At 69.4% G+C, this 57,671-nt stretch carries 48 protein-coding genes, 1 tRNA gene and 4 pseudogenes; 23 read left to right on the top strand and 30 right to left on the bottom strand.

What is annotated here, in order from left to right; genetic code table 11:
* Positions 1-210: 210 nt before the first annotated feature.
* A complete protein-coding gene (locus ACFVX4_RS30735) occupies positions 211-1,470 on the bottom strand; it encodes a hypothetical protein (protein ID WP_389983337.1) in 1,260 nt (419 codons plus the stop codon).
* A 388-nt stretch (positions 1,471-1,858) separates the two neighbouring features.
* On the opposite strand from ACFVX4_RS30735, the gene ACFVX4_RS30730 reads away from it, so the two are divergent.
* The 3 genes from ACFVX4_RS30730 to ACFVX4_RS30720 all read left to right on the top strand — a co-directional run bounded on the left by ACFVX4_RS30730 (position 1,859) and on the right by ACFVX4_RS30720 (position 4,292).
* Positions 1,859-2,164 carry a hypothetical protein gene (locus ACFVX4_RS30730; RefSeq protein WP_389983334.1) on the top strand — a complete coding sequence of 102 codons (306 nt, stop codon included), beginning with the start codon at positions 1,859-1,861 and terminating at the stop codon, positions 2,162-2,164.
* A 503-nt stretch (positions 2,165-2,667) separates the two neighbouring features.
* Positions 2,668-3,075, top strand: a complete 408-nt coding sequence (locus ACFVX4_RS30725) for a helix-turn-helix domain-containing protein (RefSeq protein WP_389983332.1) — start codon at positions 2,668-2,670, stop codon at positions 3,073-3,075.
* Positions 3,075-4,292, top strand: coding sequence for a tyrosine-type recombinase/integrase (locus ACFVX4_RS30720; RefSeq protein WP_389983387.1), 1,218 nt, complete (start codon positions 3,075-3,077; stop codon positions 4,290-4,292). Before ACFVX4_RS30725 ends, ACFVX4_RS30720 begins: the two co-directional genes overlap by 1 nt.
* Before the next feature lie 110 nt (positions 4,293-4,402).
* Here ACFVX4_RS30720 and ACFVX4_RS30715 read toward each other — a convergent pair.
* Positions 4,403-4,476 (bottom strand) — tRNA-Pro (locus tag ACFVX4_RS30715).
* A gap of 126 nt (positions 4,477-4,602) precedes the next feature.
* Between ACFVX4_RS30715 and ACFVX4_RS30710 the strand changes: the two genes are divergently transcribed.
* Together ACFVX4_RS30710 and ACFVX4_RS30705 are read left to right on the top strand one after the other, a co-directional pair.
* A complete protein-coding gene (locus tag ACFVX4_RS30710) occupies positions 4,603-5,304 on the top strand; it encodes a transketolase (RefSeq protein ID WP_389983329.1) in 702 nt (233 codons plus the stop codon).
* A 66-nt stretch (positions 5,305-5,370) separates the two neighbouring features.
* Positions 5,371-6,273: a transketolase family protein gene (locus ACFVX4_RS30705; RefSeq protein ID WP_389983327.1), complete on the top strand. Its 903-nt coding sequence runs from the start codon at positions 5,371-5,373 to the stop codon at positions 6,271-6,273.
* Positions 6,274-6,373: 100 nt separating this feature from the next.
* Here ACFVX4_RS30705 and ACFVX4_RS30700 read toward each other — a convergent pair whose 3' ends face one another.
* The 5 genes from ACFVX4_RS30700 to ACFVX4_RS30680 form a co-directional block, all read right to left on the bottom strand.
* Positions 6,374-8,590, bottom strand: coding sequence for a right-handed parallel beta-helix repeat-containing protein (locus tag ACFVX4_RS30700; protein ID WP_389983324.1), 2,217 nt, complete (start codon positions 8,588-8,590; stop codon positions 6,374-6,376).
* Positions 8,587-10,053, bottom strand: a complete 1,467-nt coding sequence (locus ACFVX4_RS30695; RefSeq protein ID WP_389983321.1) for a M1 family metallopeptidase — start codon at positions 10,051-10,053, stop codon at positions 8,587-8,589. The genes ACFVX4_RS30700 and ACFVX4_RS30695 overlap by 4 nt, the downstream gene beginning before the upstream one ends.
* Complete coding sequence (locus tag ACFVX4_RS30690; protein ID WP_389983318.1) at positions 10,050-11,723, bottom strand: extracellular solute-binding protein; 1,674 nt, start codon at positions 11,721-11,723, stop codon at positions 10,050-10,052. Before ACFVX4_RS30690 ends, ACFVX4_RS30695 begins: the two co-directional genes overlap by 4 nt.
* A 51-nt stretch (positions 11,724-11,774) precedes the next feature.
* On the bottom strand, positions 11,775-12,635 hold the full coding sequence (locus ACFVX4_RS30685; protein WP_266431402.1) for a carbohydrate ABC transporter permease: 861 nt from the start codon (positions 12,633-12,635) through the stop codon (positions 11,775-11,777).
* Positions 12,636-12,717: 82 nt separating this feature from the next.
* Entirely contained in the window at positions 12,718-13,731 is a 1,014-nt protein-coding gene (locus ACFVX4_RS30680) for an ABC transporter permease (protein ID WP_385338127.1), read from the bottom strand.
* A 339-nt stretch (positions 13,732-14,070) separates the two neighbouring features.
* Here ACFVX4_RS30680 and ACFVX4_RS30675 point away from each other — a divergent pair, with 339 nt between their 5' ends.
* The 5 genes from ACFVX4_RS30675 to ACFVX4_RS30655 all read left to right on the top strand — a co-directional run bounded on the left by ACFVX4_RS30675 (position 14,071) and on the right by ACFVX4_RS30655 (position 22,321).
* Positions 14,071-15,057, top strand: a complete 987-nt coding sequence (locus ACFVX4_RS30675; protein WP_389983314.1) for a hydroxyacid dehydrogenase — start codon at positions 14,071-14,073, stop codon at positions 15,055-15,057.
* Positions 15,058-15,280: 223 nt separating this feature from the next.
* On the top strand, positions 15,281-16,375 hold the full coding sequence (locus ACFVX4_RS30670; RefSeq protein WP_389983311.1) for a LacI family DNA-binding transcriptional regulator: 1,095 nt from the start codon (positions 15,281-15,283) through the stop codon (positions 16,373-16,375).
* Between the two features lie 156 nt (positions 16,376-16,531).
* Positions 16,532-17,920 (top strand): M60 family metallopeptidase, encoded by a 1,389-nt coding sequence (locus tag ACFVX4_RS30665; RefSeq protein ID WP_389983308.1) that lies wholly within the window; start codon positions 16,532-16,534, stop codon positions 17,918-17,920.
* 92 nt (positions 17,921-18,012) lie between these two features.
* Positions 18,013-20,376, top strand: coding sequence for a polysaccharide lyase 8 family protein (locus ACFVX4_RS30660; RefSeq protein WP_389983384.1), 2,364 nt, complete (start codon positions 18,013-18,015; stop codon positions 20,374-20,376).
* A gap of 34 nt (positions 20,377-20,410) precedes the next feature.
* Complete coding sequence (locus tag ACFVX4_RS30655) at positions 20,411-22,321, top strand: DUF2264 domain-containing protein (RefSeq protein ID WP_389983305.1); 1,911 nt, start codon at positions 20,411-20,413, stop codon at positions 22,319-22,321.
* 51 nt (positions 22,322-22,372) lie between these two features.
* Here ACFVX4_RS30655 and ACFVX4_RS30650 read toward each other — a convergent pair whose 3' ends face one another.
* The 8 genes from ACFVX4_RS30650 to ACFVX4_RS30615 form a co-directional block, all read right to left on the bottom strand.
* Positions 22,373-22,960 carry a GAF domain-containing protein gene (locus tag ACFVX4_RS30650; RefSeq protein ID WP_389983303.1) on the bottom strand — a complete coding sequence of 196 codons (588 nt, stop codon included), beginning with the start codon at positions 22,958-22,960 and terminating at the stop codon, positions 22,373-22,375.
* Positions 22,957-23,577 (bottom strand): ATP/GTP-binding protein, encoded by a 621-nt coding sequence (locus ACFVX4_RS30645; RefSeq protein ID WP_389983381.1) that lies wholly within the window; start codon positions 23,575-23,577, stop codon positions 22,957-22,959. Before ACFVX4_RS30645 ends, ACFVX4_RS30650 begins: the two co-directional genes overlap by 4 nt.
* 286 nt (positions 23,578-23,863) lie before the next feature.
* Positions 23,864-24,235, bottom strand: a complete 372-nt coding sequence (locus ACFVX4_RS30640) for a DUF742 domain-containing protein (protein ID WP_266429834.1) — start codon at positions 24,233-24,235, stop codon at positions 23,864-23,866.
* A 2-nt stretch (positions 24,236-24,237) separates the two neighbouring features.
* The gene (locus ACFVX4_RS30635) at positions 24,238-24,672 is read right to left on the bottom strand and encodes a roadblock/LC7 domain-containing protein (protein ID WP_389983300.1); all 435 of its coding nucleotides are present in this window, start codon (positions 24,670-24,672) and stop codon (positions 24,238-24,240) included.
* Between the two features lie 7 nt (positions 24,673-24,679).
* A complete protein-coding gene (locus tag ACFVX4_RS30630) occupies positions 24,680-26,647 on the bottom strand; it encodes a sensor histidine kinase (RefSeq protein ID WP_389983297.1) in 1,968 nt (655 codons plus the stop codon).
* A 365-nt stretch (positions 26,648-27,012) separates the two neighbouring features.
* Entirely contained in the window at positions 27,013-27,174 is a 162-nt protein-coding gene (locus ACFVX4_RS30625; protein WP_389983294.1) for a hypothetical protein, read from the bottom strand.
* A gap of 60 nt (positions 27,175-27,234) precedes the next feature.
* Complete coding sequence (locus ACFVX4_RS30620; protein ID WP_389983291.1) at positions 27,235-27,588, bottom strand: UBP-type zinc finger domain-containing protein; 354 nt, start codon at positions 27,586-27,588, stop codon at positions 27,235-27,237.
* Positions 27,585-29,048, bottom strand: a complete 1,464-nt coding sequence (locus ACFVX4_RS30615; RefSeq protein ID WP_389983288.1) for an ATP-binding protein — start codon at positions 29,046-29,048, stop codon at positions 27,585-27,587. The genes ACFVX4_RS30620 and ACFVX4_RS30615 overlap by 4 nt, the downstream gene beginning before the upstream one ends.
* 397 nt (positions 29,049-29,445) lie before the next feature.
* On the opposite strand from ACFVX4_RS30615, the gene ACFVX4_RS30610 reads away from it, so the two are divergent.
* Complete coding sequence (locus ACFVX4_RS30610) at positions 29,446-30,507, top strand: transposase (RefSeq protein WP_389983379.1); 1,062 nt, start codon at positions 29,446-29,448, stop codon at positions 30,505-30,507.
* 17 nt (positions 30,508-30,524) lie between these two features.
* Here ACFVX4_RS30610 and ACFVX4_RS30605 read toward each other — a convergent pair whose 3' ends face one another.
* Positions 30,525-32,201, bottom strand: coding sequence for an FAD-dependent oxidoreductase (locus tag ACFVX4_RS30605; protein WP_389983285.1), 1,677 nt, complete (start codon positions 32,199-32,201; stop codon positions 30,525-30,527).
* A gap of 298 nt (positions 32,202-32,499) precedes the next feature.
* Here ACFVX4_RS30605 and ACFVX4_RS30600 point away from each other — a divergent pair.
* Together ACFVX4_RS30600 and ACFVX4_RS30595 are read left to right on the top strand one after the other, a co-directional pair.
* Positions 32,500-32,913: pseudogene (locus ACFVX4_RS30600) on the top strand (hypothetical protein).
* Between the two features lie 31 nt (positions 32,914-32,944).
* Positions 32,945-33,384, top strand: a pseudogene (locus ACFVX4_RS30595) (cupin domain-containing protein).
* Between the two features lie 217 nt (positions 33,385-33,601).
* Here the strand turns inward: ACFVX4_RS30595 and ACFVX4_RS30590 are convergent.
* Positions 33,602-34,150, bottom strand: a complete 549-nt coding sequence (locus ACFVX4_RS30590; RefSeq protein WP_389983281.1) for a dinucleotide-binding protein — start codon at positions 34,148-34,150, stop codon at positions 33,602-33,604.
* 73 nt (positions 34,151-34,223) lie between these two features.
* On the opposite strand from ACFVX4_RS30590, the gene ACFVX4_RS30585 reads away from it, so the two are divergent.
* Positions 34,224-34,565: a hypothetical protein gene (locus ACFVX4_RS30585; RefSeq protein WP_389983278.1), complete on the top strand. Its 342-nt coding sequence runs from the start codon at positions 34,224-34,226 to the stop codon at positions 34,563-34,565.
* Positions 34,566-34,609: 44 nt separating this feature from the next.
* Here ACFVX4_RS30585 and ACFVX4_RS30580 read toward each other — a convergent pair whose 3' ends face one another.
* Positions 34,610-34,831: a hypothetical protein gene (locus ACFVX4_RS30580; RefSeq protein WP_389983275.1), complete on the bottom strand. Its 222-nt coding sequence runs from the start codon at positions 34,829-34,831 to the stop codon at positions 34,610-34,612.
* A gap of 23 nt (positions 34,832-34,854) precedes the next feature.
* On the opposite strand from ACFVX4_RS30580, the gene ACFVX4_RS30575 reads away from it, so the two are divergent.
* The 3 genes from ACFVX4_RS30575 to ACFVX4_RS30565 all read left to right on the top strand — a co-directional run bounded on the left by ACFVX4_RS30575 (position 34,855) and on the right by ACFVX4_RS30565 (position 37,093).
* The gene (locus ACFVX4_RS30575) at positions 34,855-35,082 is read left to right on the top strand and encodes a hypothetical protein (protein WP_389983273.1); all 228 of its coding nucleotides are present in this window, start codon (positions 34,855-34,857) and stop codon (positions 35,080-35,082) included.
* Positions 35,083-35,413: 331 nt separating this feature from the next.
* Entirely contained in the window at positions 35,414-35,737 is a 324-nt protein-coding gene (locus ACFVX4_RS30570) for a hypothetical protein (RefSeq protein WP_389983270.1), read from the top strand.
* 336 nt (positions 35,738-36,073) lie between these two features.
* Positions 36,074-37,093, top strand: a complete 1,020-nt coding sequence (locus tag ACFVX4_RS30565; RefSeq protein WP_389983267.1) for a proline racemase family protein — start codon at positions 36,074-36,076, stop codon at positions 37,091-37,093.
* A 66-nt stretch (positions 37,094-37,159) separates the two neighbouring features.
* Here ACFVX4_RS30565 and ACFVX4_RS30560 read toward each other — a convergent pair whose 3' ends face one another.
* The 10 genes from ACFVX4_RS30560 to ACFVX4_RS30515 all read right to left on the bottom strand — a co-directional run bounded on the left by ACFVX4_RS30560 (position 37,160) and on the right by ACFVX4_RS30515 (position 50,801).
* The gene (locus ACFVX4_RS30560; RefSeq protein WP_389983265.1) at positions 37,160-38,053 is read right to left on the bottom strand and encodes an aldo/keto reductase; all 894 of its coding nucleotides are present in this window, start codon (positions 38,051-38,053) and stop codon (positions 37,160-37,162) included.
* Between the two features lie 187 nt (positions 38,054-38,240).
* On the bottom strand, positions 38,241-38,912 hold the full coding sequence (locus ACFVX4_RS30555) for an HAD family hydrolase (protein ID WP_389983262.1): 672 nt from the start codon (positions 38,910-38,912) through the stop codon (positions 38,241-38,243).
* 84 nt (positions 38,913-38,996) lie between these two features.
* The gene (locus ACFVX4_RS30550) at positions 38,997-42,038 is read right to left on the bottom strand and encodes an alpha-mannosidase (protein ID WP_389983259.1); all 3,042 of its coding nucleotides are present in this window, start codon (positions 42,036-42,038) and stop codon (positions 38,997-38,999) included.
* Between the two features lie 78 nt (positions 42,039-42,116).
* Positions 42,117-42,455, bottom strand: a complete 339-nt coding sequence (locus tag ACFVX4_RS30545) for a hypothetical protein (protein WP_389983256.1) — start codon at positions 42,453-42,455, stop codon at positions 42,117-42,119.
* Positions 42,456-42,511: 56 nt separating this feature from the next.
* Positions 42,512-44,266, bottom strand: coding sequence for a glycoside hydrolase family 35 protein (locus ACFVX4_RS30540; RefSeq protein ID WP_389983253.1), 1,755 nt, complete (start codon positions 44,264-44,266; stop codon positions 42,512-42,514).
* A gap of 75 nt (positions 44,267-44,341) precedes the next feature.
* The gene (locus ACFVX4_RS30535) at positions 44,342-46,300 is read right to left on the bottom strand and encodes a glycoside hydrolase family 5 protein (protein WP_389983250.1); all 1,959 of its coding nucleotides are present in this window, start codon (positions 46,298-46,300) and stop codon (positions 44,342-44,344) included.
* A gap of 87 nt (positions 46,301-46,387) precedes the next feature.
* Positions 46,388-47,233 carry a carbohydrate ABC transporter permease gene (locus ACFVX4_RS30530; RefSeq protein ID WP_385339460.1) on the bottom strand — a complete coding sequence of 282 codons (846 nt, stop codon included), beginning with the start codon at positions 47,231-47,233 and terminating at the stop codon, positions 46,388-46,390.
* 5 nt (positions 47,234-47,238) lie between these two features.
* Entirely contained in the window at positions 47,239-48,231 is a 993-nt protein-coding gene (locus ACFVX4_RS30525; protein WP_389983247.1) for a carbohydrate ABC transporter permease, read from the bottom strand.
* A complete protein-coding gene (locus ACFVX4_RS30520; protein WP_389983244.1) occupies positions 48,228-49,502 on the bottom strand; it encodes an ABC transporter substrate-binding protein in 1,275 nt (424 codons plus the stop codon). Before ACFVX4_RS30520 ends, ACFVX4_RS30525 begins: the two co-directional genes overlap by 4 nt.
* 141 nt (positions 49,503-49,643) lie before the next feature.
* The gene (locus ACFVX4_RS30515) at positions 49,644-50,801 is read right to left on the bottom strand and encodes an ROK family protein (protein ID WP_389983241.1); all 1,158 of its coding nucleotides are present in this window, start codon (positions 50,799-50,801) and stop codon (positions 49,644-49,646) included.
* Positions 50,802-51,005: 204 nt separating this feature from the next.
* Between ACFVX4_RS30515 and ACFVX4_RS30510 the strand changes: the two genes are divergently transcribed.
* The 3 genes from ACFVX4_RS30510 to ACFVX4_RS30500 all read left to right on the top strand — a co-directional run bounded on the left by ACFVX4_RS30510 (position 51,006) and on the right by ACFVX4_RS30500 (position 55,950).
* The gene (locus ACFVX4_RS30510) at positions 51,006-53,075 is read left to right on the top strand and encodes an alpha-galactosidase (protein WP_389983238.1); all 2,070 of its coding nucleotides are present in this window, start codon (positions 51,006-51,008) and stop codon (positions 53,073-53,075) included.
* Between the two features lie 44 nt (positions 53,076-53,119).
* Entirely contained in the window at positions 53,120-53,980 is an 861-nt protein-coding gene (locus tag ACFVX4_RS30505) for an alkaline phosphatase family protein (RefSeq protein ID WP_389983235.1), read from the top strand.
* A 107-nt stretch (positions 53,981-54,087) separates the two neighbouring features.
* Complete coding sequence (locus tag ACFVX4_RS30500; RefSeq protein WP_389983232.1) at positions 54,088-55,950, top strand: glycoside hydrolase family 36 protein; 1,863 nt, start codon at positions 54,088-54,090, stop codon at positions 55,948-55,950.
* Between the two features lie 75 nt (positions 55,951-56,025).
* Here ACFVX4_RS30500 and ACFVX4_RS30495 read toward each other — a convergent pair.
* Positions 56,026-56,493, bottom strand: a pseudogene (locus ACFVX4_RS30495) (transposase); the annotation flags it as partial.
* 38 nt (positions 56,494-56,531) lie between these two features.
* Positions 56,532-56,747, bottom strand: coding sequence for a hypothetical protein (locus tag ACFVX4_RS30490; protein WP_389983229.1), 216 nt, complete (start codon positions 56,745-56,747; stop codon positions 56,532-56,534).
* Here ACFVX4_RS30490 and ACFVX4_RS30485 point away from each other — a divergent pair.
* The 3 genes and pseudogenes from ACFVX4_RS30485 to ACFVX4_RS30475 form a co-directional block, all read left to right on the top strand.
* Positions 56,709-56,891, top strand: a pseudogene (locus ACFVX4_RS30485) (transposase); the annotation flags it as partial. The gene ACFVX4_RS30490 and the pseudogene ACFVX4_RS30485 sit on opposite strands and share 39 nt — an antisense overlap.
* Before the next feature lie 103 nt (positions 56,892-56,994).
* A complete protein-coding gene (locus ACFVX4_RS30480; protein WP_389983226.1) occupies positions 56,995-57,195 on the top strand; it encodes a transposase in 201 nt (66 codons plus the stop codon).
* 159 nt (positions 57,196-57,354) lie between these two features.
* Positions 57,355-57,648: a hypothetical protein gene (locus ACFVX4_RS30475; RefSeq protein ID WP_389983223.1), complete on the top strand. Its 294-nt coding sequence runs from the start codon at positions 57,355-57,357 to the stop codon at positions 57,646-57,648.
* Positions 57,649-57,671: the final 23 nt, after the last annotated feature.

Here is a 57,671-nt window from a genome sequence, read left to right as displayed (position 1 = left end):
ATGACCGCGACGCAAGGTCAACAGCGCCATCAAGGAGCCTCGCCCGAGCACGACGTGGTCCATGTCTCCACACCTTGCCTGAGCTGGACTTCGGGCCTCTCCCCGATCGCAGGAACGCCGCCCGTGAACGCCCCGACCCGGTACGTATCCAGAGAGGTGGCGAGGTGGCGCCCGGCCCTCTGTAGCACGTGCCTGTGTATCTCGGCGTCGTCATTCGAAAGGGCCGAAGTCCGGCGAGGAAGCAACACGACTGGCCCTGAGCACCTGGGCAAGGGTCGAGAGGGCTTCGAAGACACCGAGGACCTCGCCGAGGAACTCGAGATAGGTCATCCCGGAGGGGCTCTCATCGCTGACGACGCGGCCTGTCTGGAGGTTGTGATGTGCTGTCGCGTGCCCGATCGTGTTCCGGCGACGGTTGTTGAGCAGGCTCTCCAATGGCTCCCAACCCGGCACCTGTGCCACGTATGCGATTTTGAAGGCATTCGGCAGCTTGTCGAACTTGTCGAGGTTCCTGGGGCGCATCTTCTCGGGTACGCGGTCGGGGTGGATGGCTCCGAAGTCGTCCGGGCTTCCGCGCTTCACCGTGTTCTGTGCTGCAACAAGCGGCCACAGGCACTTGCAGGCGAGCTCGAATCCGTGGTGGTACAGGTCCCTCACCATCGAGAACTCGTCGCGGTAGAGGACAAGGTCGTCGAAGGCGTCCTTGCCCCCCGGCCCGAAGAACCTCCCCAGGAGCCCCATCTCCCAGGACTCGTGATGTTCTACGAAACGGTTGAGCTCCGTGAAGACATCTCGTTCCAGAGCCGCCGAGGATTGTCCTCGACGCCGGAAGGTCGCGAGGTGATCCTTGTGTCGTTTCATCGCTGCGAAGTGCTTGCGCGAGAAGCGGCCGATTACGTTGGCGCTGGTGGTCCCCGTGGTCCCTGTGATGACCGTCGTCACTGCGCCCATAGCCTGGTAAGCGACAGTCGTTCGCTCATGGCTCGTGCCCGGTTCCCATGCGAGTCCGAGCTGCTGCTGCGCGATGCGGACGAACATCGCAGTGTTGCCCTGGAGGTAGTACTGGAACAACATGCGAACCGTGGGCCATTGATCGCGGCCCGCTTCGAGCGCCGAATGCCGTTCGGACTGGAACTCCGCGAAGGCGTGGTCGCCGAGGGCCTGGAGGAGCGTCATCGTCGGGAAGGACCCCATCGGCGTGAACGTGTCGGCGTCGTAGCGCGACGGCACGAACGGATTGATGGTCACGACGCGTCTACCAGGAGACTCTGGCGCGGAGTCGCTCAGCACCTCGCACTCGATGGCGATACGGTGGTTTTCGAGCTCAGTGCCCGACATCGAGCCCCGGATCGATAGTCCGCAGTGCGGGCACGGCAGGTAAAAGCGCGTTCCGCGGGTCGGCTCCACACCGAGGCGGGCGTCGAACGCCTCCGCACATCCCGGGCACTTGAGGTAATAGCGGGTGATCATGGTGCCAAGCTAGACGTCCCGAACCAGGGCGGCCAAGCTCTTTCGGTGAAAGCGGCTGCCAACGAGGTTGATGAGGGGTTCCTTGTCCTCCAGGAGCAAGACCGGACCGAGCACGTCGCCACCGAGAAGGAACTCACCGCAGCCAAGAAGGACTCCTGGGTCAGGATCCCCCGCTTCGACTACACCCCGTCCGAGTGTCTCCGCTTCGTCCTCAGCGGCGGCCAACCACATCGGGCCAGCGAATGGTCCGATACCCCCGGCCGCCCCCCTGGAAGACCAGCTCGCCGAAATCGCCCAGGAGGTCACCCTCTGCGGCGAAGCCACCGAACGCAGACGTCTGGACGAGATCGAAGTGGCACGCCAGAAGCGCATCCACTGGGAAGCCGCCATGAAAGAAGCCCGAATCCGGTACGCCGAGGCGTACCGCGTCAGGCACTTCGAGGCGCAGGAAGGGATATGGCGCCACGCCGCCCGACTGACGAAATATGTGAACGCCGTACGCACCCGAGTCGGGGGCATGCCCCCAGGCCAAACCCGGACCGAAGCCGAAGCCTGGATCGACTGGGCAGCAGCCCGCGTGGAGCGCCTCGACCCACTGAACACAGCGCCCCGGCTGCCCGACATAGCCGAGCCACGCCCCGACGACCTGAAGCCCTTCCTCGGGCACTGGAGCCCCTACGGCCCCACCTACTGACACCCGATCCGCCACACGTCCGGCCCGCCGAAGTGCGGCAGCAGCGCGCCTGCCACCGCAACCAGCGGCGGCCGCCGTAACCCGGCGGAATCTTCTTCAAGTTCCCGCAAAACCAGCCCACGGCAGCGCGCCTCCCAGCCAACGTGACCTGCACGATTAGCCAGGTGATTCCCCGTCAGAACGAGCGTCAAATGAGCGTCACGAGCGTCATTTCAGCGTCAAGATATCGCCCGTAACGCCCACACCGCACATAATGCGCACGCGAGAAACCGCAGGTCAGGAGCCCTTCACGGCCGGTTCAAGGATGGCGACACACTCCACATGATGCGTCATCGAGAAACATTAATCGGCACAGTACGTGATGCTCACCGCGTCGCAAATGAGGGCAACATAGCCGAACATCGCCGGTTAGCCAAACCGGCGCTTCTGCAGACGATTGTTGTCCACCGTTTGCCCAGAGCACCACTGCGGATCAGTTCCATCAGAAGGGACTCACCGCTTCTGTGCATGCAGAACCCAATGGTTCTCCACCTGCGGGCCGCGTCGCTTGTCGCCGACCGCCTTCTTCGGTACCCCTTTGGTGCTCCATACCCCCCGGAGATCCACCGCCCTTGCCCACCGAACCGATAGCAGACTACACAGACCGTCAGACGCACACGAAGAATGAGGGCGGTGCCCCTTTCGTCCGAGATGACAGCGGGTCGTCTCTCCTGGCCAATGCCTGGTATTCGACGCGCGACCTCGCCGCCTGCCTGCGTGTAAACACCTCGACTCTGCGCCGTTGGCGCACCGCTCGGCCACCCCAGGGCCCGCCGTTCGTCTCAGTTTCGGAACGCGTCATCATGTACAGCGCGGTCGACGTTGAAGAATGGCTGCGTCGCCACCGGACCGTCCCGCGCCGAGTCGCATGATGACCGACAAGGCCATTGTGCCGGTCGGCGTCCGACTCACCACCGACATCGAGTACCGGCCTGATCGCCCCAACCCGTACCGCGCGCGAGTCCGCTGGTTCGATCCGGCTACGAAGCGGCGTCTGTCCCTGTCGGAGGGGAAGGCGGACGAGGATGAAGCGCAGGAGTGGCTCCAGTCCATCATCGAAGCGGCTGAGGCAGGGCTGTCCCCGTCGCTCGCCACCATGAAGCTCGCCGAATACGGCAACGCGAACATGGACCTCGCCCTGCGCGGCCTGGAGCTGAAAACACTCGACCCCTACCTGTCAGGCTGGCGGATGCGTGTCGTGCCCGCCCTGGGCCACGTCGCGGTCCGGATGATCACCAACGGCGCTGTCGACCGCACCGTGCAGAACTGGATCGCCGACGAGCTCAGCCGCTCAACGGTCAAGAACACCATCGCCGTCCTGGTCCGCGTCATGGAGCAAGCAGTCCGCGACGGCATCATCAAGGTGAACCCCGCCCGGGTGACCGGCTGGCAGAAGCTCTACAAGCAGGCCGAGGACGAACTCCTCGACCCACGCGCGCTCGCCCTGCCCGACTGGGAAACACTCGTCGCACTGGCCGACGCACTCGTGGCCGCCTCCCACGACGAGTACCGCGGCTGGGGAGACGTGGTCATCTTCGCCGCGTGCACCGCCGCACGGATCGGAGAGATCTCAGGCTGCCGCGTCGGAGACATCGACACCACCCAGTGGATCTGGACCGTGCGGCGTCAGACCACGCCCGCGCCCGGCGGGCTGACCGACAAGGGCACCAAGGGCAAGCGGGCCCGCAAGGTTCCCATCGTCGAGGAGATCCGCCCCCTCGTCGCCCAGCGCATCCTGACCGCCGGCCCCAATCCGGACGCCCGCCTGTTCACGGGCCCGCGAGGCGGACGTATCTCCACCGCCGTCCTGCGCGACGCCACACACTGGGACGACGTGGTCACCAAGCTAGGCTACGAGCATCTGCGCCGCCACGACCTCCGACACACCGGACTGACCTGGTTCGCCGACGCCGGGGTCCAAGTACACGTGCTCCGCAGAATCGCCGGCCACGGTTCACTGACCACCACCCAGCGCTACCTTCACCCGGACGTCCACAAGATCACGGCCGCCGGGGCGGCGCTCTCGGCCCACTTCAACGTGCTGCGCGCACCGCGCTCGCTGCCGAGCCCCATCGTCATGACCCGCTGACCCGGTCAAGGACGCCGGACCTCCAGCTGGTCCCCAACTGGTCCCCAGAAATGATCAAGGGCCGGTTTCGGATTGCTCCGAAACCGGCCCTGATCTGCGACTGTCTCCAGTCGGGACGACAGGATTTGAACCTGCGACCCCTTGACCCCCAGTCAAGTGCGCTACCAAGCTGCGCCACGTCCCGATGCCCGTCTGACCTGGGGTTTCCCCCTGGCTGAACGCGCATGAGAACAATACCGCACTCGGGCGGGTGGTCACGAACGCCTTTACCGCTTGACCTCGACCAAGCTTGATGTTCAACGCTTGTGCCATGACGAACACGACCGCCGCACCGACGCGTGACGACCGCGACATGAACCGTCTGATGAGCCTGATGACCGGGGACGAGAAGCACAGCCCCGCAGCGACCTCCACCCTGGACGCCTTGTGGGTGCTGTACGACCGGGTGCTGCGGGTGGCACCCGGCACCGTCGACGCGCCCGGCCGCGACCGGTTCCTGCTGTCCAAGGGGCACGGTCCGATGGCGTACTACGCGGTCCTGGCCGCGCACGGTTTCTTCGGCGAGGAGCTGCTGCCGGGGTTCGGGGCGTACGACTCACCGCTCGGGCACCATCCGGATCGGATGCTGGTGCCGGGGGTCGAGATCGGCAGCGGGTCGCTGGGGCACGGGCTGCCGCTGGCCGTGGGGAGCGTGCTCGGGTTGCGGGCGCAGGGGCTCACCGATCCGCGGGTGTGGGTGCTGATCGGGGACGCCGAGCTGGACGAGGGCAGCAATCACGAGGCGCTGGCCTATGCGGGCCCGGCCGGGCTGGAACAGCTGCACACCGTGGTGATCGACAACGCGTCGTCCTCGTACGCCCGGCCCGGCGGGATCGCGGCCCGGTTCGAGGCGGCGGGCTGGTCGGTCGGCTCCGTCGACGGACGGGACCACGAGGCGCTGTACGCGGCCTTCACCGCGCCGCACCCCGGACAGCCGCGGGCCGTGGTCGCGCGCGTCGACCCGAAGGACTGAACGCATCACGCGAAGACCTGGGACCCGAGTACGCCGAGCCTGCACGACACGAGAGGGACACTTCACATGGACACGATGCGTGACCGCTTCATCGCCACCACGTCACAGTTGCTGGACGAGGACCCGCGCCTCGCCCTGGTCCTGGCCGAGATCAGCCGCGACGGCTTCGGCGGGGCGGCGCGGACCCATCCGGACCGGGTCATCAATGTGGGAATCAGGGAGCAGCTGCTGGTCGGCGCGGGCGCCGGGATGGCGCTGACCGGGCTGCGGCCGATCGTGCACACCTTCGCCAGCTTTCTGGTGGAGCGGCCGTTCGAGCAGGTCAAGCTGGACTTCGGCCACCAGGGAGTGGGCGGGGTGCTGGTGAGCGCCGGAGCTTCGTACGACTGGCCGGCCGGCGGGTTCACCCATATGTCGCCGGGCGATGTCGCGCTCCTGGACACCCTGGACGACTGGACCGTTCATGTGCCGGGCCACCCGGACGAGGCCGAGGTGCTGCTGCGGGAGGCCGCGGCCGGGGACGGCCGGGTCTACGTGCGCCTGTCGGTGCAGTCCAACGACCGGGCGCGGCCGGTCGGCGCGGGGAGCGGGTTCACCGCGGTGCGGGAGGGGACGGGCGGGGTGGTGATCGCCGTCGGACCGATGCTCGACAACGTGCTCGCCGCGACCGACGGGCTCGATGTGACGGTGCTGTACGCGACGACGGTGCGCCCGTTCGACGGGGACGGGCTGCGGCGGACGGTCGGTGTTCACGGGGTCGCCGATGTGGTGATCGTCGAGCCGTATCTGGCGGGCACGTCCACTGCTGCCGCCAATGACGCGCTCGCCGAGCTGCCGCACCGCGTGCTGGGCCTCGGAGTGGGGCGGGCCGAATTGCGCAAGTACGGGGAGATGGACGAGCACCTGGCCGCGCACGGCCTGGACGCGAGGGGGCTGCGGGAGCGGATCGGCGCCTTCCTCCGCCGCTGACCGGGCCGGAGCCGCCGGTCGGATGACCGGCGGCGTCCCGGTGCCGGTGTCGCCCTCCCCCGCCGGGCGGGCTCGATGCCGCCCGGCGAGGGGAGAACCGCTACGGGTGGACGAGCACCTGGGACAGCGCCACGCGTCCGGTGCCGGACGTCACGATCTTCACCGTGCGGGTGCGGCTGTCCAGGTCCAGGACCGTCGGGCGCAGCGCCTTCCCGCTGACGTGGACCGTTCCGTCGTCCGTGACCACGTCGAAGTCGGCGGTCGTGGCGGAGGAGTTGTTCCAGATCTCGATCTGGCGGACGCGCTGCTCGGCACCCAGGTCGACCTGCCACCAGGCGCCCGCCTCGGAGAGCGTGCGGGTGTCCGTGTTGGTGTCGCCGTCCAGGGCGAGCTCCGCGCCCGCCGTTCCCTCGGTGGAGGACTGGGTGGCCGTGCCGGTGCGGGCCAGGTCGGTGCGCAGTTGCTCGACCGGACCGCCGTGGGCGCCCGCCCGGCGTGCGACGGCGAGGGCCTCGGCCGGCAGCCGGTCCAGGCCGGTGAGGTTGTCCGTCATGACCGAGCCCGTGCCACCGAGGGCGGGCGCGGCAGTGTCGGTCCAGTTGCCCCGGGCGGTGTTCTGGATGCCGTAGTCCGCCCAGTTCGAGACCCACTTGTAGCCGATGCGGGTGATGACGTTCTTCTCGACGACGATGTGCGAGGACTGTTCGTCGAGGTAGATGCCGTTGCCGTCGCGCTCGGTGTTCCCGAAGGCGGAGCGGTTGATGTAGTTGCCGGAGACGACCGTGCCCGGCTGTGCGCCCTGGGTGTAGATCGCCCCGCCGTCGTGCTGCTCCTGGGTGACCTCCATGACGTGGGTGATCCGGTTGTTCATCACCTTGTTGTCACGCAGGACGGACTTCTGGGACTCGGGCTGGTTCCAGCCCCAGCCGACCGAGATCCCGGAGTACGGGAGGTGGTCCAGGCTGTTGTGGTCGACGATCAGCCCCGCCTCGTACCCGGCCCAGATGCCCACCGAGTCGGTGAACTCGACGCCGGAGCGGGTGATGGTGTTGTGCGCGACGGTGTTCCGCTCCCCCGCGAGCGCCGCCGACGGCATCGGCTCGGTGTCGCCCACGTAGACGGCGCCCGAGGAAAGGTCGGTGAAGGAGGAGCGGGTAACCGAGCTGTCCTTGGTGCCCGCTTCGAGGATCGCGCCCGCCCCGCCGAGCCGGCCGAACCGGGCGTTGTCGATGCTGACGCGCTGTCCGCCGCGGACGGTCACCGCGGCGGACGGCTTGGTGTAGAAGCGGCCCGCGTGGTCGACGGGGCCGGTGGCGCCGGTCAGGGTGAGACCGGCCTGCATGCCCGCGTAGCCCTCGTCGGTGCCGGGCTGGCGGTACGCCGCGTACGCGAAGCCGATCCCGCTGACGGTGACGTCGTGGGCGCCGTCGACGACGAGCAGCTGTTCGGTGTGCGGGGTGACGGCCCGCGCATGGCGCATGTTCTCGCCCTTGTGCGGCAGGTAGGTGACGGTGCGGTACTTCGAGTTCCAGACGAACTCGCCCGGCTGGTCGAGGAGTTCGGGGGCGTTCTCGAAGTGGGCGACGCCGCTGTAGCGGGTGGAGTCGACCGTGGTGGAGTCCCAGGCGGGTCCGGTGCGGTCGGTGCCGCTCGCCGAGTTGGTCCAGCAGGGCTGGGCGAAGGTCATGACATCGCCGTTCACGCCCGTGATCCGGCAGTGGTAGTTGCGCCAGCGGACCCGGATGACGGCTTCGGCGTCGGTGGGGCGCTGCCACTGGGCGATACCCGTGGCGACCGCGCCGGTCATCCCGGTCTTCGTGGCGTCGCAGGTGCTCGCCGCGCAGGCCTCGCCGCGGGCGCGGGTCGCGCGCCTGCCGTCGATGAAGAGCTGGCGGGGGTCGACGCCGGCCGGGACGTCGGCGGTCCAGGTGCCGTCGGTGTTCTGCCGCCAGCCGGTGATGTCCTGTCCGCCGGAGAGGACGGGGCGGGCGCCGGGGGCCGCGGCCCAGGTGACCGTGCGGCCGTTCTTCCCGGAGTCGGCGGGACCGAGCTTCAGGGGCTGGTCGAGCTTGTACGTGCCGTTCTTCAGGAGTACGCGCACGTCGCGGCCGCTCTCGGTGCGTGCCTGGTCGCGGGCGCCTTCCGGGGTGCAGGGGCGGGCGACCGTGCAGGAGGTGCCGTGTCCGTCCGGGGCCGCGTACAGGGTGCGGGTACCGGGGGCGGCCTGGGCGGCCGGGGCCGCCAGGAGCGCGGCCAGGACGGCGGCGGAGGCGGCAGCGGCGGTTCCTCGTACGACGTTCAGGGAGCGGCGGTTCACGCAGAGGCCTTCCAGTCGGGGTGGCCGGGCATGGGCGGGTTCACGGCTCCGAAGAGCCAGTCGCGCAGGAACGGGTCGAGGGACTTGTCGCCGGTGACGTCGACGGTGTGCCGGATGAACGCCTCGCTGGTGTACGTGGAGTCCTTGAAGCGCTTCACCCACTCGCGCATGACCCGGTCGAACTTCCGCTGACCGGTCCGGAGGCTGAGCGCGTACAGGACGAGGGCGCCGCCGTCGTAGATGTTGGTGCCGCCGAGCGCCTTGGGCAGTCCGGGCGGCCCGTCGGCGGCGCGGACCGCGTCGAGCTTCTCGTACGTCGCCTTCATCTTGTCCTCGAAGACCGACCAGCCGCGCTCCTCGCCGTACAGACCGGCGTAGTACACGGCGGGACCCTCGTTGAGCCAGGCCTGCTGCCAGTCGTTCGGGGTGACGGAGTCGCCGAACCACTGGTGGACGAGCTCGTGGACCATGGTGGTCTCGTAGCCGGGCTGCCCGTCGGCGTTGAGCTTGAACCAGTTGGTGGAGAACAGGGAGAGGGTCTGGTTCTCCAGGGCGTCGGTGTAGCCGTCGTAGATGTGGACGCCGTAGACGGAGAACGGGTAGCGGCCGAACTTCGCCTCCAGCCAGGCCAGATGGTCGGCGGTGCGCGCGACGATCGGGCCGTACTTGTCCTCCTGGCCCTGCGGGACGATGTGCCGCAGCGGCAGTCCGCGGTGGCTGGTGCCGTACAGATAGGTGCCCTTGACGACGGCGATGCCGATGAGTTCGGTCGCCATGCGCTCGCGCAGGGCGAAGTGCCAGACGGTGGAGCCGTCGGCGCGCGGGGTCCTGTGGAGCAGTTCGCCGTTGGCGGCGGCGACATAGCCCTGCGGGGCGCTGATGTGGAAGGTCCACGTCGCCTTGTCGGACGGGGTGTCGTTGCAGGGCAGGAAGGTGTCGGCGCGGGAGGACTGGGCGGCGGAGGCGAAGCCGCCGTCGGTGCCGAACTTCCAGCCGGTCAGGCCGAGTCGGGGGGTCTTGCCGTTGCCCCGGTAGCGGACCTCGGCGGTGAACGCCTGCCCCTTGTGGAGCGGGCGGGCGGGGGTGACGGTGAGCTCCTGGCCGCTCTTGCCGGGCGAGAGCGCCCAGGTGGCGGGGCGGCCGGCGACGGTAACGGCGTCGATGGTGTGGCCGTCGGTGTCCAGGTTGAACGCGGAGAGGTCCTGGGTGGCCTTGGCGTTGATCCGCACCGCGGCGGTGAAGTCGTACGTGACCGGGGTGAAGTCGAAGGTCAGGTCGTAGTGGACGACCTGGTAGCCGCCGTTCCCGAGGGTCGGGAAGAGCGGGTCGCCGACGCCGTCCGAGCCCGGCTTCGGGTCGAAGCCGTGCGACCGGGCGGAGGCGGGCGAGCCGAGGGCGGGTACGGCGACGGCCGCGGCCACCGCCGCGCCGCCGAGTTTCAGGGCCGAACGTCGGGTCGTCACTTCTTCCCCTCCTGGAAGGCGTTCTCGAACTCGCCTCGGGCCTGCTCGCCGCCCTTGGCCAGGTAGTCCTTGACGAGCTGGTCGTAGGCGGACATGGGCTTGCGACCGGAGATGATGTCCTTCAGCGCGTCGCCCTTGAGCGTGTTGAGGCTGCCGGAGCCCTTGGAGTCCCAGGTGGGCGAGGAGTACTGGAGCGTCGGGTCCGGCACCATCATGGGGATCATCTTGGTGAAGGCGTCATGGACGTGGCGGACGCCCTGCTCCGAGTCGGCGCTGAAGATCGCCGGGACGGCGGAGGCCATGAACTTCCACGGCACGGTGACATCCTGGGTGCCCTGCTTGGTGAGCGCCGGGTTGCCCTTGGCGTCCCGGGTGAAGTCCTTGCCCTCGACCCCGTAGTTGATGAGGGTGTACTCCTGGCTGCCGAACGGGGACGCGGCGAAGTCGGCGAGGGCCAGGATCTCCTTGACGCGGTCTCCGGACGCCTTCTTGATGTGGGTGTTCTGGAGCGAGATGTTGTCCATCCAGGCGACGGCGTCCTTGCCGACCGGCACGAGCGGGCGCGGGTCGTACTTCTTGTCGATCGCCTTCATCGAGGCGATGTAGCCGACGCCGGGCGCCAGGTAGGTGGGCATGCCGTCGTAGACGTAGGCGCCCTTGCCGTTCTTGAACATGTCCGTGTACTGGGCCTTCTGCGCCCCGGACATCTGGAGGGTGCCCGGGTAGTAACAGCCGGCCTTGTACAGAAGCCGCGCCGTCTCGACGGCCTTGCGGTACTCCGGGGTCTCCAGGTCGACGGTGAACTTGCCGGTCTTCTCGTCCAGCCGCCAGAAGTTGGGCGCGCCCGCGGACATGGCGAGCATGCTGGTGGCGCCCGCGATGATGGCGTACTGGTCCTGCTTGGGCCGGGTCAGCTCCTTGCAGACCTCGACGAACCGGTCGAGGTCGGTGATCTGGTCGAGGCTGGTGACGCCGACCTCCTCGAACAGGTCGTGGCGGTAGACGCCCGCGCCACCGGTGCCGGTCCGGGCGATCGGGATGCCGTAGAGCTTCCCGCCGAAGATGGCGGACTGCCAGGCGCCCTTCGGGATCGCGGCCAGGTTCGGGTAGTCCTTGACCTTGTCACCGGAGAGGTACGGGGTCAGGTCGGCGCACTTGGCCTGGAGGAAGGCGGCCTTGTTGTCCACGCCACCGCTCTCCGGGTACATGAAGAGGTCGGGCAGGCTGTCGCTGGCGACCATGGTGGAGAACTTGGTGCCGTAGTCGTCCGCGGGGACGGCGGTGATGTTCACCTGGCCGCCGAGGAGCTTCTCGATCTCCTGCCAGTCGGCGTTGCTGCCGCGTGCGGGCGGCGGCGGAGAGAAGGTCTCCATCGTCGCACTGATCGGCTTGGCCCCCTTGAGCGGGATGCTCTTCGTGGCGCGCAGCGGCTTGGCCGGGTAGCTGAAGAAGCCCTGCGGAACGCCCGCCGCGGTGCCCGCCAGGTCGGGCTTGAGGCCGATGTTGCGGACCGCGGTGTCCGGGAGCAGCGAGGCGCTCTTGGCCTCCGCCTTCGCGGTCGTGCCGCCGTCGCCGCAGGCGGCGAGCAGCGGGGCGGCGGCCAGTCCCAGACCGACGCCCGCACCCATGCGGAACAGTGCTCTGCGATTGATGGGGGTGGAGCTCGACACCTGAATCTCCTTGAGAGAAGGGAAGGAAGGAGTGGGGGGCGGTGGCTGCGCTCAGCCCTTGACGGCGCCCGTGAGCACGCCCTTGGTGAAGTAGCGCTGGAGGAACGGATAGACGCAGAGGATCGGTACGACGGCGATCACCAGGACCGCCATCTGTACGGCCTGCTGCGGGGCGAGCACCTCGCCGGCCGAGGCGGCGTTCAGGCTCTGGCCCTGGAGCACGTAGGTGCGCAGCACCATCGGCAGCGGCCACTTGTCGGAGTCGTTGAGGTACAGGAGCGAGTTGAAGAAGGCGTTCCAGTACGTCACCGCGTAGAAGAGGCTGATCACGGCGAGGACGGCCTTGGACAGCGGCAGGACGATCCGCACCAGGATGCGGAAGTCTCCGGCTCCGTCGACCTTCGCGGCGTCGTACAGCTCCTCGGGCAGGTTCATGAAGAAGGACCGCAGGACGACCAGGTTGAAGGCGCTGACCAGGGTGGGCATGACGAGCGCCGCGTAGGTGTCGTACAGGCCAAGACCCTTGACCAGCAGGAAGTTCGGGATGATGCCCGCGTTGAAGAGCATCGTGAACAGGGCCGTCATCAGGATGAAGCGGGAGCCCGTGACATCGCGGCGGGAGAGCCCGTACGCCATGCCGACGGTGACGAGGAGGCTGGCGAGGGTGCCAAAGACCGTGATGCCCAGGGAGACGATCAGCGCCCGGGTGACGACTCCGCCGGTGAAGATGGTGCGGTAGGCGTCCAGGGTGGGGTGGTCCGGCCACAGGACGAGGCCGGAGCTCTTGATGATGTCGGTCTGCGAGGCGAAGCTCGTGCCGATGACGCCGACCAGCGGGTAGGCGACGGCGAGGACGACCACGACGATGGCGATCGCCTTGGCGATCTGTCCGATGCGGGTCGGCCGCTCCATCCACGGGGGACGGCCGTCGGACTTCCGGGCGGGGGCGGGGCGGGGCGCCGGTGCGGTGGATTCCGTCGTGGCGCGCGTCTTCTCAGCGGTCAGCACCGCGGTACACCCCTTCGTGGCCGAGTCGGTGGGCGAACTTGTTCGCGCCCAGGACGAGTGCGGTGCCGATGACCGCCTTGACGAGTCCGACGGCGGCGGCGACGCCCCAGTCGTTGTCCTTGATGCCGTGGTAGTAGACGTAGGTGTCGAGGACTTCACCGGCGTCCGGGCCGACCGCGTCCCGCTGGAGCAGGATCTGCTCGAAGCCGACGGAGAGGATCTGCCCGAGGTTGAGGATCAGCAGCAGGATGAGTACGGGGGCGATGCCCGGCAGAGTCACGTGCCACAGGCGGCGTCGCGGCCCCGCACCGTCGATGGCGGCGGCCTCGTACTGCTGCTTGTCGATGTTCAGCAGCGCGGCGAGGATGATGATCGTGCCCCAGCCGGCGTCCTTCCAGGCGACCTGGAGGGTCAGCAGCCAGGGGAAGGCGTCGGGGTCGCTCATCATGTCGTAGCGCGGCAGCCCCAGGCCGCCGAGGACGTCGGGCAGGAGCCCGGCACCGCCCAGGATCTGCTGGAAGATCGAGACGATGATGACCCAGCCGATGAAGTGCGGCAGGTAGACGACGCTCTGCACGAAGCGCCTGATCCGGTCGCTGGCGATGCTGTTGAGCAGCAGGGCCAGGGCGATCGGGATCGGGAAGAAGAACACCAGCTGGACGAGGGCGATCTCCAGGGTGTTGAACGTCGCGGACCAGAAGGCCGGCTCGCCGAACGCCGCGGAGAAGTTGGCGAACCCCACCCAGACGCTGTGCATGTAGCCGAGGTACGGCTGGTAGTCCTGGAACGCCACGACGTAGCCGAGCAGCGGTACGTAGTGGAAGACGACGAAGTACAGCAGGCCGGGCAGGGTGAGCAGCAGCATCACCCGGTCCCGCTTGATCCGCTGCCAGAGGCTCAGCCGCTGCTGTGCGACAACGGCCCCGGCGGCTGGCGGGGAGGGTGTTTCAGCCATCCGTCGCCGCTTTTCCCGCGGCAACGGGGGTGCTGTTTCAGCCATGGTGCGTCCTGTTCGGCTGGGTGGCGCGTGGTGGGCCTTCTGGGGCCGCAAGTTAGTAAGCGGTTAACCCAAGCGTCAAGAGATCCAGGCAAAAGTCATTGAGCCGCGATGCTCCAGCGGCCGAATCCGACACATCGAACCAGTAAATATGCTGCTCAACTGGACAGTTGCAGCAGGTCGGAGCTTGACGGTCGGCCATCGCGCTCCTTAGCGTGCCGGTCATCCCATAGAACGCGATTACTGTCCGGAGGCAGGGTGCGAACCACCGAAGAGGCACCGGCACATTCCGGTAGCGATGCCGCGGCACCGTCCCCGCGACGGCCGCGCACGCTCCTGGTCATGAGCCCCGGACTGCTGGACGACGTCTTTCCGCCACCGGTACGGGCCCGTCTGGAGGAGACCGCCGACCTTCTCGACCCGTCCGTGATCAGCGAGTTCGACTCCCCGCTGGCCTCCGCGGCGCTGAGTGCCGCGGAGGTCCTGCTCACCGGCTGGGGCTGCCCGCCCGTCGACGCCGGGCTGCTGGACCGGGCGCCCGCGCTGCGTGCCGTGATCCACGCGGCCGGCACGGTGAAAACGTTTCTGTCCCCGGTTGCGTTCGATCGCGGGATCGTGGTCTCGTCGGCCGCCGCCGCCAACGCCGTACCGGTCGCCGAGTTCACCCTGGCGGCGATCATCATGGGCGCCAAGCGGGTGTTCCCACTGGCCGGGCTCTTCCGCACCCGACGCACCCACCGCACCGGCGCCGACCTCGACCGGCAGCACTGGCTCGGCACGCACGGGCTGACCATCGGTGTGGTCGGGGCCTCCCGGATCGGCCGCCGGGTCATCGAGCTTCTCCGGGTCCTCGACGCGGAGGTACTGCTCTACGACCCCTACGTCGGTGCGGCCGAGGCGGAACTGCTCGGCGTCACCCCGACCGATCTCGACACCCTGGTGGCGACCAGCGACGTGGTGACCGTCCACGCCCCCGACACACCGGAGACCCGCGGGATCATCGACGCCCGGCGGATCGGCCTGATGCGCCCCGGCACCCTGCTCGTCAACACCGCGCGCGGCCGCCTGGTGGACACCGAGGCACTGACCGAGCACCTGGTCAGCGGGCGGCTGGACGCGGTCCTCGACGTGACATCGCCCGAGCCGCTGCCGCACGGCCACCCCTTGTGGGACCTGCCGAACGTCTTCCTCACCCCGCACCTGGCGGGCGCTCAGGGCAACGAGGTGGGGCGGCTCGGGGCGCTCGCGGTCGGCGAGCTGGCGCGGTACGCGCATGGCACACCGTTCGACCACCCGGTGCACCGGGCCGACCTGGGGAGGATCGCGTGAGCCCCTGGCCGGCGCAGGCGCGTGCCGTGACCGGCGATGTCCGCCCGGAAGGAACGTCGTCCGGTGCGTGCGACCGCAAGGCGGCCGGAAGCCCTCGCACCGGAGCCACCAGGGCATTTGGCCGACGCCGCGAGCGCGCGTGATGACCGGCGCGACAGGGCGGAGCCTGCCGGGAGGGGCACTAGGCTCGGCGTCACACAACAGCCACCAGGGGGTGAGCCGGATGCGCCGGCAGAGCACAGCCGCGGACGGACAACGGCGGGCGACGGTCACCGACGTCGCGCGGCGCGCAGGTGTCTCGACGGCCACCGTCTCCCGCGTACTGAACCGCAACTACCCGGTCGCCGAGGCGACCCGGGAGCGGGTCGAGTCCGCGATGCGCGAGCTGGGCTATGTCGTCAACGCCCACGCCCGCGCTCTGGCCGGCGTCTCCAACCGCACCGTCGGGATCATCGTCAACGAGGTCATCGACCCGTTCTACGCGTACATCGCGCGCGGTGTGGAACGGGAGGCGGCACTGGGCGGACGACTCTGTCTGGTCTGCTGCACCCAGGGCGATCCGCAGCGGGAGCTGGCCTTCATCGATCTGATGCACGAGCGCCGGGCGGACGCGGTGGTCGTGGTCGGCGGCTCCATCGCGGACCGCGGCTACACCACCGAACTGGCCCGCAGGGCGCGCGAACTGGACGCGGGCGGATCGAAGCTGGTGCTGTGCGGCAGGTCGGCGCTGGGCGAGCAGGCCCCGACCGTCGCGGTCGAGTACGACAACGAGGGCGGCGCCTTCGCCATCACCGACCATCTGCTGATGCAGGGACACGAGCGGATCCTCTACCTCGGCGGCCCGCCCAAGCTCTCCACCACTCGCGACCGGCTGGCCGGGCACCAACGGGCCCTTGAGCTGCGCGGCATCACCCCGGACCCCGAGCTTGTCCAGTCCGGCGCCTTCAGCCGTAACTTCGGCTACCGGAGGATGGCCGAACTACTGCGGGACGGGCCGGACTTCACCGCGGTCTTCGCCGCCAACGACATGGTGGCGGCGGGCGCGGCGCAGGCCCTGGAGGAGGCCGGGATCCGGGTGCCGAAGGACGTTTCCCTGGTGGGGTACGACGACATCCCGGTGGCCCAGGAGCTGCGGCCGCGGCTGACCACGGTCCATATTCCGCTGGAGGAGATGGGGCGCCAGGCGGTACGACTGGCCGTCACCGGCGGGGACGAGGACGACTGGCGCGAGCCGACCACGGGGGCGCTGCGGCTCGGTACCCACATCGTGGTACGCGATTCCGTTGCGCCGAGGCCCGGCCGCTCCGCCGGGATGTGACCGGTTACTTCCCGCCTGTCCGTAGTTGGCCATAGAAAAAAGCAGTAACTTCTTGCCCCCTCTTGCCTCTGAATAGCAACCGCTTACATGCTGGCGCCGAGCAGCACCGTTCCGCACGCTTCCGCCCCTCACTCGTTTCCGCAGGGAGAGTTCCGCATGCGCATGCCCACAGACTCCGCCGGCTCCGCCACCGCTTCCTCCCCCGTCGGCCGACGTTCCGTTCTCGCCGCGGCCGCCGGAGCCGGAGCGGCCATCGCACTCGGCGCGGCCACCGGAACGGCTCGGGCCACCACGCCCGGCACCGATCCGGAGCGCCGGGCCGGCCGCCCGGTCAAGCTGACCGTGACCGCCCGGCCCGCCGCCGAGGCCGAGCGGCTGCGGCTCGGACAGGCCCTGCGCGGCTCGGAGTTCCAGCCCACCGGTCTGTACGTCCCGGCCGGCACCCCTCTCTCCCTCACGGTCCAGCCCTACGACGATCTGCTGCCCACCCTCTGGATCGGCGCCTGGGACTACTACGGTGAGATCACCGAGCCCCGCAGCTATCCGCTGACCGCGGGGGCCAACACGGTCACGGACCCGCACGGCGGCCCGGTCTACCTCACCCTGACGGGCCGCGGCGAGCGGGCCGGTGTGCTGATCCGCTCCGGTGCCGTGCCCATGCCGGTCTTCACCCTGGGCCGCACCTCGGAGGCCGACTACCAGCGGCAGCTGGACACGCACACCGCATCGCCGTACGTCGAACTGCACGCGCCGCACACGATCATGACGCTCACTCGCGAGGGTGCGCTGCTGTACCGCGGCGAGGACCATGCCGCGCTGCTCGGGCTGGTCGAGACGATCACCGACTCCCATGCCCGGATCAGCGGTCTGGACGGTTCGAAGCCGGTGCACCGGCGCAAGGCCGGTCCGTACCACTTCACCGAGGTCAGCAAGGTGCCCAGCGGGGTCGGCGCCTACGCCACCCACGGCTACAACGGCTTCCCGCGCGCCTATCTCGACCGGGCCACGACCGTGGAGGGACTGCGTACCCGGGGCTGGGGGCTCTACCACGAACTCGGCCATCTCCACCAGCAGTTCGCCTACAAGCCCGGTGGCCTGACCGAGGTCACGGTCAACATCTACTCGCTGGCCGCGCAGCGCACCCTGAAGCAGCCGTCCAACCTCCTGACCGTCGACCCGAAGACGGGTCTCACGTACTTCCAGTCGGCACAGCAGAAGTTCGGCACGGCCGGGCTGACGTACGAGAAGTCCTTCGGCGCGTACGAGAAGCTCGTCCCGCTGCGCCAGCTGGAGCTGGCGTTCGGCGACGACTTCTGGCCCCGGATGCACAAGCTGGTCCGCGAGGAGAACCCGCAGTCCGAGTACACGGAGACCGACAAGCGCTACCGGGCCCTCGCCACCTTCTCCAGCCGTGTCGCGGGCTACGACCTGACGGACTTCTTCGTGAACACCTGGGCGTTCCCGATCGACGCCACGGGCAGGGCCGAGCTGGCCGCGCTGAATCTGCCGAAGCCGTCCGTCGACCCGGCCACGCTGGCCGACTGACCACGGCGACAAGGGAGTTCACCGTGAACCTCAGCAGACGAACCCTCCTCGCGGCGAGCAGCGCCACCGCCGTCACGGCCGCGACCGCGCTCATGACCTCGGCCGGCGCTGCGCACGCCTCCCCCGTCGCGGAGACCACCGCCGGGGCCGCGGCCACCGCCGACTTCGACACCTTGCTCCAGCGGGCCGAATCCCTGCTCACCGGCGGCGGGTTCGACCCGGCCGACACCGACTTCACGGCGGCGGTCGCGGCCCTGGACACCGCGGCCAAGGGCCTGTGGGACACCCTCGACCGCGGCGCCGGCCGCACCGCGCTCTGGCCGGACCTCGCCCCGCTCACCGACCCGGGCAACTTCGGCCAGAGCTACACCCGGCTGCGTACCGTCGCCACCGCCTGGGCCACCGAGGGCACCTCCCTCGCCGGATCCACACAGGTGGCGGATGCCCTCGTCGCGGCGCTGCGCTTCACCCACGACACCGCGTACAACCCGGCCGAGCGCGAGAGCGGCAACTGGTGGTTCTGGGAGATCGGCGCCCCGCGTGCGCTGATGGACTGCTCCGTCATCCTGCGCGACCGGCTGCCCGCAGCCGATCTGACGGACTATCTGACGGTCGTCGACCGGTTCTGCCCGGACGCGGACCGTCGCACCAACTCCCCGACGCTCTCCGAGACCGGGGCGAACCGCACCGACAAGGCCGTCATCGTGGCGCTGCGCGGGCTGCTGGGACGGGACGCGGCCAAGCTCGTATCGGCCCGCGACGCGCTGTCCGACGTACGGGACGCGGGGCGCAACAGCCTGTTCCGGTACACGAGTTCCGGTGACGGCTTCTACGAGGACGGCTCGTTCGTCCAGCACGACGTGGTGGCCTACACCGGGTCGTACGGCATCGTGCTGCTGGGCGGCACGGCCTATCTGCTGGCCCTGCTGGCGGGCTCGGAGTGGGCGGTGGCCGACCCGAAGGTGTCGGTGATGTACGACGCCGTCGAGCGGACCTTCGCCCCGGTGATCTTCGACGGACTGATGATGGACTCGGTGCGCGGCCGGGCGGTCTCCCGGGAGCGCGCCGGTGACCACCGCGACGGCGCGACGGCCCTCGCGGCGATCCTGCTCCTGGCCTCCGGCGCACCCGCCGAGTACGCGGGTCGCTGGCGCGCCCTGGTCAAGGGCTGGCTGACCCGCAATCGCGCCACCCCCTTCGAGGCCCTCGCGACACTGCCCCAACTCGCCCTGGCCAAGGCCCTACTGAACGACAGGAGCGTGCCGGCCGGACCGCGCACCACGGGCAGCCATGTCTTCGCCGACATGGACCGCGTCGTGCACCGCCGCCCGGGCTGGGCCTGCGCGCTGTCCCTGTCGTCGAAGCGGATCTCGGCGTACGAGGCGGGCAACGGCGAGAATCTGCACGGCTGGTACACCGGCGACGGCATGACGTATCTGTACGACGGCGACGACCTGGGGCAGTTCAACGACGGCTTCTGGCCGACCGTCGATCCGTACCGGCTCCCCGGCACCACGGTCGACACCCGGCAGCGGACCGATCTCGGCACGAGCGCCGGTACGTCCACCTACCGTCCGTCCAACGCCGTCGCGGGCGGTGCCGTGCTGGACGGCCGGTACGGGGCCGCCGCGATGGAGGTGATCGGCGCCCAGGGCACCACCCTGCGGACCAGGAAGTCGTGGTTCCTGCTGGACAACGCGGTGATCGCACTCGGCGCGGGCATCACGGCGAGCGACGGCCGGCCGGTCGAGACGATCGTCGAGAACCGCAACCTGGGCGCGGACGGGCGTCACCGGCTGCTAGTCGACGGCGTCCGCCAGCCCGCCGAGCAGGGCTGGAGCGGCGAGTTCGGCCAGGCCCGATGGGCCCATGTCGACACGGTGGGCGGCTATGTGTTCCCCGGGGGAACCGCCCTGCACGCCCTGCGTGAGCAGCGCACCGGCACCTGGCGGGCCATCGACACCGGGGCCGACACGGGCGGCAGCACCGACCCGGTCACCCGCCGCTACCTGACGCTCTGGACGGACCACGGCCCCTCCCCCACCGACGCCCACTACGCCTATGTGCTGCTGCCCGGCGCATCGGCCGCGGCGACGGCGGTCTGGTCGCGGTCCCGGCCGGTCCGGATCGTCGCCAACGACACCACCGCGCAGGCGGTGGAGGCACGCCGGGCAGGGCTGACGGCGGTGAATTTCTGGCGCGCCGGAACGGCGGCCGGGATAACCGCGTCGGGCCCGGCGTCGGTACTCGTGCAGCGCCACGGCGCGCAGGTCCGCGTCGCGGTCGCCGACCCGGGACGGACGCTCACCACGCTCTCGGTCGAGCTGCCGTTCCCCGTACGGTCGGTGGTGAGCGCCGATGACTCGGTGAGCATCGTCCCGGGCCGCAGGCCCGTACTCACCGTCGCCGTCGGCGGCGCACGCGGCCACACCCACCGAGCCGAACTCAACCGGTAATCCACCCCGCATCACCCCGAGGAGCAGCACCACCATGTCCGTCGCACCGCATCTGCAACTGCCGCCGCCCGACCGGCTCCTGTCGTCACGAACCGGCTGGACCCGGGCCCACTGGGAGGCGACGGCCGACCGGATGCTGGATGCGCTGGTGCCGTACGCGACACCCGGCTTCGCCCAGTACCGGCTGCCCGGCCGCGGCAGCTGGTCGGGGGTCGTCTCGGACGGTCTCGAAGGGTTCGCCCGGTCGTTCCTGCTCGCCGCCTGCCGGATCGCGGGCGCGGGCGGGGCGGTCGACCCCGCCCTGATCGAGCGGTACACGGCTGGGCTGGCCGCGGGCACGGACCCCGGCAGCGGGGAGGCGTGGCCGAAGCTGACGGACTGCTCGCAGCAGATGGTGGAGGCGGCGTCGGTCGCGGTGGCGCTGCACGAGACCCGGCCGTGGATCTGGGACCGGCTGGACGCGCGGGTGCAGCAGCGGGTCGTCGACTGGTTCTCCGGGTTCGTCGGCGGGCGCACCTGGGACAACAACTGGCGGCTCTTCCAGGTGGTGTCCGAGCAGTTCCTCGCCTCGGTCGGGGCGCCGTACAGCCGCTCGGACATCGAATCGAACCTGGACAGGATCGAGGACTGGTACGTCGGTGACGGCTGGTACACCGACGGGGACGGCCGGAACTTCGACTACTACATCGGCTGGGCCATGCATCTGTACCCGCTGCTGTGGTCGCGGATCGCGGGCGACGACGACGGGGGCAGGACCGAGGTCTACCGGCAGCGGCTCAGCCGGTTCCTGGAGGACTATCCGCACTTCTTCGGCTCCGACGGCGCGCCGGTCCACCAGGGCCGTTCACTGACGTACCGGTTCGCCGCCCTGGCACCGGTGTGGATGGGGGCGCTGGCCGACTGCACCCCGCTGGCGCCGGGGCTCACCCGCCGGCTCGCCTCGGGCACGATGCGGCACTTCGCGGAGCGCGGTGTGCCGGACGAGCGGGGGCTGCTGACGCTCGGCTGGTACGACACGTTCCTGCCGAGCACCCAGCCGTACTCCGGTCCCGCCTCGCCGTACTGGGCGAGCAAGGGCTTCCTCGGGCTGCTGCTGCCGGCCGACCACGCCGTGTGGACGGCGCGCGAACTGCCGCTGCCCATCGAGGAGTCCGACCGGTACACCGCGCTGCCCGCCCCCGGCTGGCTGCTGCACGGCACCCGCGACGACGGCATCGTCCGACTGGTCAATCACGGCAGCGACCACAATCCGCCGTTCGACGAGTCGGCCGACCCGTCCGAGGGCACGGACGATCCGCACTACGCCAGGTTCGCCTACTCGACGGCGACGGCGCCCGAGGCCGCCCCGCACGCCGTGGCACGCTCCATCGACGGTCATCTGGCACTCGTGGCGCCCGACGGCACCCCGTCGGTGCGCCGCCGGATCCATCCGCTGCGCTGCGAGGACCGCGTCGCGGCCTCCTGGTACGCGGCCAGGCTGCCCGGTGACGATCATCCGTACCGGATCGAGACGACGAGTGTGCTGCACGGTCCGTGGGAGATTCGGGTGCACCGGGTCGAGGCGCCGGAAGGCGTGGTGGTGCGGGAAGGCGGTCACGCGGTCTCCCATGCGGAGAGGCCGTTCGCCCTGTCGGGTCCCGACTGGGCACTCGCCCGTACGGCCGACGGTCTGAGCAGCGCCCTGATCGCGCTGCACGGCTGGGACGGCGGTACGGAAGGGGCCGCTGTGGCACGTGATGTCCAGTCCAATGCGTACGGGCCGCATTCGGCGATCCCGTATCTCCGCAGCGGGCCGCACCCGGGCGGGCGGAGCGTCCATGTCTCGCTGGTCGCCCTCTCCCGGGACGCCGTGCACCCGGAGGCGCTGCGCGACGCGGTGCGGGTGCGAGCGGGGGCGGACTCGGTGGTGCTGACCTTCCTGGACGGTACGACCGTCGAGGTCTGATCGCGGTCGTGGGCCGGGGCGCCGGCCGGGCGGTGGACGGCGGGCGGCCGGTCAGATGCCGATGCTGTTCCCCTCCCGTTGATCGATGTGCCCGACGAGTTCCAGGGCCAGGGACTTGATCGTGTCGAGCCCCGCCCTGCCCCACGAGCGGGGCACGGTGTCGACCGCGCAGACGGCGCCCAGGGCGACGCCCGTGCGGTCGATGAGGGGCGCGCCGAGATAGGAACGGATGCCTATTTCGTCGACCACAGGATTGCCTGCGAACCGGGGGTAGTCGCAGACGTCCTCCAGGACGAGCGCCTTGCGCCGGACGACGACATGCGGGCAGTAGCCGCGGTCGAGCGCGACGTAACGGCCGCTGCGGCTGCTGCCCGCGGCCGTGGCGCCCAGGTCGGAGCCCTTGTGCGTGCCGGCCGGGGTGTGCAGCCCGGCGAAGAACTGCCGGTTGCCGTCGATGAAGTTGACCATCGAGAAGGGCACTTCGGTCACCTCGGCCACCCGGTCGGCGAAGGCGTCGAAGTTGTCGAACGACGCGTCGGCGCGTTCCCCGAGCCCGAGCGTCCTCAGCCGCTGGGTACGGAAGACGGCATCGCGGTCGACGGGCGTGAGCAGCATGCGGCCAGTGGCGTTTCGGGTCACGGGTGGGCTCCGAAGCCGATCAGCGGGGCCGGGGTCGAGGTGGCGTTGATCAGGTGCTGGACCAGCGTGACCAGCGCCCCGGTGCCCGAGCTGGCGATCCGGGCGTCGCCGAGCACCACCGGTACGTCCGGCCCCAGGTCGAGTGCGGCGCGGATCTCCTCGGGTGCGTAGCGGTAGGCGCCGTCGAACTCGTTCACCGCGACGATGAATCCGATGCCGCGCCGCTCGAAGAAGTCGACGGCGGCGAAGCACTCGGCGAGCCGACGGGTGTCCGCGATCACGACCGCTCCCAGCGCTCCCTGGGAAAGTTCGTCCCACATGAACCAGAAGCGTTCCTGGCCCGGGGTTCCGAACAGATAGAGAACGTGCTGCTCGTCGAGGGAGATGCGGCCGAAGTCCATCGCCACGGTGGTGGAGGTCTTGGACTCGATCCCGTCGAGGCTGTCCGTCGCGGCGCTGACCTGGGTCAGCAGCTCTTCCGTGCTCAGCGGTGCGATTTCGCTGACCGCGCCGACGAATGTCGTCTTGCCGACGCCGAACCCGCCTGCCACCAGCACCTTGAGCGCGACGGGAAAGCCTTCCGAGCCCTCGGTGCCTGCGGCTCCGGAGGCATCCAGGGTGCCGCCGGGGCCGCCGTGGCCCGGCCCGGCTTCGTGGCCCGGAGCATCCCCGTAGCCCTGCGCGTCCCCGTAGCTCCGGCTGTCCCCGTAGTTCTGCGCGGGTCCGTAATCCAGCGCGTCACCGTAGTTCTCCGCAGCTCCGTAATCCAGCGCGTCACCGTGGTTCCCCGGGTGTCCGTAGCTCTCCGGGCTCCCGTAGCTCTCGGAACGGCCATGGCTTCCGTGGCTTCCGAAACCTTCGGAGCTTGCGTTGTTCTCGTACGCGGCGGAGCTGCCGAAGCCGTCAGAGCTGTCGTCGTAAGCCATCGAGCACTGCCTCCAGCAGAGATCGGTCGGTGGGCATGTCATGGAAGGCGGGCGGATGCGCGGTCACGGCCCCGCAGTCGACCAGGTCGGAGACGAGCACCTTGGTGACGACTGCGGGCAACCTCAGATGGGCGGCGATCTCGGCCACCGAGGTGGGACCGCCGCACAGCCCCAGCGCGACGGAGTGCTCGGGACCGAGATGCATCTGCGGCTCGGTCCCCGTGGCCATGACCAGGGAGAGCAGATCGAGCACGGTCGTAGGACGGGTACGACCGTTGCTCACGGTGTACGGGCGGATGAGCCGGCCGGCCGCGTCGTCGAGCAGCGGCCCGTCCTGCGGGACCGACACCCTCACAGCCCCGTGGCGCCGGGGGTCCCGGCCGCTTGTCTCACAGGCGTCATCAGGTAGGGCCGGACGCTCTTGACCAGCATGGTCATCTCGTAGCCGAGCACCGCCGCATCCGCCTCGCGTCCGGCGAGCACGGCGAGGCAGGTGCCGGACCCGGCGGTGGAGACGAACAGCAGGGTCGAGTCGAGCTCGACCACCACCTGCCGTACGTCACCGCTGTCGCCGAAGCGCGCGCCCGCGCTGCGGCCGAGCGAGTACAGGCCGGCTGCCAGCGCCGCCATGTGGTCGGCGCTGTCGGCGTCCATGCCATGAAGGGATTTCACCAGCCCGTCGGCGGAGAGGAGGACCGCGCTGCGTGTGTACGGGACACGCTGGACCAGTCCGCTCAGCAGCCAGTCGAGGTCCGAGACCTGACCGGAGGGCATATCGGTCGCCATGGTGCATCTACTCCTTGGAGGTGTTCGTTTCGAGGGGGTCGTCGGCCGGGGCCGCGTCCGGATCCGGGACCGGGCCCGAGGGGTACGGGGCGACGGTCGCGGTGAGCCCGCGTACCGGCAGCGGTTCGAGCGGGGCCCGGGGCTGCCAGGACTGCGGGGCCGCCGCCGCTTCGAGGCCCGTGTCCGGTTCCGGGGCGGTGTCGGCCTCGGATTCGCTGCGGGCCTCGGCGAGTTCGATGCCTCGTCGGAAGGCCGCCATGAGTCCCGGGTCGTGCAGGGCCTGTTCGTCCTCGATGCGCGGGGCCGGTGCCTCCCTGAGCTGCGGGACCAGGTGCTCCTGATGGGCGCGCCTGGGCAGTTGGGGCCGGCCCATGGTGCCGCGTACGACTCCGGGCTCGGAGTGGAGTGCGTCGGGGACGTCGTCCGTGGGCCGGATTCCGGGGCGGGCCTCGGCCGGGGTGGGGCGGTCGAGTCGCTCGGCCCGCAACGGCAGCGGCGGAGCCTCGCCCTGGCCTTGTGCCTGCTGGGGCGGTTGATGCAGGCGCAGCGGTTGGCTGGGGACGTACGGCTGACGGCCGGTGCTCGTCTGCGGAGCCGGTGAGGCGCTCGGACCGGGGTTCAGGCTCGGGTTCGGGCCGGGATTCGGCTTGTGGTGGCCGCCCCTCCCGTCCTCGGCCGGTGGACGGTGTACGGGACCCGGGGGCGGGACCGGGGCCGCGCCTTCCGCGGCCGGGGCGTCCCCGTCCACGCCCAGCAGGGACTGCGGGAGGACGAGTACGGCCTGCGTGCCTCCGTAGATGTTGCTCTGCAGCCGGACCGCGATGCCGTGCCGCCGGGCCAGTGACGCGACGACGAACAGCCCGATCCGGCCGTCCTGGAGCAGACGGGCCACGTTGACCTGGTCGGGGTCGGCGAGCAGGGCGTTCATCCGCTTCTGCTCGTTGCCCGGCATGCCGAGTCCCCGGTCCTCCACCTCCAGGGCCAGTCCGGCGGTGACCTGCTGGGCGCGCAGCAGCACTTGGGTGTGCGGGGCGGAGAACACGGTCGCGTTCTCCACCAGTTCGGCCAGCAGATGGATCACGTCCGCCACGGCGTGGCCGCGCAGGGTGCCGTCGATCGGCGGCACGAGCTTGACCCGTGGGTACTGCTCGACCTCGGCGATGGCCGAGCGCAGGACCTCGGTCATGGTGACCGGGTTGCTCCACTGCCGCCGGGACACGGCGCCACCGAGGACGGCGAGGTTCTCGGCGTGCCTGCGGATGCGGGTGGCGAGATGGTCGACGTGGAAGAGGCCCTTGAGCAGATCGGGGTCCTCGACCTCGTGCTCCAGCTCGTCGAGCAGCTGGATCTCGCGGTGCACGAGCGACTGGAGCCGGCGGGCGAGATTGACGAAGACCTCGACCTTCTGGTCCTCGCCGGAGTGGTCGGAGAGCCGGGACGCCTGGACGACCGCGGCCACGGCGACCTCCTGCTGGCGGCCGAGTTCCTGGGCGAGCAGCTCGAAGGCGTCGCTGCCCGGAGCGGCGGGCTCGGTGGGCCTGCGTGCGGGCACCGGTTCGCCGTTGCGGAGCTGTTCCACCACCCGTTGCAGTTCGGCCTGGCCCTGGGCGCTGGCGCGGCGGAGCGCCAGACAGCGGCCGAAGACGGTGGTGGCGACGCGGTTGGCGGCGAGGTACGCGGCCAGCACCGCGGCGAGCGCCAGCGCACCGGCCGCGCCCAGCGCGATCCAGAGTTCGGTGGAGGGCCGGGCTCCGGTGGAGCGGGCGGTGAAGATGACCGCTGCGGCTCCGCTCAGTACCGCTACGACGGTCGGCAGCACCGCGGTGCGCAGGAGTTGGGGGCGTATACGCGCCTCGGGGGACGGCTGGGCGGCGCGCGGCCTGCCCGTGGCCGAGTGGGAACGGGCACCCGGTCGGCCGTGCCGTCCGCCCTCTCGGCGTTCCGGTCGCGCTTCGGGTGCGCGAAGTTGAGACATCAGTGTCCTCGGTACGTGGAGCACCTGGAATCGGCGTTCATGCGGTGGCACCTACGGTGGTCGGTCAGGCTCGGTTCATCGGTCGGGCAGGCTCGAAGGTTGTGAGCCCACCGTTGATCACCGGCAACACACGGTAGTCGTCAATCACGCGAGTGCGGCGGGCAGTTGTCGAACTTGCCCGCCATCCGTCCCGCTCTGGTATGAGCTCTCGCACGGTCGACCGATTACTCGGCATTGACGCCTGGTCGACCAACACCCGAATGGCCGATCGAAGTGAACCCGTGAGCACACGAAACGGCTCGGCCCGTCCGGTCGTGCCGGACGGGCCGAGCCGTCTGAAGGTTCCCCGGGTGATCCGTACGCCGCTACGCGGCCGGCGCCACCTCGGCGTGGCCGACCTCCGCCTCCGCGTCCTCGGAGCCCCGGCCCGGATCGGCCGACAGGTCCGTGATCCGGGCGGCACCCGCGGGGCGGCGCTCCAGCGGCGCGCTGCGGTCGGGCTGTTGGGTGACCGGTAGGGCCTGCACCCTTGTTCAAGCCGTAGATGGGCGCATATATGCCTATCTTGGTCATCCCGCCGCTGGTTCTCAGGGATGCAGCAGGTCCGGCCAGTTCTGCGGGACACGGTCGGCCGGTCCCGGGGTCGGCTGGGCGGCCGGGTGGCTGGTCGGCGGGGCCAGTTCGGGTCCGGACTCGTACAGGACGTCGGCGGCGTAGTTCCAGTACCACTCCTCACCCGGCTCGAAGCTCTGTACCACGGGGTGCCCAGAGGACTTCCAGTGCGCGGTGGCGTGCTGCGCCGGTGACGAGTCGCAGCAGCCGATGTGGCCGCACCGCGCGCAGCGCCGGAGGTGGAACCACCAGCCCCCCACTGCGTCGCAGTCCGCGCAGCCGGTAGTGCTGGGCGGGACGTTCGCCGCGATGCCGTCGATGTCGGTCATACGGACTCCTCGGTGGTTGTGGTTTCGGTCTCGGGGGCGGTCAGCGGCAGCAGCACCTGGAATCGCGTGTCGCCCGGTACGGACTCGACCTGGAGGCTGCCGTGGTGTTTGTTGACGACGATCCGCCAGCAGATGTCGAGGCCGAGGCCGGTGCCCTCCCCGACGGACTTGGTGGTGAAGAAGGGGTCGAAGATGCGGCTGCGGATGTCCTCGGGGACGCCGGGGCCGGTGTCGCGGAACTCCACGAGCAGTCGGTCGCCCTCCCTGGCCGTGCGGACCGTCAGGGTGCCGTCGTGGCCCGTGCTGCCGATGGCGGCCACCGCGTTGTCGATGAGGTTGGTCCACACTTGGTTGAGTTCCGCCGGGTAGGCGGGTATTTCGGGGAGGGAGCGGTCGTAGTCCTTGACCACCCTCACCCGAGGGCCGATCTTGCCGGACAGCATCAGCAGCGTGCTGTCGAGGAGTGTGTGGACGTCGACGTCCTGGTGAGGGGCGCGGTCGAGCTGCGCGTACTGCTTGGCCGCGTCCACCAGGCGGGAGATGCGGGTGGTGGAGTCGTCGATCTCGTCCATCAGCAGCTCGGTCTCGACCGTGTAGTTGAGCCAGCCGATCGCCCCCGGCAGGATTCCTTCGCCCACCGTCGCCGCGACCTGGTCCAGCCAATCAGTGTCCAGCCCGGCTTGGACGAAGGCCGGCGCGATCCGCCAGCCCTCCGGGATGCCGTGATCCTCCAGCCAGCCGGCGAGCTCGTCCTCCCGGTCGGACGCCTCCAGAGGGGTCAGCATTGGTGCCTTGGCGACGCGTTCGGCGGTGCGTTCCTGGATCTCGATGAGCTCGGCGAGGGCCACTCGGGAGTAGCGGCCCTGGGCGATGACCGCCAGTTTGTTCCGCATCCTGCCGACCCGCTCACGCAGTGCCGCGGTGGCGCGGACGGCGGCCGCGGCCGGATTGTTGAGCTCGTGGGTGAGTCCGGCGGACAACGTTCCGAGCGCCAGCAGGTGTTCCCGCTGGCCAATGGCCCGCTGGGTGTTCTTGGAGCCGAAGAAGAGCCCCTCCAGCAGGTGCGTCGGCATCGGGAACCATTCCCTCATGACGTCTGCGAACGACTGTGCGGGCAGTACGAAGAACCGGGTGGGTTCGGTCACCCGCATGGAGTTGATGTACGTCTGCGGGACCTGGTCGCCCAGATATGCCTGCATGGCCCCCGCGTACACGCCGCGCTGCGAGGTCCGGCTGACCTCCACATCGTCGCCGCCGACCCGGCGGGACAGTACGACGGTTCCCTCGACCATCACGTAGAAGCAGGTCGCCGGGTCGCCCTCGGTGTACACCGGGCCGGGTTCGAACCGTTCCATCCGTCCCTCGGAGCACAGCCGTCCGAGCTGCTCCGGGGAGAGCTTCTCAAAGAGGAACAGCGAGCCGATCTCGTGCGGGTCGCAGGCCATGACCTGTGCGCTCATTAGAGGACCATCCCTTCTGCAGCCCTCTTCGGTAGGGTTGTGACCTCTCGGTCCCGGTGGGTGCACGGCCAAGTGCGCGAGCCGTTCGGCGGCCAGCATGAGTTACGCCGGCCCCGCCGGGCCGAGGCCGTCTGATCGGCTTCAGGGACACGCCCCGCAGAGGGCCGATTAATGAGCTCCCGGCAGACGACCTCACCACCGGGCAGGTGCTCCGTCGACGTCACAGGAGTACTTCTTTCGTGTTCATCGGATGGGACTGGGCGACCGAGACCCACGACGTCAGCGTCATGGACAACTCCGGCACCCGCGTGGACCGCTGGGAGCTGGCACACACCGAGCAAGGCATCGAGGCGACCTCAAACGCCTTGCCCGGCACGGGAGTCCGGCCGACTTGCCGGTGGCGATCGAGACGACCCGCGGACTGGTCGTGGACCGGCTGCTGGCCGCCGGCCACCCGGTGGTGCCTGTGCACCCGAACGCCTTCCACGCCATGCGTCCGCGCTGGGGAGCCTCCAAGGCCAAGACCGACGCCGGGGACAGTCACAAGCTCGCCGACTACCTGCGCACCGACGGCCACCAGCTGCGACGGCTGACCCCGACCGACCCCAGGACCCTGGAGCTGCAGGCCCTCACCCGCCAGCGCACCGACCACGTCGAGGCCAAGATTGCCTCCGTTAACCAGTTCGACGCCCAGCTCGACCAGCTGTGGCCGGGCGGCAAGGCGGTCTTCGCCGACCGCGACAGCGACATCGCCCTGCACTTCCTCGACAGCTACCCGACCCCGCAGGCTGCCGCCAAACTCACCCCCGCCAGGCTGGAAGCGTGGTGCAAACGGCGCGGTTACTCCGGCAAGCGCACCGGCAAGCAGCTCATCGAGCGCCTGCGCGCCGCCCCGGCAGCCGCCACCCGGCTCAGCGAGGCCACCGTCGCCACGCTCATCCGCGTCCAGGTCCAGCTCGTGCGGGCCATGCGCGCCGCGATCCGCGAGCTGGACCGCGAGATCACCACCGCCGTCGAAGCACACCCCTACGCGCCGCTGCTGGCCTCCATGCCCCGCATCGGGAAGGTCAACCTCGGCCAGATCATCGGCGAGATCGGTCCGATCCTCGAACGCGCCGAGTCCTGCGAGCAGTTCATCGCCGAGACCGGAGTCGTCCCCGTTACCCGGGCCTCCGGGAAGTCCCACGCCGTGACCTTCCGTTTCGCGACGAACCGGAGAGCTCGTGTCGCGATCACGACCTTCGCGGACAACAGCCGCCACGGCAGCCAGTGGGCCGCGAAGATCTACACCGACGCGCGGGCCCGCAAGAAGCGCCACCCCCACGCCACCCGCATCCTCGCCCGCGCCTGGCTCCGCGTGATCTGGGCCTGCTGGCGTGACGGAGCCTGCTACGACCCCGGGATTCATCAGACCAACGGGAAGATCAACACAGCCGACGACACCCTCTTGGCGGCATAGAGGTTGACTCAGGGAACTCATGACTGCTCCAGGAAGCGGTGGACGAGCATCACGGCCATGGCTCCCTCTCCTACGGCGGACGCGACGCGCTTCGCGGACCGGGCGCGCGCGTCGCCCGCCACGAACACACCCGGGATGCTGGTCTCCAGGTAGTAAGGCGGCCGGTCCAGTGCCCATTCGGGAGGGGGGCGCCCGTCCGGCGTCAAATCCGGTCCGGCGAGGATGAAGCCGTTCTCGTCGCGCAGCACAGTCCCGCCGAGCCAGTCGGTCAGCGGGGCGGCACCGATGAAGACGAACATCCACTGGGCATCGACGACTTCGGTGGCGCCGGTCACGGTATCCCGCAAAATCAGCCGTTCCAGGTGCTCCTCGCCGTGCGCCTCCTTGACGACGGTCCGGGGCCGCACGGTGATGTTCGGGGCCTCGTCGACCTGCTGGATCAGGTAGTACGACATCGACGCTGTCAGGGACTCCCCGCGCACCAGCATGGTCACCGACTTCGCGCCCCGAGCCAGGAACACCGCCGCCTGCCCGGCGGAATTCGCGCCGCCGACGACGAACACGTCCTGGCCCTCACAGGACGACGCCTCGGTGAGTGACGAGCCGTAGTACACCCCGCAGCCGGTCAGCTCGTCGCATCCCGGCGCCCCCAGCTGCCGGTACGACACGCCCGTCGCCAGGATGACGCTGTGCGCGGCGACCGCTGAGCCGTCGGAGAAGCGTACGACGCGCGCCGAACCGTTCACCTCCAGCCCCGTGACCTCGCGAGCGGTGAGGATCTCGGCACCGAAGCGGCTCGCCTGGCGGCGGGCACGATCGGTCAGCTGCGCACCGGACACGCCGTCCGGGAAGCCGAGGTAGTTCTCGATGCGGGAACTCTGGCCGGCCTGTCCGCCGGTCGCCGACCGCTCGACCAGTACGGTCCGCAGTCCCTCGGAGGCCCCGTACACCGCCGAGCCGAGTCCGGCCGGGCCGCCGCCGATGATGACGAGGTCGTAGAACGCGGCGGTCGGCGTGGTCGCGAGCCCCACGTGGGCGGCCAGTTCGGTCGGCTCCGGCTCGATCAGCGCGGTACTGTCCGACGTGATAACCAGGGGGAGCCGTCGGCCGTCGGCCCCGGCCGCCGCCAGAAGCCTCTGTCCCTCCGGTTCGTCGGAGGAGTACCAGCGGTACGGCACCTGGTTGCGGGCGAGGAATTCGCGCGCCCGCGAGGAGGGGGCGGACCAGCGGTGCCCGACCACCTTGGTGGTGGGTACCGGCCGGTAGTCGCTGGACCGCCAGGCCGTGAGGAGATCGTCCAGGACCGGGTAGAGCTTCTCCTCGGGCGGGTCCCAAGGCTTGAGGAGATAGTGGTCGAGGTCGACGACGTTGATCGCGTCGATGGCAGCGTCGGTGTCGGCGTAGGCGGTCAGCAGCACGCGCCGCGCCCCCGGGTACACACCGAGGGCCTGTTCGAGGAACTCGATGCCGTTCATCTGCGGCATCCGGTAGTCGGCGAGGATCACGGCCACCAGGTCGCCGCGCAGCTTCAGCTCGCGCAGCGCCTCCAGCGCGGATTCGCCGGACTCGGCACGTACGATCCGGTAGCCGCCGCCGTAGTGGCGCCGCAGGTCGCGGGCGATGGCGCGGGAGACTCCCGGGTCGTCGTCCACTGTCAGGATGACGGTCCGCGTTGCGTCGGTGGCCTGTGCCATACTCCTCCGCCCTACGCGCTTCCGACGGCCAGCACGACGAGCTGCCCGAGCACGCTCCCGACCATCGTATGTTCGATCGAGCCGGACTGCATCGGCTGCTACGGCCCGTGCGGCCTGGGTGACCTGACGGTGGCAGAGCGCTGCCGAGCCAGAGCACCACCTGGTGTGCCGCCTCAGAGCTCAGCAGCACGGGTACGTCACGGGGGCGCCGACTGGCCGGGCACGGCCCGCGTGCGCCGCGCAACAAGCCGTCGCAGGCTGGGGGCAGGACCCAGCAGTATGTGATGAAAGGCAACCGATGAAGTTCTCAGTGGTCGGCGGTACGGGCCTGATCGGATCGCAGGTCGTGAAGAAGCTGAACGCGGCAGGGCACGAGGCCGTGCCGCTGGAGTTCGTCGCCGCGGTCCTGTTCGTAGACCACTGAGGGTGACGTCGTCCGTCTGCCCGCCACCCCGATCCAACCGATCGGCGCCCAGGACGTCTCCGACGCCGTCGCCGAAGTCGCCGCGGGTACCCCCTGAACGGCACTCTCAACGTCGGCGGGTCCGACGTCTTCCTCCTCGACGACCTCGGACGGATCACCCTTAACGCCCGTCCCGACGGTCGCAGCGTCGTCACCGCCGGCATGCTCGCCGCTGTCAGCGGCGACGTTCTCACCACCATGGGCGACGCCTGTATCGCCCCCACGCACTACACGGACTGGCTCTCCTGACCCAGCCCGCCTGCCGGAGGAGGCCTCACCCATGGCGAACAATGAACCGACGGCGGGCGGCGCCGGGAGCCGGCCACGCTCGGAAGCGTGGAAGACGGCGCTCACCGTGCTGCAGTCGGCGAAACCATCGCTCGTTCCGGAGGGGGCAGAGGCGATGACGGTTCTCGTCGAATTCCCTCCCGGTGATCCTGGCACCCCTCCCCACCGGCACTCGGGACCCGCCTTCGGCTACATGCTGGAGGGGAGATGGTCTTCGAGCTGGAAGGCGAGCCCGAGCGGGTGATCAGGGCCGGGGAGACATTCTGGGAGCCAGGTGGCGATGTCATCCACTACCAGGACGGCAACAACCGGACGGACTCCTGGAGCCGATTCCTCGTCACCATGCTGTGTGCGCCCGGTCAGCCCATGCTCACTCTGGTCGACGACGAGGAGCTGGCCCGACGTCAACACCTGCGAGCTCCAAGGGCTTGAACGAGACCGCAGTGCTTTCCCCAGGGCCCGCCCTTGGCCTGTCAACGACTTGTGGAAGCCGGGATGAGCCGGGAGCGGAGCCGGGCCGCGTCCTGTCCGGGAGGCGGGCCGTAGGCGCTGCGGTACTCGCGGTTGAACCGCGTTGACGGTGGTACGCCACGGCGTCACCGATCTCGGGCGGCTTGCTCCTTGGGCGAGTGTGACAGTCGGTGGCGGTTCACAGCTCGCCGGGAGGTCCGTAGCGGTAGAAGAAGGGGCCCAGCTGTCCGGCCAGCGCACGGGTGAGTGCCGAACTGTCTTCGAGCAGGCGGGCGCCCGGATCAAGGTCACCGACGAAGACGGGGTCGTAGCCAACATCCCGGATCAGCTGTTCGGCTGTCTCCCGCGCGGCCGCTTCGGCGGCGAAAAGATTGCTCGGGCGAACGCGCTGCGCCTCGATCCGGTCGTACATCGCGGCGAAGTTCGTCAAGAACGACTTCGCGGTCGGACCGCCGACGATCGACTTCACCTGGTGGGACAGCGAGGGGAAGGAGTCGTCCCGCGGCCCGTAGAGGTTGCAGGCGTCGATGGTCACCTGTCCGGCCAGCCCGGACACCTGGGCCAGCGCATCGGCGACCTCCGGGCCCGGTACCGCGATCACCAGGACGTCGGCACCGGCCGCGTCGCCGCCGTCGCGGCCAAGACCCGTCACCTCGTGGCCGGCCTTCTCCCACAGACTGGCCAGGCCGCCTCCAACGCGTCCTCGTTCCACAACGGTGATCTTCATCCCAACTCCCCACGTAGGAACTCGGCCTCTTTTCAGAGACCGGATTGAGTCCCTGTGCGGGCGGGCGAAAGCGTTGCTCTCCTCGGAATCCGCCGACGATGCCCTGGAGCACTGGCTGCGCGCGCTCCTGGCCCATGCCCGCGTCAACCAGGGCATGGGCAGCGCCCTGATGATCGAGGAGCCCGACGCGCCAGGTCTCGACTGTCATCAGCTGATCCTGGACGCGGCAGCCAGTCTGCTCACCCGGGCTCAGCAGCGGGGAACGGCCCGCGCCGACCTGACTGCCGACGACCTGGTCCAACTCGTCGTCGGGATCGCACTGTCCACGGCTCGCCGCGAGGACGCGGAACAGCCCGAGCGGCTGCTGGCTCTGGTGCTCGATGCCACACACGGGAGACCGCATCGGAGCGAGTGATCCCCGCCTGCCTCTGCACGTGAGCTTCTGCCTGCGGGTGCACGTCAGCTCGTACGCCGACAGCCGCATGCGGCGGCGTGATATGCCTCACGATGGCATCGCTGAAGTACAACACGCCCGATGGCGAACGTCGTGAACGTGGCCTCCTCCTGACCGAGTGTGCGCAGCGCCGACCGCATCCTCGCGTACGGCACCGTCTGGCCGGCGGCCAGCTGGTACGAAGTCCGGTTCCGCGCGGCGTCGATGGCGAGCGCGATGCGGTGCAAGGGGCGAGTATGTCAAGGGCGCATTGGACACCGGGAGGATCACCGGCTCCACGCTGGAGGTCTCCTTCGACGACGGCGCGACGTGGACATCCGTCGAACTCGATGGCGTACGCGGCAAGTCCGCCGCCTGGGCCGGCTCGGTGCGGGTGCCGAACGACGCGCGGTACATCTCCGTAAGGGCCTCGGCCGCCGACGACAAGGGCGGCTCAGTCAAGCAGGAGATCATCCGCGCGGTCGGCGTGCGGAAGTAACCGACCGGGTGGGAGCCGCGCAGTCGGCGGCGCGGCTCCCACCTGCCGCGTGCGCGGTGCAAGGGCCGCACCCTGCACGTAGTGCTGCTCACCGCACGCCGCGGGCGGGCCGAGCGCCACGCGGCCGGGTCTCCGCGGACGCCCGGCCGAGGCGTGGTCAGGGGATCAGGCGCAGCGGGGTTTCGACGGTGTGGGTCAGCGAGGTGAGTTCGGTGAGGTAGCGGACCCGGTGGCACGGACCGGGCAGGCAGAGGTGGCAGTCGGCAGCCGTCGAACCGCCAGGTTGGAAAGTCTCGTTGTCGACGACTCCGGTGAAGGCTGTGGCCGATCTGTGCCAGTGGCACTCCTGGGCGCCGGGCGCGGCCGGTGCGGGATATCGTCCGGGAGCCGCCGACGAACGGCGGCAGCGAGGGTATCCGAGCTGCACCGGGAGGCCGTCGTCACCACCGAGGAGGAACGTGACGCCGAACTCGAAGAGGCGCTCAGCGGTCTCCGCTTCGTCAAGGACGACTGGGAGATCGCCGAACTCCGCAAGGCCGTGGACTCCACCGCGCGCGGATTCACCGACGGGTCGAGACCGAGGACGATCCCGGTCGGCGCACCGGAGGCGGCGGTCAGGTCATCGGCCGCCGTACGGACGTCCTGGCCGGGCTGACCGAGCACGAGCTCCGACTCGGCGAGGAAGCGGCGTCGGCCCATCCGAACGACCTCACTTTGCCCGAGGGGTGGCGCGGCATCAGCGTCCTGATCGAGGGCGCCCTGGTTGTCACCGAGGACGGTCACGAGAACCTGTCGGCAGACGAGGTCGAGGCGTGGATGGCCCGGTTCGCGGGCTGGCAGCATTGTCACCCGCACCAGGTTCGCTGTGTTCTTCTCCGCCGTGCTCGCCTTGATCCTCAACCTCACGCGATCCCGGACTGGCGGAGTTCGTCGACGCCGGCCGGTTCTGACCGCCTCACACCCTGCCCTCTCCAGCTCTGCGGAGGACCTCATGACCATCCATCAGGTACTCACCACCGACTATCACACCGGCGGTGAACCGTTCCGCATCGTTCCCGAACCGCCGGTCGCCATCGAAGGGGCCACCGTCGCCGAACGACGTATGCACGCCATCGGCAACCCCGACGTGGACAACCTGCGCAAGCTGCTGTGCTTCGAACCCCGCGGACACGCCGACATGTACGGCGGATTCATCACCCCGCCCGACGACGAGGGCGCTCACTTCGGCGTGCTGTTCTGGCACAAGGACGGCTTCTCAACAGCCTGCGGCCACGGCTCGATCGCGCTCGCCGTCTGGGCCGTGCAGACCGGCCGCGTCGCCCGCGACCCCTCCGACATCACCGCAGTCGTCATCGACGTGCCCTCAGGCCGGGTCACTCTGCGCGTGCACACCGCCGACGAACAGATCACCGGCGTCGACTTCGTCAACGTCCCCAGCTACCGGCTCGCCGAACGCGTCACCGTCGCCACGTCCTGCGGGGACGTCGTCGTCGATGTCGCCTACGGCGGCGCCATCTACGCGCATCTGGACGCAGCCAGCGTGGGACTGGCCGTCACCCCCGAGCACTACTCCGACCTCATCGCGATCGGACGCGAGGTCAAATGGGCGCTGAACGACAGCGAGCACGCCCGTCACCCCGTCGACGACCGCCTCAGCGGCATCTACGGCACCATCCTGTACGACGACCTCGGTATCGACGAGGACGGCAACCCGCACCAGCGCAACGTCACCGTTTTCGCCGACGGCCAGGTCGACCGTTCCCCATGCGGCTCCGGCACCTGCTCCCGCGTCGCCGTGCTCGCAGCGACCGGTCACCTCAAGCCAGGCCAGATCCTCGTCCACGACTCGATCGTCGACACCCGCTTCCACGCGCGGATCGTCGCGGAGTTGGCCGTCGACGGCTACCCCGCCGTCGTTGCGGAGGTCACGGGGAAGGCATACCGGACCGGCGAGCACCGCTTCGAGCTCAATCCCGCGGACGACCTCGGCACCGGCTTCGTCCTGCGCTAGCCGCCCCGCCGATCGGCTTCTGGGACGGGTACCCGGTCGGGGCCCGGGCCAAGAATCAGAGATTCGTCACCCCTTGCATGTACGGGCGCCCGGCTCATGGGGCGGTCGAGCAGGGGTGTCGGAACAGTGGGCGCCGAGTTCGACTAGTTCGGCAGGAGTGAGAGCGAGGTGTGCCGCGCCGAGGTTCTGCTCCAGGTGGGCCCTGGTGGAGGCGCCCGGGATCGGTACCACGTTCGGCGACTGGTGCAGCAGCCAGGCGAGGGCCAGTTGGGCAGGCGACGTGCCCCTGACTGCGGCGAATGATCCCAACGGTCCGCCAGAGCGAGTGAGTTCACCCCTGCCCAGCGGGAAGAACGGGATGAAGCCGATGCCCTCATGGGTGCAGTGGTCGAGGGTGTCGCGGTAGCGCTGCCGGGTGAGGCTGAAGATGTTCTGGACACTGGCGACGGGCACCAGTTCGCGGGCGCGGACGATATCGTCCACCTCGACCTCCGACAGGCCGATGTGCCGGATCTTTCCCTCGGCACGCAGCTGGCCGAGAACACCGAGCTGCTCCGCGAGCGGCACCTGCGGGTCGATGCGGTGCAGGTGATAGAGGTCGATGCGCTCCAGGCGCAGGCGGCGCAAGCTCATCTCGACGCACTGACGCAGGTACTCCGGCCGTCCCACTGCCTGCCACCGGCCGGGGCCCTGCCGGGTCAGGCCGCCCTTCGTGGAGATCACCAGCCCGTCCGGGTAGGGGTACAGCGCCTGGGCGATCAGATCCTCGCTGACATACGGCCCGTACGAGTCGGCGGTGTCTACGAGATCGACCCCCAGCTCCACCGCCCGGCGCAGCAGCCGAACCGCCCGGTCCCGGTCGGCGGGCTCACCCCACGCCCCCGGGCCCGTCAGTCCCATGGTGCCGAGGCCGAGCCGCCGCACCGGCAGATCCTCACCGAATCGGAATATGTCTGACAATTCGCACTCCTGATAGGCGAGTTGAAGCAGTCCGGCCGACTACACCACCCGTAGGTCCGCCGCTGCCACCGAGTTTCCGCGTCCGCGCGGTGGCTCGATCGCTCAAAGGTGGATCACGGCTTCGGAACGGCAGTCCCGAAGGTCTGGCGGCGGTTGCGAGGACGCCGAGCAAACCGAGGAAGCGGCGTCAGGCGGTCGGCGTCGTCGGCACAGTCAGCGTGGACAGCAACGCCAGGTCGGCCTGTTCGAGGCTGTCCAGCAAGGTGATCCGGTCGGCCTTGGCGATCGGCACAGTGGAGGGGACGGCCAGTACCGAGCAGCCGGCCGCGCGCGCGGAGGCGACCCCGGTCGGAGTGTCCTCGACGGCCACGCAGGCCGCAGGGTCCAACCCGAGTCGATCGGCGGCGGCCAGGTAGGGGGCGGGGTCGGGCTTGGTGCGCTCGGTGTCCTCGGCGGCGAGAGTGACGGTGAACCAGTGATCACCGAGGCTGCCGAGGACCAGGTCCACTACGCGGCGAGGGGAGGCCGAGACCAGCGCGGTAGGCACGGCGGCGTCGCTCAGTTCGGCGAGCAGCGCCAGTGCGCCGGGCCGGGGGACGACCTCGGCGGCGACCTTGCTGCTGAACGTGTCGCTGAGAATCTCGGCCAAGGCATTCGCAGTGAAGCCGGTCCGGGTGATGCGGCACAGGTGGGCAGCGGTGTGGTCGACAGCGCGGCCGAGCACCTCGGGCAGGTCCTCCTCGGTGAGGGTGTGGCCCAGACGGGCGGCGAGATCGGCCGTGGTCCGGAGCCAGAGAATCTCGGTGTCGACCAGCGTGCCGTCCATGTCGAACAGGACAGCGGCAGGAGGTACAGGCACGGCGGTCCTACCTTCTTTGGTCATGGCTTGATTGATCACTCGTAAGGTCGGTGGCTCCGGGGTTCCATTCCTGGAGAGCCTCGGTCAGTCACTCTTCCGGGGCCTCAGCCGGAGGGTGAGGATCTGGAACGGGCGCAGTGCCAGGTGCACTGTTCGGCCGTCCGCTTGTACCACGTCCGTGTTCCCGCGGGGGTCGAGTTCACGCTCCAGCAGATCGGTCTCGACCGCGGAGGTCAGAGGGAATCCGGCGGTCAGGACGGTTCGGGTGCGTCCCCCGCATGCCTCGTAGAGGCGTACGACGATGTCGCCGGAGCGATCGTCGGCGAGTTTGACCACTTCGATGACAACGGTCTCGTTGTCCGCGGTGACGAGCGGCTCGACCTCGGCCGAGCCGAGGAGGCTGCGCTCGGGCTGATTGAACGCGTAGCCCTCGCGGACGGCGTCGGCGATGTCGGCGCCGATGACGAACCCGTATCGAAGGCGGTGGTGGCCCTGGTCGGCATCCGGGTCGGGGAAGCGGGGAGCGCGGAGCAGGGAGAGCCGGACGGTGGTGGTGGTGCCGCCGTCTGCGCGGACGTCCCGGGTGACCTCGTGCCCGTAGGTCGAGTCGTTGACCACGGCCGCGCCCCACCCCCGTTCGCCGAGGTGCAGGAAGCGGTGGGCGCAGATCTCGAACTTGGCGGCGTCCCAGCTGGTGTTGGTGTGGGTGGGGCGCCGGACGTGTCCGAAGGGGATCTCCGCGCTGGAGTGGTCGGCCCGCACGTCGAGCGGGAAGGATGCCTTGAGGAGCTTCTCCTTCTCGTGCCAGTCGATCTCGGTGTCGATGTCCAGACGTCGGGAACCTTCGGACAGGGAGACCAGCTGTTCGATGCGGGAGTCACCGAAGGTCCGCACGATCAGGACACCGCCTTCCTGTGTCCCGACCGAGTCGGCGTCGAGGAGGTTGCGAACGGTGTTGCGGTAGAAGGCGTCGATGTCCCAGGCGTCGTACTCGTTGGGGAAGTCCTGGTGCAGTTGGAGGAGGTTGGCGGCGGCGCCGGGGGCCAGCGCTTCGCGTTCGGCCGCGATGTCGTACGCCGAGGTCACCAGGCCCTGGGCATCGATCCGGACGCGGACCAGGCCGTTGTCCAGCGTGAAACCGTCCCCGCAGGGGACCGGGGCGACAGGCCTGCCCGGCGGCCGGGTGCGGAGCGTGGCGCCGAGGGCGGGGACACCGTCGCGGGCGAACGGAGCGGCGTTGAAGACAACCGGCAGATCGCCTTCGCCGGCCAGTGCGCGCTGGGCGGCGTCCGTGATCGCGCACAGCTCGGCGGTGGCGGCGGCGTAGGTCTGCTCCGCCTCCCGGTGAACCCAGGCGATGGAGGAGCCGGGCAGGATGTCGTGGAACTGGTGCAGCAGGACCGTCTTCCACAGCCGGTCCAGGGCCTGGTAAGGGTACGCGAATCCGGCGCGCAAGGTGGCGGTCGCCGACCACAGCTCGGCCTCTCGCAGCAGGTGCTCGCTGCGCCGGTTGCCCTGCTTGGTCCTCAGCTGGCTGGTCAGTGTGCCGCGGTGGAACTCCAGGTACAGCTCCCCCTGCCACACCGGCGCGTCGGGGTATTCGGCGTGTGCCCGCTCGAAGAAGTCCGCGGGGCTCTCGATGACGACCCTGGCCGAGCCCTCCAGGTCGACGAGACGCTCGGTCCGGGCCAGCATCTCCCGGGTGGGGCCACCGCCGCCGTCTCCGTAGCCGAATGGGAGCAGCGAGCTGTTGGCTGCTTCCTTGTCCTGGAAGTTGCCGACGGCATGGGCGAGTTCGGCGCCGGTGATCTCGGCGTTGTAGGTGTCGACCGGCGGGAAGTGGCTGAAGATCCTGGTGCCGTCGATGCCCTCCCACCAGAAGGTGTGGTGCGGGAACTTGTTGGTGGTGTTCCAGGAGATCTTCTGAGTGAGGAACCACCGGATTCCCGCCAGTTTCATCAGCTGCGGCATGGCCGCGTTGTACCCGAAGGTGTCGGGCAGCCACATCTCCTCGGTCTCGACGCCGAACTCGTCGAGGTAGAAGCGCTTCCCATGGGTCAGCTGCCGGACGAGGGCCTCACCGCCGGTGATGTTGGTGTCGGGTTCCACCCACAGGCTGCCGACAGGCAGGAACTGCCCCTTCTCCGCCTTCTCCTGGACCCGGGCGTAGACCTCGGGGCGGTGCTCCTTGAGCCAGGCCAACTGCTGGGCCTGGGACATGGCGAAGAGGAAGCCCGGGTGTTCGTCCATGAGATGGGTGACGTTGGAGAGCGTCCTGGCGACCTTGCGGATGGTCTCGCGCAGCGGCCACAGCCAGGCGGTGTCGATGTGGGCATGTCCGACGGCGGACATGCGGTGGGCGCTCGCGGCCGCGGGGGCGGCGAACGCCGGGCGCAGCACCTCGCGGGCGGCGGTGGCGCTGCCGGCGATGTCCTGCAGGTCGACTTCGTCCAGGGCCCGCTCGATGGAGTGCAGGAGCTGCCAGCGGCGCGGGTCGGCCTCGGGCAGTTCGCGCATGAGCCCCCCGAGGACGTCCAGGTCCTGGGCGAGTTCCCACACCTGTGCGTCGAAGACCGCCAACTCCACTCGGAGCAGCTGGTACAAAGGCGCGCTCTCGGAGCCGGCGCCCGTCATCCAGGAGGGCTGGTCCCCGGTCCGCGACGGGATGTGGTCGTCGACCAGGTTGGGGTTGGCGGCGGCCTCGACGTAGTAGGTGAACTCCTCGCCGCCGACCGCCGGGTCGGCGACCGGAATATAGGCGTTGCGGGGGTTGAGGGCTTTCACCACGCTGCCGTCCGCCCGGTAGACCAGGCCCTCGGCGGAGAAGCCCGCGCCGGTGACGTTGAAGCCGAGGTCGATGACCGCCTCGACCCGCAGGCCGGCCCACTCCTGCGGAACCCTGCCGCTGATCCTGAACCAGCTCGTGGACCAGGGCGGCCCCCACCGGTGCCCGAGCGCCACGGGTTCGTACGGTGCGGCCAGGCCGTCGGCCACGGGGACCGGCTCGCCCGGCACGCTCCAGATCGCGATCTCGACCGGGACGGTACGGGCGTGGACCGCGGGCCGGATGCGCTGGTTCAGCACCCGGTCGAGCCGCTGCTCGGTGAGGCGTCGCTTGCTGTGCATGGAATCCTCTGTCGTCGGTGGAGGACGGTGATCTTCTTGCGGTCGGCCAGCCGACCGGAGCGGTGTGGGAACGGGGCGTCAGACCGTCCACCAGACCGTGGCGTTCGCGTCCAGCTCGAAGCTCGCGCCGTGGGAGCCGTTGGTGGGGCCGACCGGGGAGCTGGCGAGCAGCAGACGCCCGGGGGCGGGGATGCGTACCGCCTCATCGCTGGTGTTCATCGTGCAGACGAAGCCCTGGCGGCAGAAGACGAGTACGCCCGCAGGCGCTTCGGTCCATTCGACGGCGTCTCCGGCGCCGAGCCCAGGGTGCGCCCGCACCTGGTAGATGACGACTTCTCTCCACCAGTTCGCCGGGGATCCGGCCGTGCCGGCGATGTCATGGGCGCTGGGGCATTCTCGGTCCTTCTGGAGGTTCATGTCGGCGTGGCCGGTCGGTCCAACTGGCCGAGGCCTGTCGTCCGGTGTCACGGACGTCAGTCCTCGACGGGGCCCAGATCGGGAGTGCCCCGCAGTTCCACCGTGCGGGTGGTGGCGCCGTGCAGTTCGAGGACCGTGATCTCGTTCCGGCCGGCGTTCAGGATCGGTGCGGGGACGTAGAGAGTGGTCTGCGGTCCTCGGGACCAGTACCGGCCGAGTGCGAAGCCGTTGATCCAGACGTGGCCCTTGGTCCAGCCGTCCAGGGCGATCCAGCCGTCGGCCGGCTGCTCGATGTCCAGGTGCCCACGGTGGAACGTGGGGCCGACCGGGGGCGAGGCGGGCTCGAACGCGGTGAAGGAAAGCCGGCCCGGATCGTCGAGAGGCAGCGGCCGGCTGTACCAGCTCTCCGGCGCCAGTGTGTTGATGGAGACCTCGCCGAGCAGTCCCTTGCGGTCGTGCATGCCCTGCCCGTAATTGACCCTGCCCTGGTTCTCCACCAGCACGGCCAGTTGTGCACCGCGCCGGGGGGTGTGGAAGGCGAGGGCGTGCTCATGGTTCTCGCGTTCCAGGACGCCGACCGGCTGGCCGTCGACGAAGACCTGGGCACGGTCGTGCACCTCGGCGATGCGGAGGACGGTCGGCCCGGCCGCCGGGAGCGCCGTCTCGTACAGGACGAATCCGAAGGACTGGCCGAGCTGTTCCATGGCCTGCGGGCGGTCGGCGTGCACCGCGCTGCCGAGCCGCTCGCACTGGTCCAGGAGGCCGGCGCATGCGGTGAGTTCCACGGCGGCCGGGGCAAGCTTGGGTGCGGGTGCGGGTACCGGCTCCTCGGGGACGGATTCGTGCCGGGCGATGACCTCGCGGAAGGCGGCGTATTTGGGGGCGGGATCGCCGGCCTCGTCCAGCGGCGCGTCGTAATCGTACGACGTGACGGTGGGGCGGTACGTGCCCTTGTCGTTGGCGCCGTTGGTGAATCCGAAGTTGGTACCGCCGTGGAACATGTAGATGTTGACCGAGGCGCCGGCCGCGAGCAGCCGGTCGAGGTCCGCCGCGGCGTCGGCCGTGCTGCGGGTGACATGGGTGCCGCCCCAGCGGTCGAACCAGCCGATCCAGAACTCGCTGCACATCAGCGGCCCGGACGGCTGATGCGTGCGCAGTTCGGCGAGACCGGTGTCCACCCGGCTGCCGAGATTGACGGTGCGCAGGACGCCGTCGAGGCCGCCGCGCTCCAGGTCGGAGGGCTGGTCGCAGGTGAACAGCGGTACGTCGACTCCGTGCCGGTGCAGCAGCTCCGCCAGATCCTCCAGGTAGCCGGAGTCGTCGCCGTACGCGCCGTATTCGTTCTCCAGTTGCACAGCGAGGATCGGGCCGCCACGAGTGGAGAGGTAAGGAAGGACGGGCGGCAGCAGGGCAGCGAGGTAGTCGTCCACCGCCTTCAGGTAGCGCGGGTCGCGGCTGCGCAGTTCGATGTCCTCGTCGGCGAGCAACCAGGAGGGCAGGCCGCCGCCCTCCCACTCGGCGCAGATGTACGGGCCGGGGCGGAGCAGTACGTGCAGGTCTTCGGCGGCGGCCAGATCGAGGAACCGGGGAAGATCGAGACCTGCGTCCAGCCGGAACTCACCCGGATGGGGCGAGTGGAGATTCCATGGGACGTAGGTCTCGATCGTGTTCAGTCCCATCAGGCGCGCCTTGCGAAGCCGGTCGGCCCACTGTTCCGGATGGATCCGGAAGTAGTGCAGCCCGCCGGAGATGATTCGCAGCGGTCGGTCGTCGAGACGGAAGCCGTCTGCGGCAACCTCGAGTCGTGGCATGGCCGTGGTCTCCTCGATGATGGAACTGATGGAACTGATGGAACTAGTGGAACTGATGGAACTGAGGGAGGTGGGTCAGCTCAGCGGACGGCAGAGCAGTGCGTCGGGGACTCCGCCGTGGTTCCACTTCCAGGTGAAGGCGACGCCGGCGACGTACTCGTTGTCGGCGCACTGACCCTTGTAGTAGCCGGGAGCCCAGTCGCTTTCGACCGAGCCGCCGGTGGCCGGGCGGTTGTTGCCCTGGTCGAACCAGGCGTTGCGGCCGTTCAGCGGCAGCGGTGCGGCGGACGGCGCGCAGAGCAGACCGGCCATGGAGTTGCCGTTGACGCTGTAGCCGACGGCGAAGGTGTTGTCGGGGCACTGGAGTTTGTTGTAGCCCGAGGCCCATTCGCCGTGGGTGACGTAGCGCTCGTCATGGACGGCCACCCAGTCACCGGCTCCCTTGGCGGGCTGGTTCGCGTCGGTGCACAGGCCGCGCTTGTCGCTGCGGCCGAGGCCGGTCAGGCGCTGGCTGTCGGGGCAGTTGCCCTTGCGGTAGCCGGGGCTCCAGTCGCCCTGGGCGAGCATGCGGGAGGAGACGTTGTGGTCGCGGAAGTCGAGGTTGAGCATGTTCCAGTGGTTGACCTGTGCGACCGGACCGGAGAAGCCCGAGGCGTTGACCAGCTTGTTCCAGTCGGCGGACCGCCAGTCACCGGAGTCGCTGAGGCTCTGTCGTTTGCCGGCGGTGTCGTAGGAGATCAGGGCCCAGGTGTCCTGCGGCGCGCCGTTGGCTCCGGTCCATCCGACCAGCGGCCAGATGGCGAAGTCGGTGTCGTTCTCGACCAGGATGTCGGTGAAGTTGTCGAACCAGGTCTTCTCCTTGGTGTCGTCCGACCCCCGGCCGGCGGCACCGAACTCGCTGATCCAGACGGGGGCGGTGAAGTGCTGGCCGGACTGGGTGACGAACAGGGCCTCGTCGTGTACCAGTTGCTTCAGCTTGTCGAGCGGGAAGTCCTCGTACGGCCAGTCGTTGGTGTGCCCCGGTCCGCTGTCGGCACCCGTGTAGTTCGGCCCGGTGTAGCCGTAGAAGTGCGCGGCGTAGACCAGCTTCCCCGAGGTGATCAGGGTGTTGGAGAGTTCACGGACCGGCGTCAGCATCGGCCTGCCGTAGTTCAGCCCGTCCAGCGGGATGCCGTACCAGTTGATGCCCTCCATGACGACCAGCATGTCGGGGTCGGCTTGCAGGATGCGGGTGCCCGCCAGCTCGAAGGCCGCGTATGTGTCGTGGTCGTCACCCCAGCCCCAGTTGGGGTCGTCCCAGGTGTCGCGACGGATCTCGTTGCGCAGGTCGGCGCCGACGACACGCTTGTTCGCCTTGTAGCGGTTCACCAGGAAGAGCCAGTCGTCCTGCCACTGCTGGGCGGACTGTCCGCTGTTCCAGCGTTCGTTACCGTCCAGGCCGCAGCAGAAGCGGTAGGAGGTGGTGTGGTTGTTGAGGATGACCGCGAACCCCTCGGCGGTCAGGGCCGCCACCACCGCATCGAACACCTGCAGCGGGGTCTTGCCCTTCAGCTGCGGGTTGGCCGCGACCGCGGAGTCCGGTAGGACCGTGGTGTCGCGCATCATCGCGTTGGCGAACGGCAGCCGGATGCTGTTCAGCCCGAGTTCGTGGAAGTCGGCCATGATCTGCGTCAGCGGGGCGCGGTCCAGGCCCAGCGGGATGTTGTGCGACATCTGGTCCGCCTGGTGGTTCGCGGGGTCGTTGACGTCGCCGCTTCCCTCCCAGGTGCCCTGGGCACCGGCCCAGTTGCCGGCCTTCAGCTTGAAGCGGTTGCCGTTGGCATCGACGATGTACCGCCCGCGGGTACTCAGCGGCGCCGTCCAGGAGGCTGCCAACTGCGGTCCGGTCATTGGAGTGGTGGCGCTGGCGGCGCTGGGGGCCGCTGCGGCGGAGCCGGTGGTTCCCGCGAGAACGAGGGTGACCGCGGCTGCCGTGGCAGGCAGGATTCGGGAGAAGAATCTCCTGACGGCGGGAGCCGACCTGTCGGATCTCATGCTTGTCCCCTCCAAGGGTGGGGTGGGTGTGGGGGTTGGATCTTCAGGTGGTGCGGCCCGGACCGGTGGTCCGGAGTCAGGTGCGGCTCAGCCCTTGAGGCCGCTGGTGGCGATGCCTTCGACGATGTAGCGCTGGGCGACCAGGAACATGGCCACCAGTGGGGCGATGGTCACGACGGCTCCGGCGAACAGGCCGGGCAGGTTGATGGTCTGTGAGGTGAGGAACGTCGACAGGGCGATCTGGGCCGTCCACGCGGACGGGTCCTGGCCGATGACCAGCGGCCACAGGAAGGCGTTCCAGCTGTCGATGAAGGCGAGCGCGCCGAGCGAGGCGAGCATCGCTCCGGACGACGGCAACGCGATCCGGCGGTAGAGGCCGAGCCAGCCGAGCCCGTCCAGGCGTCCGGCCTCCTCGATCTCGCTGGGGAACTGGAGGTAGAAGTTACGGAAGAGCAGGACGGCGAAGGGGTTGAACAGCCCGGGTGCGATGATTCCCCACAGAGTGTTGACCCCGCCCATGGAGCCCACGACGACGAAGGTGGGGACGAACGTCACCGAGCCGGGGATCATCAGCGTGGCCATCACCAGGGCGAGCAGGACGCCGCGTCCGGGTACCGGGATGCGCGCGAGGGCGTATCCGGCGGCCGAGGCGAGGAGCGTCGACACCGGGGCGGTGATCGCGGCGATCAGCAACGAGTTGCCGAGGGCCTGGCCCATGTGCAGGGTGGGGTCGCTGAAGAGCGAGGTGAAGTTCTCCCAGTGCATCGTCGACGGCCACCAGGTCCAGTCCGGTGACGTCAGGCCCTGCGTGTCCATCAGCGCGTTGCGCAGCATCAGGTAGAAGGGCGCCAGGAACACCGCCGTCAGCAGGCCGGCCAGCAGGCCGCGCACGGATCGGCGTACTACCTGTGGCAGCTGTCGTGTTGTTGTCATGTTGCTCACTCCTCACCCTTGCCGAAGCCGGTGAGCCGGCCCTGGACCAGGGTCACACCGACGATGAGGGCGGTGAGTACGAAGGCTCCGGCCGATCCGAGGCCGTAGTTCTGGGAGCCCATCGCGGTGTCGTAGAGGTAGCCCAGGGGGGTTCGGATCGGGGCCGCGGCCGACCCGGACAGCCCGCTGTTGAACAGGTTGTAGAACTCGTCGAACGCCTGGAAGGCGGCGATGAACTGCAGCATCAGGACGGCCACCGAGGTGTTGCGCAGCATCGGCAGGGTGATCCTGCGCAACAGGCGCAGGCCGGTGGCGCCGTCGAGGGCGGCGGCCTCGTACATCTCCTTGGGGATGGCCTGGAGCCCGGCCAGGAAGAGCACCATGTAGAAGCCGACCTGGAGCCAGAGGCGGAGGGTGACGAGGACGACCCAGTACAGCGGTGGCGAGGTGGTCTGCAGCCATGGGACGGCATCCATGCCGAACCATCCGCCGATCGTGTTGGCGATGCCGCTCGGCAGCCCGTTGAACAGGCTCATCTTCCACAGCAGGGAGGCTGCGACGTAGGAGACGGCGGCCGGGATCAGGAAGGCAGTGCGCAGCACGGCCCGGCCGCGCCGGATCCGGTGCACCAGCAGCGCCAGTCCCAGCGAGGCGGCGAACGTCACCGGCACGATGAACACCGTGAACAGCAGGATCTGGCCGAGCGACTTGCGGAACACCGCATCGGAGAGCAGCGCCTGGTAGTTGTCCAGGCCGACCCAGTGCCCCAGGGCGATGCTGCCGCGGGCCTCACTGAGGCTGAGCAGGAAGCTCCAGCCGATGGCGACGTACTTGAAGAGGCCCAGGCCGATCAGCAGGGGCCCGGCGAGCAGTGCGAACGCTCCCCAGGCACGCCAGTCCGGGCGGGAACGGCGGACGGGGGCGGTGCCCCGCGGCTCGGACGCGGGGCACCCGACACGCTCGTGGTGAAGCGTGGGTGGAGGTGCGGACTTCATCATGCGCGCTGCTTGTCGATCTCGCCCTGGGCCTTCTTGGCCGCGTCGGCCAGGAGACTCTGCGCATCGCCCTTCCCGCTGACGATCTTCGCCGCAGCCGCGGTGAACAGGGAGCTCACAGCACTGTTCCAGGTGCTGGGGTTGTTCCTGCCGTACTTGGCGGCCAGCTCGACGGTCTCCTTGGCGGGCCCCTGGGTGAGCTTGTCGGCGGTGGCGGCGACGGACGTGCGCGGCGGGATGTGGAGGCCGTAGCTCTGCGACCAGTCCGTCTGGAGGTCGGTCTGCTGGATCCAGAGCCACTGGACGAACTTCTTGGCCGCGTCCACGTTCTTGCCCTTGGCGTTGACGCAGGTGCTCCAGCCGCCGACGCGCACCACGGGCTTGCCGCCGGGCTTGAAGGCGGGCCACGGCAGGACGCCGAAGTCGTCGCCGAGCGCGGTCTTGATGGCGGGCATCGACCAGAGGCCGCCCCACTGCATCGGGACGACGTTCTGGGTGAGGGCGGCGGGATCCCACCAGTCGGTGGTGAAACCGAGCAGCAGGGACCGGTCGTCGTGAAGGCGCTTGAGCCCGGCCACGGCCTCGGCGGCCTGGGGGGAGCCGAAGCCCGCCTTGCCGCCGTCGGTGACGAGGTCGCCGCCGTTGGAGAACACGGACAGGATGGCGCTGTCGCCCAGGCCGTCCTGGCCGACGAACAGACCCTTGGTCTTCTTGGAGCTCAGGGCCTTGGCCGCATCGGCGAGCGCGTCGAAGCTGTCGGGCGGGGTGATGCCGGCCTTGGACAGCACGCTCTTGCGGAAGTAGAGCATCATGACGTCGTCGAGCGTCTTGACGCCGTAGAGCTTGCCGTCGACGGTCACCATCTCGCGGGCGCCCGGGTTGAAGTCGGACTTGGCGCTGCCGTAGATGTCGTCCAGCTGGGCTATCTGGCCCTGCCGGGCGAAGCTCTCGTTGAAGTCGCCGATCTCGAAGACGTCCGGGGCGGCGTCGGTGAGCAGGGTCGCGTAGAGCTTGCTGCTGTAGTCGCCCGGGGTCCAGGTGACCTTGACCGCGATGTCCGGGTTGGCCTTGGTGTACGCGGTGGCATAGCGGGTGAGGGCCTGCTGGGTGCCGGCCTCGCCGTAGGCGTGGGACCAGACGTTCAGGGTGGTCTTCGCCCCGGTGGAGCCACCGCCGGCCGGGTCCGTACTGCAGCCGACCGCCGCTCCGGCGACGAACAGGATGGATCCGCCGAGGAATCCTCTGCGGCTAAGCTTGGAGCTCCGTGCGCTCACTTCGCATCCTTCAGGTTGAGAGGGTTGGGTGTACGTGTTGTTGTCCGGCGCAGCCGGTGTCCGGCATTCACAGTTGGCAGACGGTGATGGACATCGGTTGCGCCGGAAGCTTGGACCGGCGAACAGGATGGTGACGCTCGTTCAGGGGAAGAGGGCCTGGATGCCGACGACGGCGGCGCCGCGGGCCCACTCCTCCCAGGGGAGCGGACGCAGGGTCAGCGGGCATTTCGCCGCTGCTTTGAAACAGTGCGCTTCGTAGGCGTCCCTGATGTGCATTCCGAAAAGGTCGTAGGTGTCGAGCCCCTCGCCTGTGACGACGACACGCTCAGGACCTACGAGGTTCACAAGGGTGGCGATGCCGACGCCGATGGCGTGGCCCGCCCTCGCGAAGACGCCCTGTGCGGCGGGGTCTCCACCACGGGCGAGCTGAACGGCGCCGTCGAAGTCCAGGTCCGGGTCGTCGGTGGCGCAGCGGATGGCGGCGAGGACGGCGTCGCTGGAGGCGATGGCCTCGACGCAGCCGACCTGGCCGCAGTGGCACCGTGGCCCGGCCGGGTCGATGCTGATGTGCCCCATCTCTCCGGCGACGCCGTACGCGCCGGCGACCAGCTCACCGTTGATGACGATCCCGGAACCGATCCCCGCTCCGATGGTGACCAGCGCGAAGTACTCGGTACCGATGCCCTCGCCGAACCAGTGCTCGGCGGCGGTGATGGCCTTGACGTCGTTCTCCACGGTGACGGTCAGGCCGGTCGCCGCGGCGACGGTCTCGGCCAGCGGCACGTCGCGCCAACTGGGAAGCACAGAGTAGCGGACACGTCCGCAGGGACGGTCCACGTCGCCGGAGACCGCGATGCCCAGGTGCCGGGTGCGGGCCCGGTACTCGGGTTTCACGTCAAGAAGTTCGGAGACGAGGTCGGCCAGGAGCGCACACACGGCGGCCGGGTCGCGGTCGCCCAGCGGCCGGCTGGCGGTGGTGCGCATCCGGGCCCGCAGGTCGCAGACCGCGCCGTAGAGGGTGTCGGCACTGATCTTCACACCGACGACGAACTCCCGGTCGGGAGTGACGGCCAGCGGGTTCACGGGGCGTCCGGCCCCTGGAGCGGTGCGCTCCGGGGGAAGTTCGTGCAGGTAGCCGTCGTCGATGAGTGGTCGCGCGGCCTTGGTCACAGCGGTCGAGGACAGACCTGTCCGGCGGGCCAGCTCCACCCGACTGAGCGGGCTTTCGGCCAACAGCAGGGCAAGGATGGCGGTTTCGGCCGGTGCCGTCACCAGTGGTCGCGAGTGGTTTGGAAACACGGCGGCAACCTACGATAAATAAATAACTTCGTCCAGTATTGATTTTCTCGTTCGAGCGGCCCTACGCTCTGGCCCAACTCCGGCCACTTCAAACGTCATTCGGCGTTCCCGTTTGCCCGGGTCCTCACCGACGCTCGACACCCCTCGGGACCTCCTGTGCCTCCCACGCCCTCATCCGTTTCCTTCGACCCCACACGCGGGCTGGTGGTCCTGCGGACCCCGAACAGCGTCTACGCCGTGCGCATCGGCGCGGACGGCAGCCCCCGGCATCTGCACTGGGGGGAAACGCTCGACACCGACGCCCTCTGTGGACTGCCCGCAGCCGCCTCACCTGCCGCGAGCAGCTTCGAGACAGACCCCACCCCGGACGAATTGGCCCCGCAGACCGGTGCTCGGTTCGGGCCGGCCGGCCTCCAGGTGCGGTTCGCCGACGGCACCCGGGGTGCCCAGTGGTCCTTTACCGGCCACACGATCCGGGACGGAGAACTCCGTCTGCAACTGACCGACCGCCGCTACCCGTTGGCCGCCGAACTGGGCTACCGCGTCCGCCCCGGCAGTGACGTCATCGAGCGCTGGGTGGAACTCGCCCACACCGGAGCCGACGACTCGGGTCCCATCACCGTCGACCGGCTGGACTCGGCCTCCTGGACGCTGCCGGCACTGCCCGACTACCGGCTCAGCCACCTCGTGGGCGGCTGGAACAGCGAGTTCCAGCTACAGCGCGACCGGCTTCCGGTCGCCGAGACCGTGCTCACCAGCCGCCGCGGCGTCACCAGCCACCACGCCAACCCCTGGCTCGCCCTCGATGACGGCACCGCCGACGAGGAACGCGGCGAGGTCTGGAGCACCGCCCTGGCCTGGAGCGGAAGCTGGCGCATCACCGTGCACCGCGACCCGGTCGGCCGGACCACCTGGACCGGCGGCTTCGGCCACGAAGGACTCAGCTGGACGATCCGGCCCGGCCAGAGCCTGCACACACCCGTCTTCGCCGGCCTCTACACCCCCGACGGTTTCGGCGCCGCCAGCCGCGCCTGGCACACCCACATCCGCACAAGCGTCCTGCCCGCCCCCGACCAGGACCGGCCCGTCGTCTACAACTCGTGGGAAGCCACCGGCTTCGACGTCGGCCAGCCCGGCCAGCTGCACCTGGCCCGGCTGGCCGCGCGTCTGGGCGCCGAACTCTTCGTCCTCGACGACGGATGGTTCGGCAGCCGTACCAGCGACCGGGCGGGCCTCGGCGACTGGACACCCCGGCCCGAGGCATTCCCCGACGGGCTCCGCCCACTGGCCGACGAAGTGCACCGCCTGGGCATGGCGTTCGGGCTGTGGGTGGAGCCGGAAATGGTCAACCGCGACAGCGACCTCTACCGTGCCCATCCCGACTGGGTCATCCATGCGGCGACTCGGGACGCGACCGAACTACGCAACCAGCTCATGCTGAACTTCGCCCGTCCTGACGTCGAGGCCTGGGCCCATCGGACCCTGGACCAGTTGGTGCGCGACCACGACGTCGACTGGTTCAAGTGGGATGCCAACCGGGTCGTCACCGAAGCCGGATGGGCCGGCCATCCGGACCCCGACCGGCTGTGGATCGACCACACCCGCGCCGTATACCGGATCATGGACCGCCTCCGCGCCGACCACCCCGGCCTTCGCATCGAGGCCTGCGCGGGCGGCGGCGGACGGGCCGACCTCGGCGTCCTCGCCCGCACCGACCAGGCCTGGACTTCCGACAACACCGATCCCGTCGACCGGATCAGCATCCAGCACGGCTTCAGCCAGCTCTTCCCCGCTCAGGCCATGGCGGCCTGGGTGACCGACAACCCCAACGTCACCACCGGCCGCACCACCCCTCTCCGGTTCCGTTTCCATGTCGCCATGGCCGGAGCGCTAGGCCTCGGCGGGGATCTCACCGCCTGGTCCGAGGAGGAGCTCGACGAGGCCACCGCGCTCGTCAGCCGCTACAAGCAGATCCGCCCCCTGGTCCAGCACGGCCGCCAGTACCGCCTCCACGGCCCCGACGGAGTGACAGCCGTGCATTATGTGGCCCAGGACGACACCGAACACGCCGTCCTCGCCTGGCGCCCCGCAACCCGCTTCGGCCACCAGGCCCCCGGGCTCGCCCTGCCGGCCCTGGACGCCACGGCCCACTACCTCGACATCGACGAGGGCATCACCCACAGCGGCGCCGTCCTGACCCGCCGGGGCATCGACCTGCGGCTACCCGCCGGCGACTACGCCAGCCGCCTGATCCGGCTGCGCCGCACCGTCTGACCCCCGCTCCCCTTCTCTGCCCGACCCACGAAGGAACCGAGAACATGCCCACACCCCGCGTCCTGGTCGTCGGAATCGACGGCGTCCGCCTCGATCTGCTGCCGATGCTGGAAACGCCCAACCTCGACGAACTCGCGAACGCCGGCTTCCTCGCGCCCGTCCACATCGATGACGACACACCGACCATGTCGGGCCCCTGCTGGACCACGATCGTCACCGGTGTCGGCGTGGCCAAGCACGGAGTCTGGGGCAACAACTTCACCGGGAACCGGCTTGGGGTGTTCCCCGACTTCACCACGCGGCTGGCCGCCGAGCAGGGACTTCGGACCTTCGCGGCCGGCGGTTGGGAACCCCTGTTCCTGGCCCGGCAGGGCGGCCCCGTCTTCGCGGCCCCGAGCAGGCTCGCCTACATCGCCCCGCGCGAGGACACCCCGCAGGGCTGGGAGGAATGCGACCAGAGCGTGACCGACGAAGCCGCAAGAGTTCTCAGCTCCGGCGAAGACCTCGACGCCTCCTTCGTCTACCTCGGCGCTGTCGACGAGACCGCCCACTTCCTCGCCTGCGGAGCCGAGTACCGAAGCGCGATCGAGACCGCCGACCGGCAACTCGGACAGCTTCTCACCGCCGTACGTGAACGTCCCGACGCCCGGTCCGAGGAGTGGACCATCATCGTGGTGACCGACCACGGCCACCGCGACGAAGGCGGCCACGGCGGTCGCAGCACTTTGGAGCGCACCGCCTGGATCGCTGCGAACGGCCCCGGCATCGCCTCCGCCACCCCACCGGACAGCCTCCGCCACGCCGATGTCGCCGCCCACGTCTACGCCGCCCTGGGTATCACGCCCGACCTGCACTGGACGCTCGACGGACGGCCCTTCCACTCCCTCACGCCGCAGACCGCCTGACGCCGGCAGGAAACCGCTGGCCGGCGGAAACCGCCGGCCGGCGCCCCCAAGGCGCGGCAGCCAACCACAAGGACGCCCCACTCGCGTCCCGCAGAGAGGCCCCCTCCGTGGATACCACGTCCCTCGACTCCATCGACTTGGCCGCCTTCGACCCCGGCCAGTGGGAAGACGGCGCGAACACCCTCGATGTGGGCAACACACGAATCAGCCTGCGTACCCTCGCCGACAGCGCCACCCTGGCCCTGTCGCACGACGACGCTGCCGGAACCGAGGCTCTTGTCACGGCAACGGCGGACGGCACCGTGACTCTGCGCCTGGACGTCCCACTGGGCGACGCCGTGGGCTTCTGGCACCCCGACGCCGGCTGGGAGCGCACCCTGCCCGCCGACTGGTCGGCATGGCGCGGCCTGTCACTCGTACGATCCGCACCCGTCGGCTGCCTCTATGACACCGCCGGTCGCAGTCTGCTCGCTCTCGCCACCAACCGCACCGTCCAGGAGACCTGGATCCGCTTCGGTGTTTCCGAGGAGCGCAAGCGCTTCGGCGTGTGGCTGCGCCTCTCCCTCGCCGCCGGGCAGACCTGCCGAGTCCGCATCTCCGCGCCGGGCACCGCCATGGCTGCCGCCCTCCGTCGGCTCCGCCAGTGGCTCGCCGGCCTGCCCGACGGAGAGCCGCTGCCCGTTCCGGACTTCGCCCGGACGCCCGTCTACTCGACCTGGTACGCCTTCACCCAGGACGTGACCGCGGCCGAGGTCGAGGAGGAGGCCGCCCTCGCCGCCGCCCTCGGCTGCGGCCAGCTGTTCCTGGACGACGGGTGGCAACTGCACGGCAACGGCCGCGGCTACGCGGGCTGCGGCGACTGGCAACCGGACCCCGTCAAGTTCCCCGACTTCCGCGCCCACATCAGTACCGTTCGCCGTACCGGACTGCACTACACCGCCTGGATCGCCCCGCTCCTCCTGGGAGAACACTCCTCCGCCTACCCAGCCTGGGCAGCGTACGCGCCACACCACGTCCCGCACCTCGACTGCCACATCCTCGACCCCCGCCACACCGACGTGCGCGCACACATCGCAGACACCTGCCGCACCCTGGTCGACACGTACCGACTCGACGGCCTGAAGATCGACTTCCTCGACGAGGCCATGGCCTACGCCGCAGTCCCCGCACCCGACCAGCCTGCCCCCGGTTACATTCCGGACATCGGAGAGGCGATGGCCGCGCTGCTCGCCGATATCCGCGACGCCCTGCGGGCCCTGCGCGGCGACCAGTTCGTCATCGAGCTGCGCCAGCCCTACACCGGGCCGGCCATGAACGCACTCGGCAACGCACTGCGCGCCACCGACTGCCCGGCCGATCCCGTCGCCAACCGCATCCGGACGCTGGACATCGCGCTGCTCGCACCCGGCGGAGCAGTCCACTCCGACATGTTGATGTGGGATCCGCAGGCAACACCGGAAAACCTGGCCCGCCACTTCCACGGGGCCCTGCACTCCGTGCCGCAGATCTCCGTTCGCCTCACCCGGCTCTCCCCGAACCACCGCGAGACCCTCGCGTTCTGGCTCGCCACCTGGCGTCGCCTGGCTCCCGTCCTCACCTCCGGCCACTACGAACCCGGCCGCCCGGACGAACTCTTCCCCCAGGTCACCGCCACCCACGCAAACCAACGGGTCATCACCAACTACACCGACAGGGTCGTGCCCCTCACCACCGAGGCCTGGCGCTCCCACTCCCTCATCAACGCCTCCACCGCTTCACGAATGGTCCTCGACGTTTCCGGACCACCCCGCCAGGTCTGCGCACAGATCTATGACGCCCAAGGACGATTGCAGCAGGCCACGGCTCTCTCCCTCACACCAGGCATCCACACGATCGAGGTTCCACCCTCCGGACTTTGCGTCCTTGACCTGGCCTCCAGCCTCCCCGCACAAGGAGAGGAACACATACATTGGGCGGCGTCTCCTGCCTGATGACCCCAGCAGATACCCTGGGGTGTGCCGCGCGCGGATGTGTCAATTTAACGGCTGATCTTGGTTGTTGAGTGGTCAGTTGCTGCTCGGAGTCAGGCGGCCCTCGAAGGCGATCTGGAACGCGTTGAGTGGGGCCTTCCAGCGCATGGTCCAGCGGGCCTGGCCCTTGCCGGTGGGGTCCAGGGACATGATGGCCATGTGGACGCACTTCAAGGCGGCGGTCTCGTTCGGGAAGTGTCCGCGGGCCTTGACCGCCCGGCGGATCCTGGCGTTCACAGACTCGATCTCGTTCGTGGTACAGACGATGCGGCGGATCTCGGTGTCGAAGCGGAGGAACGGGGTGAACTCCTCCCAGGCGTTCTCCCGGAGCCGGACGACCGCCGGACACTTCTTGCCCCAGGCATCGGCGAAGTCGGCGAACCGCTCCAGGGCGGCTACCTCGGTCGCCGCCGTGCAGACGGGCTTGAGGACACGCGCGATCTTGTCCCGGTCCTGGCGGGCGGCACAGCGGAAGAAGTTCCGCAGCAGGTGGACCACGCAGGTCGCCCGGCATCCACACCCGTCTGCGGCACCGTGGCCTGCTACCCGCCGAGCACCTCGTCGACAGCGGCTACACCTCGCTGGTCCACCTGGAACAGGCCGCCCGGCAGTACCAGGTCACCCTCACCGGACCACTGCCGGGAAACCCCACCCGACAGCACCGCCAGGGCGAGGGCTTCGGCCGGGACGATTTCCACATCGATTACGACCGCGAGCAGGTGACCTGTCCCCAGGGCCAGGTCAGCCGGGGCTGGCACGGCCCCTACCCGACTTCCTCGCCCACCGCGGCCCCGCTGATCGTGGCACGGTTCACCAAGAGCCAATGCCAGCCCTGCCCGGTCCGCACCCAGTGCACCACCTCCCACCAGAGCGCCCGCAACGTCGGCTTTCCCCCACGAGAACTCCGCGTCCGAACCGAGCAACAGACGCCCGAGTGGAAGAGCCGCTACGCGGTGCGCTCCGGAGTGGATTGGCACGGTCAACGAGTTCGCCCACGGACACGGCATGCGCCGCTGCCGCTACCGAGGACAGCCGAAAGCACACCTGCAACACGTACTCACGGCCATCGCCGTGAACATCGAACGACTCAGCGGCCGGTCAGCGGCCGAGGAAACCTCTCCATCGAGACCACCGACCGCCTTCCAGACCTTCCTAGACCAGCAGGGAATCCCCCGGTCAAAGTCCTGGCGCACTCTCGGCACCTGACCTCAACCATCCAAGATCCCCGACAGAGTCAAGCTTAGCCTTGATCCACCGATGAACAGCCGGTCCAGGGCTTGGACATGAAGGCGCGGATACCCTCTGAGCTGGGACGATGGGACTTCCTACGGTTCCATATCCACAGAGCAAGAGAGCACCCGCGAGATGCAATCTTCCCATGCCGCTTCGGCGGTGTCGGCCGCGTTCGACGATCAGAATCTCATCGCGGATGCCGGGCTGGTCCCGGTGATGCGGCTGGCCGAACGGTGCGGGCTTTCGCGCCTGGTGTCGGAGAAGGTGATGCTGACCGGGGCGGCAAACGGTGCGGGTGCAGCAGCCGACGCCAAGGTCACCAGCATCGTGGCAGGCATGGCCGCAGGAGCCGACGGGGCCTTCCCCGTGATCGTGGACACCGGTTGTCATGCGGCGGTGGCCAGCGTAGTTGATCGTTGTTCGTAGGTGATCGGGCTGATCTGGCCGAG

This window comes from Streptomyces sp. NPDC058240, assembly GCF_042882135.1.
In the GTDB taxonomy this organism is placed as follows: domain Bacteria; phylum Actinomycetota; class Actinomycetes; order Streptomycetales; family Streptomycetaceae; genus Streptomyces.
This window is presented reverse-complemented; position numbering and strand designations above follow the sequence as displayed.

Bases quoted from the DNA above. Each gene is read 5' to 3' on its own strand.
- ACFVX4_RS30735 (WP_389983337.1), bottom strand. From the start codon at position 1,470: ATGATCACCCGCTATTACCTCAAGTGCCCGGGATGTGCGGAGGCGTTC.
- ACFVX4_RS30730 (WP_389983334.1), top strand. From the start codon at position 1,859: ATGAAAGAAGCCCGAATCCGGTACGCCGAGGCGTACCGCGTCAGGCAC.
- ACFVX4_RS30720 (WP_389983387.1), top strand. From the start codon at position 3,075: ATGACCGACAAGGCCATTGTGCCGGTCGGCGTCCGACTCACCACCGAC.
- ACFVX4_RS30710 (WP_389983329.1), top strand. From the start codon at position 4,603: ATGACGAACACGACCGCCGCACCGACGCGTGACGACCGCGACATGAAC.
- ACFVX4_RS30705 (WP_389983327.1), top strand. From the start codon at position 5,371: ATGGACACGATGCGTGACCGCTTCATCGCCACCACGTCACAGTTGCTG.
- ACFVX4_RS30685 (WP_266431402.1), bottom strand. From the start codon at position 12,635: ATGGAGCGGCCGACCCGCATCGGACAGATCGCCAAGGCGATCGCCATC.
- ACFVX4_RS30680 (WP_385338127.1), bottom strand. From the start codon at position 13,731: ATGGCTGAAACAGCACCCCCGTTGCCGCGGGAAAAGCGGCGACGGATG.
- ACFVX4_RS30675 (WP_389983314.1), top strand. From the start codon at position 14,071: ATGAGCCCCGGACTGCTGGACGACGTCTTTCCGCCACCGGTACGGGCC.
- ACFVX4_RS30670 (WP_389983311.1), top strand. From the start codon at position 15,281: ATGCGCCGGCAGAGCACAGCCGCGGACGGACAACGGCGGGCGACGGTC.
- ACFVX4_RS30665 (WP_389983308.1), top strand. From the start codon at position 16,532: ATGCGCATGCCCACAGACTCCGCCGGCTCCGCCACCGCTTCCTCCCCC.
- ACFVX4_RS30660 (WP_389983384.1), top strand. From the start codon at position 18,013: ATGACCTCGGCCGGCGCTGCGCACGCCTCCCCCGTCGCGGAGACCACC.
- ACFVX4_RS30655 (WP_389983305.1), top strand. From the start codon at position 20,411: ATGTCCGTCGCACCGCATCTGCAACTGCCGCCGCCCGACCGGCTCCTG.
- ACFVX4_RS30635 (WP_389983300.1), bottom strand. From the start codon at position 24,672: ATGGCGACCGATATGCCCTCCGGTCAGGTCTCGGACCTCGACTGGCTG.
- ACFVX4_RS30630 (WP_389983297.1), bottom strand. From the start codon at position 26,647: ATGTCTCAACTTCGCGCACCCGAAGCGCGACCGGAACGCCGAGAGGGC.
- ACFVX4_RS30620 (WP_389983291.1), bottom strand. From the start codon at position 27,588: ATGACCGACATCGACGGCATCGCGGCGAACGTCCCGCCCAGCACTACC.
- ACFVX4_RS30615 (WP_389983288.1), bottom strand. From the start codon at position 29,048: ATGAGCGCACAGGTCATGGCCTGCGACCCGCACGAGATCGGCTCGCTG.
- ACFVX4_RS30605 (WP_389983285.1), bottom strand. From the start codon at position 32,201: ATGGCACAGGCCACCGACGCAACGCGGACCGTCATCCTGACAGTGGAC.
- ACFVX4_RS30590 (WP_389983281.1), bottom strand. From the start codon at position 34,150: ATGAAGATCACCGTTGTGGAACGAGGACGCGTTGGAGGCGGCCTGGCC.
- ACFVX4_RS30565 (WP_389983267.1), top strand. From the start codon at position 36,074: ATGACCATCCATCAGGTACTCACCACCGACTATCACACCGGCGGTGAA.
- ACFVX4_RS30550 (WP_389983259.1), bottom strand. From the start codon at position 42,038: ATGCACAGCAAGCGACGCCTCACCGAGCAGCGGCTCGACCGGGTGCTG.
- ACFVX4_RS30545 (WP_389983256.1), bottom strand. From the start codon at position 42,455: ATGAACCTCCAGAAGGACCGAGAATGCCCCAGCGCCCATGACATCGCC.
- ACFVX4_RS30540 (WP_389983253.1), bottom strand. From the start codon at position 44,266: ATGCCACGACTCGAGGTTGCCGCAGACGGCTTCCGTCTCGACGACCGA.
- ACFVX4_RS30535 (WP_389983250.1), bottom strand. From the start codon at position 46,300: ATGAGATCCGACAGGTCGGCTCCCGCCGTCAGGAGATTCTTCTCCCGA.
- ACFVX4_RS30530 (WP_385339460.1), bottom strand. From the start codon at position 47,233: ATGACAACAACACGACAGCTGCCACAGGTAGTACGCCGATCCGTGCGC.
- ACFVX4_RS30525 (WP_389983247.1), bottom strand. From the start codon at position 48,231: ATGATGAAGTCCGCACCTCCACCCACGCTTCACCACGAGCGTGTCGGG.
- ACFVX4_RS30505 (WP_389983235.1), top strand. From the start codon at position 53,120: ATGCCCACACCCCGCGTCCTGGTCGTCGGAATCGACGGCGTCCGCCTC.
- ACFVX4_RS30480 (WP_389983226.1), top strand. From the start codon at position 56,995: ATGCGCCGCTGCCGCTACCGAGGACAGCCGAAAGCACACCTGCAACAC.
- ACFVX4_RS30475 (WP_389983223.1), top strand. From the start codon at position 57,355: ATGCAATCTTCCCATGCCGCTTCGGCGGTGTCGGCCGCGTTCGACGAT.